At 56.9% G+C, this 55094-nt stretch carries 64 protein-coding genes and 1 pseudogene (2 of these 65 cut by a window edge); 22 read left to right on the top strand and 43 right to left on the bottom strand.

The features are described from left to right. Nucleotides 1-423 carry the 3' portion of an alpha/beta hydrolase gene (locus D9K61_RS02765; RefSeq protein ID WP_120631718.1) on the top strand. Its footprint begins 405 nt before the window's first position, so the window shows 423 of its 828 coding nt (coding positions 406-828); its start codon lies beyond the left edge, outside the window; the stop codon is at nucleotides 421-423. Between the two features lie 61 nt (nucleotides 424-484). Here the strand turns inward: D9K61_RS02765 and infB are convergent, their stop codons facing one another. The 6 genes from infB to pip form a co-directional block, all read right to left on the bottom strand. After that, entirely contained in the window at nucleotides 485-2968 is a 2484-nt protein-coding gene (infB, locus tag D9K61_RS02760) for a translation initiation factor IF-2 (RefSeq protein WP_120631717.1), read from the bottom strand. Between the two features lie 8 nt (nucleotides 2969-2976). Continuing rightward, nucleotides 2977-3600 (bottom strand): RNA-binding protein, encoded by a 624-nt coding sequence (locus tag D9K61_RS02755; RefSeq protein ID WP_120631716.1) that lies wholly within the window; start codon nucleotides 3598-3600, stop codon nucleotides 2977-2979. 22 nt (nucleotides 3601-3622) lie between these two features. Then, nucleotides 3623-5242 (bottom strand): transcription termination factor NusA, encoded by a 1620-nt coding sequence (nusA, locus tag D9K61_RS02750; RefSeq protein WP_120631715.1) that lies wholly within the window; start codon nucleotides 5240-5242, stop codon nucleotides 3623-3625. After that, the gene (gene rimP, locus D9K61_RS02745; RefSeq protein WP_120631714.1) at nucleotides 5242-5832 is read right to left on the bottom strand and encodes a ribosome maturation factor RimP; all 591 of its coding nucleotides are present in this window, start codon (nucleotides 5830-5832) and stop codon (nucleotides 5242-5244) included. Before rimP ends, nusA begins: the two co-directional genes overlap by 1 nt. A 170-nt stretch (nucleotides 5833-6002) precedes the next feature. Beyond that, complete coding sequence (locus tag D9K61_RS02740; RefSeq protein ID WP_120631713.1) at nucleotides 6003-6824, bottom strand: ABC transporter substrate-binding protein; 822 nt, start codon at nucleotides 6822-6824, stop codon at nucleotides 6003-6005. Continuing rightward, nucleotides 6821-7798 (bottom strand): prolyl aminopeptidase, encoded by a 978-nt coding sequence (gene pip, locus D9K61_RS02735; RefSeq protein ID WP_120631712.1) that lies wholly within the window; start codon nucleotides 7796-7798, stop codon nucleotides 6821-6823. Before pip ends, D9K61_RS02740 begins: the two co-directional genes overlap by 4 nt. A 48-nt stretch (nucleotides 7799-7846) precedes the next feature. On the opposite strand from pip, the gene ubiG reads away from it, so the two are divergent. Next, nucleotides 7847-8593 carry a bifunctional 2-polyprenyl-6-hydroxyphenol methylase/3-demethylubiquinol 3-O-methyltransferase UbiG gene (ubiG, locus tag D9K61_RS02730; RefSeq protein ID WP_120631711.1) on the top strand — a complete coding sequence of 249 codons (747 nt, stop codon included), beginning with the start codon at nucleotides 7847-7849 and terminating at the stop codon, nucleotides 8591-8593. A gap of 48 nt (nucleotides 8594-8641) precedes the next feature. Next, nucleotides 8642-9037 (top strand): hypothetical protein, encoded by a 396-nt coding sequence (locus tag D9K61_RS02725; protein WP_162946712.1) that lies wholly within the window; start codon nucleotides 8642-8644, stop codon nucleotides 9035-9037. A 189-nt stretch (nucleotides 9038-9226) separates the two neighbouring features. Here D9K61_RS02725 and D9K61_RS02720 read toward each other — a convergent pair whose 3' ends face one another. From D9K61_RS02720 to D9K61_RS02705, 4 genes are read right to left on the bottom strand one after another with little or no spacing between them, the layout of a single operon-like run. Then, the gene (locus tag D9K61_RS02720; protein ID WP_010442526.1) at nucleotides 9227-9667 is read right to left on the bottom strand and encodes a MarR family winged helix-turn-helix transcriptional regulator; all 441 of its coding nucleotides are present in this window, start codon (nucleotides 9665-9667) and stop codon (nucleotides 9227-9229) included. 14 nt (nucleotides 9668-9681) lie between these two features. Further along, on the bottom strand, nucleotides 9682-10512 hold the full coding sequence (locus D9K61_RS02715) for a carbon-nitrogen hydrolase family protein (RefSeq protein ID WP_120631709.1): 831 nt from the start codon (nucleotides 10510-10512) through the stop codon (nucleotides 9682-9684). Beyond that, entirely contained in the window at nucleotides 10512-10769 is a 258-nt protein-coding gene (grxC, locus tag D9K61_RS02710; protein ID WP_120631708.1) for a glutaredoxin 3, read from the bottom strand. Before grxC ends, D9K61_RS02715 begins: the two co-directional genes overlap by 1 nt. A gap of 37 nt (nucleotides 10770-10806) precedes the next feature. After that, a complete protein-coding gene (locus D9K61_RS02705) occupies nucleotides 10807-11571 on the bottom strand; it encodes a ComF family protein (protein WP_174235075.1) in 765 nt (254 codons plus the stop codon). Here D9K61_RS02705 and D9K61_RS02700 point away from each other — a divergent pair. Further along, the gene (locus tag D9K61_RS02700; protein WP_120631707.1) at nucleotides 11552-12382 is read left to right on the top strand and encodes a class I SAM-dependent methyltransferase; all 831 of its coding nucleotides are present in this window, start codon (nucleotides 11552-11554) and stop codon (nucleotides 12380-12382) included. The genes D9K61_RS02705 and D9K61_RS02700 overlap by 20 nt on opposite strands. Before the next feature lie 55 nt (nucleotides 12383-12437). Continuing rightward, the gene (hemH, locus tag D9K61_RS02695) at nucleotides 12438-13487 is read left to right on the top strand and encodes a ferrochelatase (protein WP_120631706.1); all 1050 of its coding nucleotides are present in this window, start codon (nucleotides 12438-12440) and stop codon (nucleotides 13485-13487) included. A 74-nt stretch (nucleotides 13488-13561) separates the two neighbouring features. Here hemH and D9K61_RS02690 read toward each other — a convergent pair whose 3' ends face one another. After that, nucleotides 13562-13744 (bottom strand): hypothetical protein, encoded by a 183-nt coding sequence (locus tag D9K61_RS02690; protein ID WP_120631809.1) that lies wholly within the window; start codon nucleotides 13742-13744, stop codon nucleotides 13562-13564. Between the two features lie 140 nt (nucleotides 13745-13884). Then, nucleotides 13885-14484, bottom strand: coding sequence for a L,D-transpeptidase (locus D9K61_RS02685; RefSeq protein ID WP_120631705.1), 600 nt, complete (start codon nucleotides 14482-14484; stop codon nucleotides 13885-13887). Nucleotides 14485-14653: 169 nt separating this feature from the next. Here D9K61_RS02685 and D9K61_RS02680 point away from each other — a divergent pair, with 169 nt between their 5' ends. Beyond that, nucleotides 14654-15169 carry a CAP domain-containing protein gene (locus D9K61_RS02680; protein WP_120631704.1) on the top strand — a complete coding sequence of 172 codons (516 nt, stop codon included), beginning with the start codon at nucleotides 14654-14656 and terminating at the stop codon, nucleotides 15167-15169. A gap of 51 nt (nucleotides 15170-15220) precedes the next feature. On the opposite strand, the gene D9K61_RS02675 is transcribed toward D9K61_RS02680, so the two are convergent. From D9K61_RS02675 to D9K61_RS02645, 7 genes are all read right to left on the bottom strand, one after another. Continuing rightward, nucleotides 15221-15685: a PTS sugar transporter subunit IIA gene (locus D9K61_RS02675; protein WP_120631808.1), complete on the bottom strand. Its 465-nt coding sequence runs from the start codon at nucleotides 15683-15685 to the stop codon at nucleotides 15221-15223. 59 nt (nucleotides 15686-15744) lie between these two features. Continuing rightward, nucleotides 15745-16308 (bottom strand): ribosome hibernation-promoting factor, HPF/YfiA family, encoded by a 564-nt coding sequence (hpf, locus tag D9K61_RS02670; RefSeq protein WP_120631703.1) that lies wholly within the window; start codon nucleotides 16306-16308, stop codon nucleotides 15745-15747. 252 nt (nucleotides 16309-16560) lie between these two features. Then, on the bottom strand, nucleotides 16561-17319 hold the full coding sequence (gene lptB, locus D9K61_RS02665; protein WP_120631702.1) for an LPS export ABC transporter ATP-binding protein: 759 nt from the start codon (nucleotides 17317-17319) through the stop codon (nucleotides 16561-16563). Beyond that, nucleotides 17319-17810, bottom strand: coding sequence for an LptA/OstA family protein (locus tag D9K61_RS02660; protein WP_371688445.1), 492 nt, complete (start codon nucleotides 17808-17810; stop codon nucleotides 17319-17321). Before D9K61_RS02660 ends, lptB begins: the two co-directional genes overlap by 1 nt. Before the next feature lie 3 nt (nucleotides 17811-17813). Then, nucleotides 17814-18413, bottom strand: a complete 600-nt coding sequence (locus tag D9K61_RS02655) for a hypothetical protein (protein ID WP_120631701.1) — start codon at nucleotides 18411-18413, stop codon at nucleotides 17814-17816. A gap of 11 nt (nucleotides 18414-18424) precedes the next feature. Further along, complete coding sequence (locus D9K61_RS02650; RefSeq protein ID WP_120631700.1) at nucleotides 18425-19393, bottom strand: SIS domain-containing protein; 969 nt, start codon at nucleotides 19391-19393, stop codon at nucleotides 18425-18427. Further along, nucleotides 19390-20004 (bottom strand): ribonuclease D, encoded by a 615-nt coding sequence (locus D9K61_RS02645; protein WP_120631699.1) that lies wholly within the window; start codon nucleotides 20002-20004, stop codon nucleotides 19390-19392. The genes D9K61_RS02650 and D9K61_RS02645 overlap by 4 nt, the downstream gene beginning before the upstream one ends. Before the next feature lie 132 nt (nucleotides 20005-20136). On the opposite strand from D9K61_RS02645, the gene D9K61_RS02640 reads away from it, so the two are divergent. From D9K61_RS02640 to D9K61_RS02605, 8 genes are all read left to right on the top strand, one after another. Next, nucleotides 20137-20400, top strand: a complete 264-nt coding sequence (locus D9K61_RS02640) for a metal-sensing transcriptional repressor (RefSeq protein WP_120631698.1) — start codon at nucleotides 20137-20139, stop codon at nucleotides 20398-20400. A gap of 3 nt (nucleotides 20401-20403) precedes the next feature. Then, the gene (locus D9K61_RS02635; RefSeq protein ID WP_120631697.1) at nucleotides 20404-21624 is read left to right on the top strand and encodes an MFS transporter; all 1221 of its coding nucleotides are present in this window, start codon (nucleotides 20404-20406) and stop codon (nucleotides 21622-21624) included. Nucleotides 21625-21675: 51 nt separating this feature from the next. After that, nucleotides 21676-22104 (top strand): Lrp/AsnC family transcriptional regulator, encoded by a 429-nt coding sequence (locus D9K61_RS02630; protein ID WP_120631696.1) that lies wholly within the window; start codon nucleotides 21676-21678, stop codon nucleotides 22102-22104. Between the two features lie 73 nt (nucleotides 22105-22177). After that, on the top strand, nucleotides 22178-22873 hold the full coding sequence (locus tag D9K61_RS02625; protein WP_120631695.1) for a transglycosylase SLT domain-containing protein: 696 nt from the start codon (nucleotides 22178-22180) through the stop codon (nucleotides 22871-22873). Nucleotides 22874-22942: 69 nt separating this feature from the next. Continuing rightward, entirely contained in the window at nucleotides 22943-24970 is a 2028-nt protein-coding gene (gene flhA / locus D9K61_RS02620; RefSeq protein ID WP_371688447.1) for a flagellar biosynthesis protein FlhA, read from the top strand. Beyond that, complete coding sequence (locus D9K61_RS02615; protein WP_120631693.1) at nucleotides 24967-25740, top strand: flagellar biosynthetic protein FliR; 774 nt, start codon at nucleotides 24967-24969, stop codon at nucleotides 25738-25740. Before flhA ends, D9K61_RS02615 begins: the two co-directional genes overlap by 4 nt. Beyond that, a complete protein-coding gene (flhB, locus tag D9K61_RS02610; RefSeq protein ID WP_120631692.1) occupies nucleotides 25737-26825 on the top strand; it encodes a flagellar type III secretion system protein FlhB in 1089 nt (362 codons plus the stop codon). The genes D9K61_RS02615 and flhB overlap by 4 nt, the downstream gene beginning before the upstream one ends. Beyond that, the gene (locus tag D9K61_RS02605) at nucleotides 26822-27208 is read left to right on the top strand and encodes a hypothetical protein (RefSeq protein WP_254055652.1); all 387 of its coding nucleotides are present in this window, start codon (nucleotides 26822-26824) and stop codon (nucleotides 27206-27208) included. The genes flhB and D9K61_RS02605 overlap by 4 nt, the downstream gene beginning before the upstream one ends. A 36-nt stretch (nucleotides 27209-27244) precedes the next feature. Here D9K61_RS02605 and D9K61_RS02600 read toward each other — a convergent pair whose 3' ends face one another. The 9 genes and pseudogenes from D9K61_RS02600 to D9K61_RS02560 all read right to left on the bottom strand — a co-directional run bounded on the left by D9K61_RS02600 (nucleotide 27245) and on the right by D9K61_RS02560 (nucleotide 31800). Then, nucleotides 27245-27760, bottom strand: coding sequence for a flagellar basal body-associated FliL family protein (locus D9K61_RS02600; protein WP_120631691.1), 516 nt, complete (start codon nucleotides 27758-27760; stop codon nucleotides 27245-27247). A gap of 9 nt (nucleotides 27761-27769) precedes the next feature. Further along, nucleotides 27770-28501, bottom strand: coding sequence for a flagellar basal body L-ring protein FlgH (gene flgH, locus D9K61_RS02595; RefSeq protein WP_120631690.1), 732 nt, complete (start codon nucleotides 28499-28501; stop codon nucleotides 27770-27772). After that, nucleotides 28501-28917 (bottom strand): flagellar basal body P-ring formation chaperone FlgA, encoded by a 417-nt coding sequence (gene flgA, locus D9K61_RS02590; protein WP_174235074.1) that lies wholly within the window; start codon nucleotides 28915-28917, stop codon nucleotides 28501-28503. Before flgA ends, flgH begins: the two co-directional genes overlap by 1 nt. Then, a complete protein-coding gene (gene flgG, locus D9K61_RS02585) occupies nucleotides 28917-29702 on the bottom strand; it encodes a flagellar basal-body rod protein FlgG (RefSeq protein ID WP_120631688.1) in 786 nt (261 codons plus the stop codon). The genes flgA and flgG overlap by 1 nt, the downstream gene beginning before the upstream one ends. A gap of 20 nt (nucleotides 29703-29722) precedes the next feature. After that, a pseudogene (locus D9K61_RS02580) lies at nucleotides 29723-30433 on the bottom strand (flagellar hook-basal body complex protein). After that, nucleotides 30433-30705 (bottom strand): flagellar biosynthetic protein FliQ, encoded by a 273-nt coding sequence (locus tag D9K61_RS02575; RefSeq protein ID WP_120631687.1) that lies wholly within the window; start codon nucleotides 30703-30705, stop codon nucleotides 30433-30435. Before D9K61_RS02575 ends, D9K61_RS02580 begins: the two are co-directional and overlap by 1 nt. A 3-nt stretch (nucleotides 30706-30708) precedes the next feature. Continuing rightward, entirely contained in the window at nucleotides 30709-30999 is a 291-nt protein-coding gene (fliE, locus tag D9K61_RS02570) for a flagellar hook-basal body complex protein FliE (RefSeq protein WP_120631686.1), read from the bottom strand. 12 nt (nucleotides 31000-31011) lie between these two features. After that, nucleotides 31012-31398, bottom strand: a complete 387-nt coding sequence (flgC, locus tag D9K61_RS02565) for a flagellar basal body rod protein FlgC (RefSeq protein ID WP_120631685.1) — start codon at nucleotides 31396-31398, stop codon at nucleotides 31012-31014. Between the two features lie 12 nt (nucleotides 31399-31410). Further along, a complete protein-coding gene (locus tag D9K61_RS02560) occupies nucleotides 31411-31800 on the bottom strand; it encodes a FlgB family protein (RefSeq protein ID WP_120631684.1) in 390 nt (129 codons plus the stop codon). 87 nt (nucleotides 31801-31887) lie between these two features. Here D9K61_RS02560 and D9K61_RS02555 point away from each other — a divergent pair, with 87 nt between their 5' ends. The 6 genes from D9K61_RS02555 to D9K61_RS02530 all read left to right on the top strand — a co-directional run bounded on the left by D9K61_RS02555 (nucleotide 31888) and on the right by D9K61_RS02530 (nucleotide 39125). Further along, nucleotides 31888-33225 carry a FliI/YscN family ATPase gene (locus D9K61_RS02555; RefSeq protein WP_120631683.1) on the top strand — a complete coding sequence of 446 codons (1338 nt, stop codon included), beginning with the start codon at nucleotides 31888-31890 and terminating at the stop codon, nucleotides 33223-33225. A gap of 87 nt (nucleotides 33226-33312) precedes the next feature. Beyond that, nucleotides 33313-34152: a flagellar motor protein MotB gene (locus D9K61_RS02550; protein WP_120631682.1), complete on the top strand. Its 840-nt coding sequence runs from the start codon at nucleotides 33313-33315 to the stop codon at nucleotides 34150-34152. A gap of 91 nt (nucleotides 34153-34243) precedes the next feature. Further along, nucleotides 34244-35539, top strand: coding sequence for a flagellar hook protein FlgE (locus D9K61_RS02545; protein ID WP_174235073.1), 1296 nt, complete (start codon nucleotides 34244-34246; stop codon nucleotides 35537-35539). 33 nt (nucleotides 35540-35572) lie between these two features. After that, nucleotides 35573-37024 carry a flagellar hook-associated protein FlgK gene (gene flgK, locus D9K61_RS02540; RefSeq protein ID WP_120631680.1) on the top strand — a complete coding sequence of 484 codons (1452 nt, stop codon included), beginning with the start codon at nucleotides 35573-35575 and terminating at the stop codon, nucleotides 37022-37024. 2 nt (nucleotides 37025-37026) lie between these two features. After that, nucleotides 37027-38034, top strand: coding sequence for a flagellin (locus D9K61_RS02535; RefSeq protein ID WP_120631679.1), 1008 nt, complete (start codon nucleotides 37027-37029; stop codon nucleotides 38032-38034). Then, complete coding sequence (locus tag D9K61_RS02530; protein WP_120631678.1) at nucleotides 38031-39125, top strand: flagellar basal body P-ring protein FlgI; 1095 nt, start codon at nucleotides 38031-38033, stop codon at nucleotides 39123-39125. Before D9K61_RS02535 ends, D9K61_RS02530 begins: the two co-directional genes overlap by 4 nt. A gap of 49 nt (nucleotides 39126-39174) precedes the next feature. Here the strand turns inward: D9K61_RS02530 and D9K61_RS02525 are convergent, their stop codons facing one another. The 8 genes from D9K61_RS02525 to D9K61_RS02490 form a co-directional block, all read right to left on the bottom strand. Then, entirely contained in the window at nucleotides 39175-39819 is a 645-nt protein-coding gene (locus tag D9K61_RS02525) for a DUF1523 family protein (RefSeq protein WP_120631677.1), read from the bottom strand. 10 nt (nucleotides 39820-39829) lie between these two features. Continuing rightward, nucleotides 39830-40096 carry a hypothetical protein gene (locus tag D9K61_RS02520; protein WP_120631676.1) on the bottom strand — a complete coding sequence of 89 codons (267 nt, stop codon included), beginning with the start codon at nucleotides 40094-40096 and terminating at the stop codon, nucleotides 39830-39832. A 1-nt stretch (nucleotide 40097) separates the two neighbouring features. After that, a complete protein-coding gene (locus tag D9K61_RS02515; protein ID WP_120631675.1) occupies nucleotides 40098-41435 on the bottom strand; it encodes a DUF6638 family protein in 1338 nt (445 codons plus the stop codon). Further along, nucleotides 41432-41803, bottom strand: a complete 372-nt coding sequence (locus tag D9K61_RS02510) for a hypothetical protein (RefSeq protein ID WP_120631674.1) — start codon at nucleotides 41801-41803, stop codon at nucleotides 41432-41434. Before D9K61_RS02510 ends, D9K61_RS02515 begins: the two co-directional genes overlap by 4 nt. A gap of 93 nt (nucleotides 41804-41896) precedes the next feature. Beyond that, a complete protein-coding gene (locus D9K61_RS02505) occupies nucleotides 41897-43828 on the bottom strand; it encodes an ATP-binding protein (RefSeq protein ID WP_120631673.1) in 1932 nt (643 codons plus the stop codon). A gap of 92 nt (nucleotides 43829-43920) precedes the next feature. Continuing rightward, nucleotides 43921-45048, bottom strand: coding sequence for a hypothetical protein (locus tag D9K61_RS02500; RefSeq protein ID WP_120631672.1), 1128 nt, complete (start codon nucleotides 45046-45048; stop codon nucleotides 43921-43923). Further along, entirely contained in the window at nucleotides 45048-45542 is a 495-nt protein-coding gene (locus D9K61_RS02495) for a DUF4279 domain-containing protein (protein ID WP_120631671.1), read from the bottom strand. The genes D9K61_RS02500 and D9K61_RS02495 overlap by 1 nt, the downstream gene beginning before the upstream one ends. An 8-nt stretch (nucleotides 45543-45550) precedes the next feature. Further along, nucleotides 45551-46630, bottom strand: a complete 1080-nt coding sequence (locus D9K61_RS02490) for a hypothetical protein (protein WP_120631670.1) — start codon at nucleotides 46628-46630, stop codon at nucleotides 45551-45553. 269 nt (nucleotides 46631-46899) lie between these two features. Between D9K61_RS02490 and D9K61_RS02485 the strand changes: the two genes are divergently transcribed. Further along, nucleotides 46900-48375 carry an NAD-dependent succinate-semialdehyde dehydrogenase gene (locus D9K61_RS02485; protein ID WP_120631669.1) on the top strand — a complete coding sequence of 492 codons (1476 nt, stop codon included), beginning with the start codon at nucleotides 46900-46902 and terminating at the stop codon, nucleotides 48373-48375. 85 nt (nucleotides 48376-48460) lie between these two features. Next, entirely contained in the window at nucleotides 48461-48637 is a 177-nt protein-coding gene (locus D9K61_RS27230; protein ID WP_216825738.1) for a hypothetical protein, read from the top strand. Nucleotides 48638-48884: 247 nt separating this feature from the next. Here the strand turns inward: D9K61_RS27230 and D9K61_RS02475 are convergent, their stop codons facing one another. The 7 genes from D9K61_RS02475 to D9K61_RS02445 all read right to left on the bottom strand — a co-directional run. Further along, a complete protein-coding gene (locus D9K61_RS02475) occupies nucleotides 48885-49661 on the bottom strand; it encodes a hypothetical protein (RefSeq protein WP_120631668.1) in 777 nt (258 codons plus the stop codon). Between the two features lie 220 nt (nucleotides 49662-49881). Next, a complete protein-coding gene (locus tag D9K61_RS02470; protein WP_120631667.1) occupies nucleotides 49882-50349 on the bottom strand; it encodes an Hsp20 family protein in 468 nt (155 codons plus the stop codon). A 124-nt stretch (nucleotides 50350-50473) separates the two neighbouring features. After that, nucleotides 50474-51289: a serine protease gene (locus D9K61_RS02465; RefSeq protein WP_120631666.1), complete on the bottom strand. Its 816-nt coding sequence runs from the start codon at nucleotides 51287-51289 to the stop codon at nucleotides 50474-50476. Then, on the bottom strand, nucleotides 51286-52077 hold the full coding sequence (locus D9K61_RS02460) for a serine protease (RefSeq protein ID WP_120631665.1): 792 nt from the start codon (nucleotides 52075-52077) through the stop codon (nucleotides 51286-51288). The genes D9K61_RS02465 and D9K61_RS02460 overlap by 4 nt, the downstream gene beginning before the upstream one ends. 120 nt (nucleotides 52078-52197) lie before the next feature. Further along, on the bottom strand, nucleotides 52198-53520 hold the full coding sequence (glcF, locus tag D9K61_RS02455; protein ID WP_120631664.1) for a glycolate oxidase subunit GlcF: 1323 nt from the start codon (nucleotides 53518-53520) through the stop codon (nucleotides 52198-52200). Between the two features lie 4 nt (nucleotides 53521-53524). Next, nucleotides 53525-54625, bottom strand: coding sequence for an FAD-binding protein (locus tag D9K61_RS02450; protein ID WP_120631663.1), 1101 nt, complete (start codon nucleotides 54623-54625; stop codon nucleotides 53525-53527). A gap of 65 nt (nucleotides 54626-54690) precedes the next feature. Then, nucleotides 54691-55094, bottom strand: partial view of an FAD-linked oxidase C-terminal domain-containing protein gene (locus tag D9K61_RS02445; protein ID WP_120631662.1) — the 3' end only. It continues 1045 nt past the right edge of the window; only the last 404 of its 1449 coding nucleotides appear in the window; the start codon falls outside the window, past its right edge; its stop codon occupies nucleotides 54691-54693.

Raw genomic sequence — 55094 nt, 5'->3', positions numbered from 1 at the left:
TTGGGTTTCGACCCATCGCGGATCACACTATCGGGGCACAGCGCCGGTGCGCATCTGGTCGCAATGGTCATGGCAACGTCGGCCGACGCACTGGCGCGGGCTGGATTGCGGGTGCGCGACGTGATTTTGGTCAGTGGCGTATATGATCTGGAACCGATCAGCCTGACACCTGTGAATGATCCGCTGCAGCTGACCCCGGTCGAGATTCATGACCTGTCGCCCATTCTGAACCTGCCCGCCCCCGGCCCGCGCTATCATGTAACTGTGGCCGAGAGGGACACGGGCGAGTTTATCCGCCAAAGCCGGGAGTATGCGGAATTGCTGCGCAAAAGCGGGCATTCGGTCGGCTTCGATCTGCGGAAAGGGATGCAGCATTTCGACATCATCATGCATCCCGGCACTTTCCTGCCCGCCGGGCAGTAGCCACAAAGAAAAACAGCGGCCCGATCAGACCGCTGTTTTTTTGTCTTTATGACGCTCAGGATCACTCCAAAGTACGGGTGACTTCTTCGCGCTCGAAGATCTCGATCACATCGCCCGCGCGAATGTCATCGTAGTTTTCAAACGCCATACCGCATTCCTGACCCGACTGAACTTCGGCCACTTCGTCCTTGAAGCGCTTCAGCGTCTTCAGCGTGCCTTCGTGGATCACCACGTTGTCGCGCAGCAGGCGAACACCGGCAGAACGACGTGCTACACCTTCGGTAACCAGGCAGCCGGCAACCTTGCCGACACCGGTGACCTTGAAGACTTCGCGAATCTCAGCGTAACCGATGAACTTTTCGCGGATCTCGGCGCTCAGCAGACCGGATGCAGCGGCTTTCACGTCGTCGACCAGATCGTAGATTACCGAATAGTACCGGATCTCTACACCCTTCTGGTTCGCAGTGTTCCGGGCTGAGGCATTGGCACGCACGTTAAAGCCCAGGATCGGTGCACCAGAGGCTTCGGCCAGGCCAACATCCGTCTCGGTGATGGCACCCACGCCTGAATGCAGCACGCGCACGCGCACCTCATCATTGCCGATCTTCTCCATCGCCTGAACGATGGCCTCCGCAGATCCTTGAACGTCCGCCTTCATCAGGATCGGCAGTTCGGCCATGTTTTCGTCTTCCTTGGCCTTCTGCATCAACTGCTCAAGGGTAGTCGCGGCGCCAGCGGCAGCGCGTTTGTCCTTGGCGGCTTTTTCGCGATATTCGGCGATTTCGCGCGCCTGAGCCTCGGTCTCGGTGACGTTCAGAACGTCCCCTGCTTCGGGTGTGCCGTTCAACCCCAGAACCTCGACAGGCACTGACGGTCCGGCCTCTTGCACCCGCTCGCCCTTGTCGTTGATCAGGGCACGGACTTTACCGTACTGTTCACCAACAACAAAGATATCGCCCTGACGCAGGGTGCCGTTCTGAACCAGAACGGTGGCCACAGGACCACGTCCCACATCCAGCTGTGCTTCGATCACCGCACCCTGGGCCGCGCGATTCGGGTTGGCCTTCAGTTCCAGAATTTCGGACTGCAGCGCAATGGCTTCCAGCAATTCACCAAGACCCTGACCGGTAATGGCCGAGACCTCGACATCTTGCACTTCACCCGACATCTTCTCGACGATCACTTCGTGCTGCAGCAAGTCAGTGCGCACCTTGTCCGGGTTGGCATCCGGCTTGTCGATCTTGTTGATCGCCACGATCATCGGAACTTCGGCCGCTTTAGCGTGATTGATAGCTTCAATCGTCTGCGGCATGACCGCATCGTCAGCAGCAACAACCAGCACAACGATATCCGTCACCTGAGCACCGCGTGAGCGCATCGAGGTAAAGGCCGCGTGGCCCGGCGTATCCAGGAAGGACAGCGTGGTGCCGCCCTCGGTTTTCACCTGATAAGCACCGATATGCTGTGTGATACCGCCAGCTTCGCCAGCGACGACACGCGCATCACGGATAGCATCCAGGAGCGACGTCTTACCATGGTCGACGTGACCCATGATCGTAATGACGGGCGGACGTGACTGCAGGTCTTTGTCGTCATCTTCGACTTCTTTGATGACGTCCTCGACATCCGAATCAGAGACGCGGGTCACTTTGTGACCAAATTCTTCGATGATCAGTTCGGCTGTATCGGCGTCGATGGTTTGGTTTTGCGTCACCATCATGCCCATGTTCATCAGCGATTTGACAACATCTGCCACACGCTCGGCCATACGGTTGGCCAGCTCTGAAACCGTGATGGCCTCGGGCAGTTGCACGTCGCGGATCACCTTTTCCCGCTCGACAGTTCCGCCCATCGCCTTTTGACGTGCACGTTCCTGCTTGCGTTTCATCGCCGCCATCGAACGCTGGCGCCCACCTTCGCCACCAGTGGCCTGACCCAGAGTCAGTTTACCGGACCGACGGTTGTCATCACGACCTTTACCTCGGTTGCCGCGTTGTTCGCGCTCGCGGTCATTTTTCCGTGGCGTAGCAGCTGGTGCAGGTTTGTTGGCCGGGCTACGCGGAGCAGCCGCCTTAGGTTCTGCCGGTGCCGCCGGAGCAGCAGCGCGTTGTGCCGCTATTTCGGCCTCTTTGCGCTTGCGCTCTTCCTCTTCGGCCTTGGCGCGGGCACGTTCTTCGGCTTCGCGCTGTTCGCGTTCCTTGGCCTCTTGTTCGGCACGGCGACGGGCACGCTCTTCTTCGCGCGCCTTTTCCTGTGCCTCACGCTGGGCGGCCTCTTCGGACTCGCGCGCTTTGGCCGCCTGCAATGCCTTCATGCGGCGGGCCATTTCGGCATCAGAAATGCCTGCAGGACGACGCGAAGGATCACCCGACGGTGTAGTACCGCCACCAGACTTGGTTGCGCCCGGCTTGGGGACCACCACGCGTTTGCGTTTGGTTTCCACCACGACATTCTTGGTCCGTCCGTGGCTGAAACTCTGTTTCACATTTCCGGGGCGTGCCCCGCCACGTAGACCCAATGTCTTTTTGCCGTCACTATCGCTCATAAAGCTTCTTACCCTTCCGCGCGGCCCTTGCCGCCGTCATCCTTTTCGCGCAAGCCACGCAGGCGCTGCGCTTCCTCTACAACACGTTTGGCGAGTCCGCCAGAGGCCAGCGCCGCATGAATCACGGTTTGGCGCCCAAATGCCTGTCCTAACTCGTCCGCAGTCAGCCAACCGATGTATTTACCAAAGTGCGGCGTACTCAATTTGGACTTACCGCGCCCTGATCCATCTGCGGCCTGAAGCAACACCTGAGCCTCTTCCCGGTCCAGCCACGTCTTGACCTTCTCATAGCCAGCGACAGCGTCGCCGGACTTGCGCGCCAGGCTGAGCAACTCAACCACACGGCGCGCGATCTGCTTTTCGACCTCATCCGCCAGATCCTTTGATGCAGTGACCTGCGCCTTGAATCCGCGTGCGAACAGTTTCTTGCCGATGGCCTTGTCCAGCGCTGCACGATCCGACGCAACATAGACCCCACGTCCCGGCAGTTTTGCCGCAACATCGGGAAAGACCTGACCGTCCGGCCCCGTCACAAAGCGGATCAACCCATATTTAGGCTGAACCTCGCCCGTGGCGATGCACTTGCGCTCAGGTCCTTCGGACCGATCTTTATGGACGCCACCGCGACCCATTCACGCCACCCGAGGCCTGAGATCAGGCCTCGGCCTCCTCTTCAGCTGTTTCGCCTTCGATCTCTTCTTCAGCCTGTTCCAGCTCGGCCGGATCAACCCAACCCAGCATGATGCGCGCCGTCATGACCATGTCCTGGGCCTCTTCCAGCGTCACGCCGAAAGGTTCCAGAACCCCATCATCTTTGATGCGTTCGCCATCGACTGTGGTCCAGCCACCGGCCAGTTCCCAGTCAGCACAGGTTGCGAAGTCTTCCAAAGTCTTCACGTCATCCTTGGCCAGTGCCTCAACCATCTGGGGTGTCAGGCCTTCAAATTCAATAAGGCTGTCCTCGACACCCAGGGCGCGGGCTGCGTCAAGCGCCGCTTTGGCCTGCGCCTCCAGGTATTCGCGGGCACGCGCCTGCAATTCATTTGCGGTGCCCTCATCAACTCCGTCGATGACCAGCAGTTCGTCCACTTCGACATACGCAACCTCTTCGAGGTTGGTGAAGCCTTCGGACACCAGCAACTGGGCAAAGAACTCGTCCAGATCGAGGCTTTCCATGAACAACTGAGTACGGGCTTCGAACTCTTTCTGACGGCGGGCCGATTCTTCGGCTTCGGTCATGATGTCGATGTCGAGGTTGGTCAGCTGGCTGGCCAGACGCACGTTCTGACCGCGACGGCCGATGGCAAGGCTCAACTGCTCTTCGGGAACAACAACTTCGATCTTGCCGGCTTCTTCGTCCAGAACAACTTTGGACACTTCGGCAGGTTGCAGCGCGTTCACCAGGAAAGTCGGCTGATCTTCGTTCCACGGGATGATGTCGATCTTTTCACCCTGCAATTCGTTCACAACGGCCTGCACACGGCTGCCGCGCATACCAACGCAAGCACCGACAGGGTCAATCGAGCCATCGTAGGAAATGACTGCGATCTTGGCGCGCGAACCGGGATCACGGGCCACGGCCTTGACCTCGATGATGCCGTCATAGATTTCCGGCACTTCCATCTTGAACAGCTCAGCCATGAATTCCGGCGCGGTGCGCGACAGGAAGATCTGGTGGCCGCGGACCTCGCGGCGGACTTCCTTGATGTAGGCACGCACGCGGTCATTCGGGCGATAGCTTTCTCGACCGATCTTGTCGTTGCGACGCAGAACGGCCTCGGCACCACCCAGATCGATGATGACGTTGCCGAATTCTTCGCGTTTGACAGCGCCGTTGATGATTGTACCGGCGCGGTCCTTGAAGTCTTCGTACTGGCGATCACGTTCCGCTTCGCGGACCTTTTGCAGAATCACCTGCTTGGCTGACTGCGCCGCGATCCGACCCATTTCAACCGGAGGAACCTCTTCGACAAAGGTGTTGCCGACTTCGGGCGCTTCCATGTACTGACGCGCCTGTTCGACGGTCATCTCGGCCTGATAATTCTCCAGTTCTTCCTCCTCGACCACGGTGCGGACACGGGTGAAGGTTGCTTTGCCGGTTTTGCGGTCGATCGACACGCGAATGTCCATCTCGGCCCCGTAGCGGCTTTTGGCGGCGCGGGCGAGCGATTCCTCCATCGCTTCGACAACCAAACCGGGGTCGATCATCTTTTCGCGGGCCACGGCCTCGGCGGTCTGCAACAGCTCCAGCTGGTTGGCTGAGGTGATTGCCATCAGTTCGTCTCCTCTTGGGACTCTTCGGTCTCTATCTCGTCGAAGGCGTCTTCGTTCAAAGCGCCCGCATCTTTGCGTTGACGCAACATTTCCTTGATCAGGTCATCGGTCAGAACCAGCTTGGCATCGCTCAGCCAGTCGAATTGCAGACCAATGGTGATTATCTCATCCCCTTCAGGGATATTGATCAGAACCTCATCCCCTTCAATCCCCGCCAGCTCACCTTTAAAGCGGCGGCGACCATCGATAAGGTCCGCGGTTTCGATCTTGGCCTCATACCCTTCGAACATCTCAAAATCCTTGAGACGGGTCAGAGGGCGGTCGATGCCGGGGCTTGAGACTTCCAGCGTATAGGCGTCAAGAATTGGGTCCTCGACATCCAAAGAGGCGCTGACCGCGCTCGAAATCTCGCCGCAATCATCCACTTCGATCCCGCCATCAGGCTTATCGGCCATGATCTGCAGGGTGGTCAGCTTACCGCTCATCAGGCGGACGCGAACCAGCTCATACCCCAGATCCTCGATCACCGGTGTGATGATCTCGGCCAGTCGCCTGTCAATGGCAGCTTTGGCTATCAGGTCATTTGTCATCTGGCACTCTACCCTTGTTCGGGCACAAAAAAACGGGCGCGCGGCCCGTCGATATTTTCCGGTGGAGCCTCGGACCAGAAGTCCGACACGCCGCTGTTGAAACTGCATATACGCAGGACATTCCCAAACTGCAACCCCCGGAGAAAATCGTGATCGCAATTAGGCCAGTTTCAGACCAACCACCACCGTTCCGCAATGCGGCCATCGTCCAAAGCACCGCGCTGACCGACCTGCCGCGGCATTCCGACCGACCCGGTCATGGCCAGCGCCATATCTGATTCGCCGGGATGGTACCGCAGCCCGCGCTGACCAATCAGACCTTCGTGTGCCGGCAGGGCCGCGACATCCACATACCCGTCCCGCAATGCTTCGGCGCGGACGTGGGCGTCCGGGATGACGATCACCTCAAGCGCGTCAAGCCACCCTGCCTGATTGTCCTTGTAATGCTCTGTCACCCTGCGACCCAGAAAATGTCGCCCATCTTCGGCCCGTTCTACGTGGTAACATCCCGTGCCATTGGCAGTCTTCAAAGGCGTTACGCCCTGTCCGTCACGCGTGATGACGTTCTTGTTGTCGGCCAACAGAAACGGCAAACCAGGGTTGGGTTCGGCCAGTTCCAGTCGCAGGTCGTGGGGGCCAATTGCTTCGGCTTGCCCGATCTCGTCCAGAACAGCGAGAACGTCCTGAACCTTCAGTTCGGCGCCGTCGTGAAATTGCACATTTTCGCGCAGATCAAATTGCCAGACACGGGCGTCAGCGTCGGTTTTCCAGCCCGTTGCCAATTCGCCGCGTAAAGTGCCATCCGGGGCAATCTCGGTCAGGGTGTCAAACACGGCGCCGCGAACCACCTGATCAAGGCTGTCATCGCGTGGAACCGCAAGCCGCAGTGTTCCGCCGGATTTAGGAGTGTCCGCCAAAGACGCCCCCGTCGCCGCCAGCAGCGCCGCAGCTGCACCCGAGGCAAACAAGGCACGGCGATCGATCCGGGTCATGCCACGCCCTCCGCCACACGGTCCATGATGCGAACCAATTCAGCGCTGATCCCCGGTTCAGACAGGGCATGCCCCGCGTTGCGCACCATCTTCAAATCAACATTGGGCCAGCGCTTGGACAGGTTCCAAGCCGCCTGGGGCGGGCAGATCATATCATAGCGGCCTTGAACAATATGGCCGGGAATATGTGCGATTTTGTCCATCTGATCCAGGATTTGTCCATCCGTCTCAAGAAAACCGCTGTTGATGAAGTAATGGTTCTCAAGTCGCGCAAAAGCCCGGGCGTATTCGCCGGGGCTTTCTCCGGCCGTCCCATTGGAATGGATCGAAGCTAAAGCGTTTTCCCAACTGGACCAGGCGCGCGCAAACAGGATTTCCGTGGCGCGATCGCCTGAAAACAGACGTTTGTTATAGGCACCAATAGGGTTTGACAGTTCATCCTCAGACAGGAGTGATGTGAACTTCGACCACTGCTCGGGCCAGAATCTTCCGACGCCGCCGCCGTAGAACCAATCCAGCTCAGCCTGGGTCATCAGGAAAACACCGCGCAGAACCAATCGGCTCACGCGATCTGGATGCGCTTGGGCATAGATCAGCGCCAATGTCGCGCCCCAGCTTCCGCCGAAGACGGTCCATTCCTCAATTTCCAGCAAGCTCCGCAGACGTTCGATATCTGCGACCAGATGCCAGGTCGTATTATCCTCAACCGACGCATGGGGGCGCGAATTACCGCAGCCGCGTTGATCAAACAGAATCACCCGAAAGACGCTGGGATCGAAATAGCGCCGCATGGCCGGGCTGCATCCACCCCCCGGACCGCCATGCAACACCACCACCGGCACCCCATCCGGATTGCCGCTTTGCTCCATATAAACCTGGTGACCGTCGCCCACGCTGACCAAACGCTGATCGAACGGGTCGATCGGCGGGTACAGATATTGAACTGCGCGCTTTTGGTCCGGGTACTTGTCCATTATGGGCCTATATAGTCCTTAAGCGTAAAAGAGCATACGGAGACAGGAATGCAAGCGCATCCGAACACGGTGGACCCATCCGAGATCGCAAAATTCGAGGCAATGGCCGCAGAATGGTGGGATCCGCATGGGAAATTCAAACCTCTGCACATGCTGAACCCGTGCCGTCTTGATTATATCACCCAACAAATCGCAGGCGAATTTGACAGGGATTTGAAGGAATCAAAACCATTTGACGGCCTGCGCTTGCTGGATATCGGCTGCGGCGGCGGGCTGCTGAGTGAACCGATGGCTCGTCTTGGGGCCGAGGTCGTGGGTGCTGACGCGGCCGAAGGAAACCTGCCCGTCGCTCGCATTCATGCTGAACAGTCCGGGCTGCAGATCGACTATCGCCACACGACGGCAGAAGCAATGGCCGCAGATGGCGAGCAGTTTGACGTGGTGTTGAATATGGAAGTGGTCGAGCATGTCGCCGACCCGCAAGGCTATCTGACCGCAACGCAGCACCTGCTGAAACCCGGTGGGTTGCAGGTGTGCTCGACCATCAACCGCAATCCAAAATCCTATGCGATGGCCATTTTCGGGGCCGAGGTCGTCATGCGCTGGCTACCGCGCGGCACACATGAATGGGACAAATTCATCACTCCGGATGAGCTGTTCGAGCTTCTACGGAAGGCTGGTCTGGATCCGGTGGATCGCAAGGGGTTCGTGTTCAACCCGATCCTGTGGAGCTGGTCGATCTCGGACCGGGATTTGAGCGTGAATTATGTGACGGCGAGTGTGAAGCCGGGGTGAAGTAAGGTGGATGTTTACACCCATTCGCGCTGAGTGAGGATACGCCAAATGACTTTGACCCGTGTTTTGATGTGCGTTGCGTTTGCCATCGCAGCGATTGTTTTCTCAGCCTCGATTTACAAGGGTGCAAAGCGGGCTGAGGGATATTGCATTGAGACTGGTCAGAGACTTTCAGATGAGGAAAGTCTGGCGCTCGCAAGAACTTATGCAATGCAAAGTAATCCCTTGCAGAAGGACCCTGACTATCGGGACGTCGCCTTTTCAGTTCGGCTGGTCTCACATTCCGAAGTTAGGGATGAAGAAAAAGTCCCTTCTTGGGTAAAACGTTCCGGCGGATTTCGAGCGTATGCGCTTGTTAACTATGACCTCGCAGGACTCGAAAAACACGATCTACAGCTTCTGAAAAGGGGCGTATTGTCTATGTTTCCAACTGCGGTGCAGTAAGAAGCAATGTTCGAGAATTCAGGTGGAAGTTTCTATCTTAAGCTTGAACCGCTCACTTCGATGTTTAAGAAAAATCGTCGATCACGGGCATCCAAGATCATAGTCGCGAGACAGACACCGCTGTTTCATCAGTGGTTTTAGTCTCGAGTATGATGAGATCCGCTATTTTGGCGCGGTTGCCACGGCTCCTCACTCCCCCTCCAACTGCAACCGCAAATCCCGCAGTACGGGCAATGTGCTGCGGACACGTTCCAAACCCAGCTCTCCGACCACACGGTTGATCAGCGGCGCGATGGATGAAATCGCCTGATCGCGGGCGCGCCGCCCAGCGGGGCTGATCGCCACCATTTTACGGCGGGCATCGTCCCAATCGGGACGGATATGAATGTAACCCGCCCATTCCAGCTTGGCCAATGTGTTGGTCATCGCACCTCGGGTGACGTGAAACGTATTGGCCAATTGCGCCGGACTGCGTTCGTCTCCAACAAAGACCAGATGGTTCAGCACCGAGAAATGCGAGATTTCCATGCCCTTGGGCAAAACGCGGCTCAGCCGGTTCCGCAACAGTTGATCGGCGGTCAGGATCTCGCTGAACAGCGTGACCGCCAGGGCATTTTTCTCGTCAGTCATGGCCCGATTCTGGATCAAGGCCCGTCGAAGGGACGGGTATGTGTCAAAGAGGGCACGCGGCGGCGCGCCTCTGCCACAGAACTATCATCCAAATCGAAAAAGTGAATGCCCGGATCGGTGCCTGCGTCGATCAGCACCTCTCCCCACGGGGCCACAACCATGCTGTGACCGTATGTATGGCGTGTTTTTCCACGTGTTTTAGGGTGTTCGCCTGTCTGAGCTGGCGCAAGGAACCAACAGCCGTTTTCGATCGCCCGTGCGCGCAGCAACGATGCCCAATGCGCCGCCCCGGTGACCGGAGAAAAGGCCGCCGGAACCGTGATGATTCGCGCACCAGCTTGCGCCAACGCCGCATGCAGATGGGGAAATCGTATATCGTAACAAATAGTCAGCCCAACTTTGCCAAAATCCGTCTCGGCGACAACCGCCGTTGTACCGGGCCGGTAGTTGGCTGATTCGCGAAAGGTTTCGGTTTCCGTGACCTGCACATCAAACATGTGGATTTTGTCATAGCGCGCCACGATCTGACCGGTTGGGTCGATCATGAAAGACCGGTTGGCAAACCGCCCATCCGCATCGTGGGTTTTGATCCCCAGCGACCCGATCAACAACCAGACGCCCAGCGCCGCGGCCTGTTCGCGCAGACCTGCCAGTGAAATGTCGTCTTCTTCGAACTGCAAAACTTCGCGTTGCCGCGTGGTGCTATTGGAAACGCAGTTTGTCACCTCGGGCGTCAGTATGAACTGCGCGCCCTGCCCGGCGGCCTCGGCAATCATCGAGCGTACCGTGTCCAGATTCTGGACCGGGTCGTCAGAAGAGGTGAGTTGCAGCAGCGCGGTTTTCATCAGGCTGCCAACAGGTTATCCAGTATGCCCTGCCGCTCCAGATCATACAGATCATCACAGCCGCCAACATGGTCAGTGCCGATGAAAATCTGCGGTACGGTGCGCTTGCCACCAGCGCGTTGAATCATTTCAGGCTTGCGCTTGGGATGCATCAAGACGTCGATTTCCTTGAACTCGACCCCTTTCTGTTTCAGCAACCGTTTGGCGGCATGACAAAACCCGCATAGCGGCGAGGTATAGATTTCAACCGATTTCATATTCCGTTCCTTCGCGTTTCGCGTAACTTGCCGCGAATTAGGCATCCTTGGCAACGCGTGCCAGTACCAACACGAAAATATGATTTGCCCCCGATGATGTGCAAGCCTGCGCACATGCGGCCAGAGTCGCGCCCGAGGTCATCACATCATCGACCAGTAGAACATCCCGCCCACGGATCCTGTGACATCGTTTCGGGTGTGATGAAATCGCATTTTTCAGTATTTCAGCCCGTTCCGCCGCAGTCTTACCGTCCAATACTGGTGTTTTAGTCTGGCGCACTAGCAAGTCAGGGCAAACCTCCTGCCCAACCTCTTGCCCAAGATGATGGGCCAACAGCGCTGATTGGTTGTACCGCCGCTTGATCAGGCGTGACCAATGCAACGGAACCGGAGCGATGACCATGCCGGGTCTGAACAGCGTGCGCCCAGCCAGCGCCATCCACCGCGCGGCGGGCTTGGCCAGCTCGGGTCGGTCACCGTGTTTCAGCGCAAGGATCAAAGACCTAGCACGTCCCTGATACAACAATGCCGCACGTCCATCCTGCCAGGGGCGAGGTGCCTTCAGGCAATCATCACACTCGATTCGGTGACCATCCGCTCCACCAGGCAAGGGCATCCCACAACTCTCGCAAACCGTTCCGCCGGTAAAGGGTGTATCGCGCCAACATGCACCGCATAGGCCGAAATCTGATTCCGTCAGCTCGCCGCAACTTAAACATCTGGGCGGATAGATCAGTTCGACAGCAGTTTGAACTCGCTGCCAAATGCGATACTTGCGACCTATGAAACTGCCTGCGTCCACCGCACCCTCTCTGTTTGACCGGTCAGCCCTGACCCGACGCCGCGCGCGTGCACAGGACGACGCCCTGTTTCTGCACCGAGCCGCCATAGACGAAGTGCAGGATCGGCTATCGATGGTTAACAGGACCTTTACGGCGCCAGCCATCGTGACGCCTTTCCGTCAAATCTGGCAGGGCGTTTTGCCAGATGCGAAGGTCGTTCCGGACGACGAGACGCTGGCATTGACCCCCGGCGCACATGATCTGGTGATCCATGCCATGGCCTTGCATTGGGCCAACGACCCGGTTGGGCAGCTCATCCAATGCCACCGTGCGTTACGCCCCGATGGTCTGCTGCTGGTCGTGTGTCTGGGGGGCGAAACCCTGCACCAGTTGCGCGCCGCACTCGGGCAGGCCGAAATCGCTGTCACGGGTGGGCTTAGCCCCCGGGTCGCGCCCATGGCCGAACTGCGCGAACTGGGGTCCCTGCTGCAACGGGCGGGGTTGGCATTGCCAGTGGCCGATGCAGCCACGCTGACGGCCGAATACCGGGACCTACACCATCTGATGCGCGATCTGCGCGCGATGGGCGAAACCAATGTTCTTTCAGATCGCCTGAAGCGCATGTCCCGACGGCAAGTGTTTGACCAGGCGCAGAAAATCTATAGCAAACACTTCGCAACACCAGAAAACCGGCTGCCTGCAACGTTCGAGTTGATCTGCCTGACCGGCTGGTCCCCCGATGCAAGCCAACCCAAAGCCTTGCGTCCTGGATCAGCGCAGATGCGCCTTGCCGACGCCCTGAACACGGATGAGGGCAATCTGCCGGATTGACGAACGGGTTTTTCCCTTTATCTCAGGCCGGACCATATGAACTCAGGAAGCCAATATGTTTGATGCAACCCGCCCCGCTCATGCACCCGCCGACCACCCGAAGGTCAAAATGGGGCGCGTTGGGATTCTTCTGGCTAATTTGGGCACGCCCGACGACTACAGCTATTGGCCGATGCGGCGTTATCTGAATGAGTTCCTGTCAGATCAGCGCGTGATCGACTACCCCGCTTGGAAATGGCAGCCGATTCTGCAGGGCATCATCCTGACCAAGCGCCCTTTCAGCTCGGGCGAGGCCTACAAATCCATTTGGAACCACGACAAGGGCGAAAGCCCTCTGATGACGATCACAAAAGATCAGACCGCAAAACTGCGTGATACGATGCAGGCGCGCTATGGTGATCAGGTCATGGTGGATTTCTGCATGCGCTACGGCAACCCTTCCACCAAGTCCAAGGTTCGGCACATGGTGGCCGAAGGCTGCGACCGCATTCTGTTCTTCCCGCTTTATCCTCATTATGCGGGCGCAACGACGGCAACGGCGAATGACCAGTTCTTTCGTTCGTTGATGGAAGAGACCTGGCAACCCGCCAGTCGCACCGTTCCGGCCTATTATGCAGAACCGAGCTATATTGACGCACTGGCACAGTCGGTCGAGCGCGCCTATGCCGCGATGGATACCAGACCCGATGTTCTGGTCTGTTCTTACCACGGCATGCCTGAACGCTATTTGCAGCAGGGCGATCCCTATCACTGCCAATGCGTGAAAACGTCAAGACTGCTGACGGAGCGGCTGGGATGGTCAGACGACCAGATAATCTCGACCTTCCAATCGCGCTTTGGCCCTGAAGAGTGGTTGAAGCCCTATACGGTTGATCACGTGGCCGAACTGGCGCGTCAGGGCAAAAAGAACATCGCCGTCATGGCACCGGCCTTTTCCGCCGATTGCATCGAAACGCTGGAAGAGATCAACGAAGAGATCAAGGAAAGCTTTGAAGAGGCGGGCGGTGAGACGTTCACCTATATTCCCTGCCTGAACGACGATGCGCCGCATATCAAAGCGCTCAGCACGATCATTGAGGACAACCTAAATGGTTGGCTGGACTGACACGCGCGACAATTAGACGTGAAAAAAGGCGGTGGATTGCTCCACCGCCTTTTCTCTGAATTTCGCTCGTAGAATTAACCGGCTGCAACAGCTGCGGCAACAACGACCAGCAGAATCAATGGCAGCAGGATGCCCTGCGAAGAACCCTGAGTTTCTTCTACAACAACAGGTGCTTCAACAACCGGCTCTTCCAGGTTGCCAGCAAATGCAGTCGAAGCAGCAGCCGTCAGAGCAGCGGCGAGAACGAGTTTTTTCATATTAACCTCCAGAATTTGCGTGATTCCGATATCCGGAAGCACACACCTAAGACTTACCTCGTGGCTTTTTTCTAATCAGCATTAAAGCTGGAATGCAATTGCAACTTGAGCGGCAAGCAGCTTCGAGCGCGAAAATGTCGTCAAATTAGCAACACTTGCGTGCCGACCTTCGTCATTGAAAACAACTCGGCGATGTCGTTGTTGAACAACCCGATGCAGCCATTGGACGACCGGCGCCCGATTTTACGCGTGTCGTGGGTGCCGTGGATGCGATAATACTTCCAACCCAGATACAACGCGTGCGTTCCCAACGGGTTATCGGGACCGGCAGGAATGAAATCCGGCCATTCGGGGTTTCTTTTCTTCATCGACGGCGTCGGCGCCCATGTTGGGCCTTCGACCTTGCGGATCACGCTGGTACGCCCCCGGCGGGTCATTTCTTCGGTCAGCGGCACTGATGAGGGGTAAAGTTTGTAGGTTGATTGATCATCTGACCAATAATGCAGCGCTCGGGATACGGTATCGACCAGAATGGCGCCGTTTCGCGTGTTCGAAAAATAGGGCTGCCATTCAAGCGCGCGGAACCCAGAAATGTTACGACGTACAGCCGGCTCGTCCCCGGGCGCAGGGCGCAGGGGATCGCCAGGAATGTATTGTGCAATCGCCGGGCTCGCCAATGTTGCCGTTGCACCAACAATAAACCCACGGCGGGTTGATAAGGGAATGCGTTTCCTGACCATGAGAAGCGGTCCTTTTCTATCGCGACATCTGAAATTCGGGGTATTCTATGGCCAGAATGCTTCAGTCGCAAACCAAACCGGCAGAATCACGCGACATGTGGCCATTGCGCATTTGCTCAGAACAGTAAGGCGCGCTATGCCCTGAGACGACACAATAATCAGGTCAAACATGACGCGCATCGTTTCTTTACTATTGATTTGCTTTGTCGCGCTGGCGGCATGTACCGACGGCGGAACTTCCACAATTGGCCCAGACGGGCGGCCTTTGCCGACTGTTTACAAGATTCGGGGCAACCCGGAAAAGTTGCAGTTCCGCATGCTTGATTCGGTGAATGCACTGCGGCAGGCGCAAGGTTTGCAAGCCGTTCAACTGAATTCACAACTCAACGCAGCTGCGGCGACGCATTCCAAGGACATGGCCCGACAGAATCGTCCCTGGCACTTCGGCTCAGATGGCTCATCGCCTCTGGATCGGGCCGCGCGGGTTGGATATTTCGGGAAATTTCTGGGCGAAGCAATCTCAGAAACCTATGAAACCGAAACGGAGACGCTGGCCGCCTGGATGCAGGAACCTGGCCCGCGTTCCGTCATAATGGATTCGAAAGCCACACAAATGGGGTTTGCATGGCACCAGGAAGGTGGCGGCAAGATCTGGTGGACGCTTGAAATGGGAACCGGCGGCTGAACAACGCTGCCTTAAGACGCAAAAGCCCCCATCGTCTGGGGGCTTTTTTGTTTACGCCGCTTGCATTGATTGAGCTTCGGTCAAAATAGCATAGAGCTTGGTCGGGTCAGGGTTGGCCCGCAATTTGGCGCAGACTGAGGTATCGCGCAGCGTCCGCGACACCAAAGCCAATGCCTTAAGATGGTCAACACCAGCCTCTTCCGGGGCAAAGAGCGAAAAGGCGATATCAACAGGCTGCCGATCCACCGACCCGAAATCGATGGGTTTTTCCAGCATGACGAACACACCCGACACCGTTTCAATTTCAGACAGGCGCGCATGCGGCAGCGCCACACCATGCCCCACGCCTGTGGGGCCGAGGCTTTCGCGCTCCAGCAGGCAATCGACAACGACCTGGGCCTCAAGACCCAGTGTTGCTGATGCGACATCACCTATTTCCTGAAACAACCGCTTCTTACTGGAAGCTGCAGACAATACGCGTACTGCCTCGGGCTTCAGTATGCTCGAAAGCTCCATGATCATGCTCCATGACATTGCCTCTGCTTCGCAGAGGCCTGCCTCGCTATCTTTGCCTGTTACGGATCAATCCAACCGATGTTTCCGTCTTCCCGACGATACACCACATTCAATCCGTCCTTGTTCTCGTTGCGGAACACCAACACCGGGGCGCCAGCCAGTTCCATCTGCATGACAGCTTCACCAACACTCAACGATGGGATCTTGGTTTCCATCTCAGCCACGATCATTGGCTGCAGAGATTCGGGTTCGTCAGCCGTCCCTGATTCTTCAGACGCGAGGATATAAGAGGACGCACCAAAGAGTTCAACCGGTTCTGATCGATCCTTGTGATGGTCCTTGAGCCGGCGTTTGTAGCGACGCAATTGCTTATCCATCTTTTCACAGCACCCTTCGAATGCCGCGTAGATTTCAGTTGCATGCGCCTTGGCCTGCGCCGTCAGACCTGTAGATAAATGTACTGTAGTTTCGCATACATATTCATGCGCTGAACGGGAAAAGACAACATTGGCATCCGTGGGGCGCTGGGCATATTTGCCCACAACCTCACCCAACTCGGTCTGCACATGGGTCTGCAGGGCCGCGCCGATGTCGATCTGTTTTCCGCTTATTTGGTAACGCATGTGGTCTCCTTCACATTTCACACCCATTCTGACGTCACGTTACGCGACGTGCCTGTTATTATCGGGTGGGGGGTAAGGGCATATCCTGCGGTTGTCTGTGGTCACACCCCTCAAAGAAGGGACATCGTGATCCAGTCTGGAACCGAAGAAATACCATGCACCAATTGAGGCAAGAGACGGTGGAAGAGTCAATCAAAACAGGAGTGTATATACGCGATTTCCTCCGGGCGCCCGGCGCAATTCCGCGCAAGCTTATGATATTCGGAAATTTTCACCCAGGTACACGCGGCGGACGTTTTCGTTGTCCACAACTTCTTCGGGCGTACCCGACATTAGCACCTGACCGTCATGCAGAATATAGGCGCGATCGACAATCTCCAGCGTTTCCCGGACGTTGTGATCAGTGATCAACACACCGATTCCCCGTTTCTTGAGATCTGCCACAAGGTGACGAATATCGCCCACACTGATGGGGTCGACGCCCGCAAACGGCTCGTCCAGCAGCAAGTACTTCGGGTCGGCGGCCAGACAGCGCGCAATCTCAACGCGGCGGCGCTCGCCTCCGGATAGGGCCAGCGCAGGTGCACGTCGCAGATGCTCGATTGAGAAATCGGACAGCAGCTCTTCGAGCCGTTCTTTGCGCCGGTGCGCGTGATTGACGGTGATGTCCAGTACAGCGGCGATGTTGTCTTCAACGCTCATACCGCGAAAGATCGACATCTCCTGCGGCAGGTAACCGATACCCATACGAGCGCGCCGATACATCGGTAGTGTTGTAACGTTTTGCCCGTCCAGCGTAACTGTGCCCGCTTCGGGAAACACCAAACCAGCCACTGAGTAAAAGGTCGTGGTTTTGCCCGAGCCGTTCGGCCCCAAAAGCGCAACCACCTCAGACCGGCCAAGCGTCATCGAGACGTCCCGGATGACGGTTTTCTTGCGATAAGACTTGCGCAGCTTCTCGATTCTGAGCCCAGCGCTACCCTCGGCAACGGACAGATTAGGGGTGGTCATCAGTTGTTCCCCTGCTGCAGGATCGTCTTGACCCGCCCCGTCATAGTCGCTGTGCCGGTCGTCAGGTTTGCGTTCATCTGATCGCCGCTAATTATGCTCGGGCCTTGTGTCAGCAACACATTGCCCTTCATCACGATCACACCTGAATCAATCGTGTATTCAGCCCAGTCACCCTCGGCCGCATCTGGTGGGCTGACCAGAACCACGTTTTCGGTGGCTTCCATGCGATCGATGGCCGAACGGTCTTGATTGTAGATGACCAGAACCCGCTCGGCGGTCAAACGCATTTCGCCCTGAATGACGATAACATTGCCCACGAATTCGGCTGATCCGTCCTCTTGATTCACGTTCAGCGTTTCTGAGGTCACTTCGACCGGAAGGCTGGGGTCGGTCTTCACAGACCCAAACGCCAGCTGCGCTTGCTGCGCAGTTGCAGAAACGGCACCCGTTACCAGTAAGAAACACAAAAGGACAAAACGAAAATAGAACACAGGTTATCTTTCTGCTTTTTCAGGCTCATATACCAGCTTAACGCCATCTGTAAAAAGAATATGGACCGGACCGTCCTTTTTTTCAGTCCCGAAAGTCATTCGTCCCGCTGAAAAATCACCAATCACCCCGGTTCCGTTCACCTGTCCCGGCGTATCACCGCGAATTTCATCAAGCGATGTGTTCAGAAGATCCGTGGTGACCAGGATACCGTCAGTTGTCGTAATGACGACATCGCCGACAAACGTCGCCGTCCCAAGGTCCGGTCGTATAAGACCGGAATTCGAGTCCAGCGTGATCACGCCACCGTTCAACAAGCCAAAGCGCCCCCGAAACTCGGACGCAGCGGGAACCGATTCTTCCGAACCTTGGGTTGCCTGTGTTGCTTCGATCTGGACATCTTCGCCTTTGCGCGTGGTCCCACGATAGTTTGGCTGCGTAACCACCTGCTCTGCCAGACGCGCATCGATGTCTTTCTGAGCAAATGGAACCGAGACATTGGTTTCAATGCTGCGAGACAGCAGGAAGACTGTGGACAGCATGATAATAGCCGCCAGCGGCAACAGGACCTTAAAGAACTGAACCATACGTGAATATCGGTCCACCTCAGCCTCCCTCAGCCCAACCCGACACGCAGGCAGTCATGGATGTGCAGCAAACCCTGTGCCTGGCCTGACGTCTCAGGATCGACCACAAAAAGCGATGTGATTTTTCGGTCATTCATGATCGCCACTGCTTCTTCCGCCAACGCGCCCGGCGCAATGGTGGTCGGGTTTTGTGTCATGACCTGTTCGGTTGTCTTGTCCAGCAGCCCGTCCATGTGACGCCGAAGGTCACCATCGGTGATAATCCCCATCAGAGCATCTTGTGCATCAGTGACGCCGGCGACACCAAACCCCTTCTGGCTGATCTCAATCAACGCATCGCTCATCGGGGTACTTGCCGCGACCAGCGGTAACGCCCGGCCTGTGTGCATCAGGTCGCGCACGGTACTAAGCCGCGCCCCCAGCTTGCCACCAGGGTGGAACGCGCGAAAATCCTCGGGCTTGAAGTCCCGGTACTTCATCAACGCAATGGCCAGCGCATCGCCCATCGCCAATGTCAGCGTTGTCGAAATCGAAGGCACCATGCCATACCCACATGCCTCGCCCATCGACGGGATCAGCAGATGCACATCTGCCTGTTTCATCAGCGTGCTTTCGGGCTTGCTCGATAATCCGATCAACGGGATGCCGAACCGGCGCGTAAATGCCAGAAGGTTTGCCAGCTCGGGTGCTTCACCCGAGTTCGATATGGCAAGCACCACGTCCCCCTTGGACACCATACCCAGATCACCATGGCTGGCTTCGGCCGGATGCACGAAATAGGCAGGCGTTCCGGTACTGGCCAATGTCGCTGCGATCTTGTGTCCGATATGGCCGGATTTACCGATCCCACTGATGATGATGCGGCCCGTTGCCTGCAGGATCAGTTGCGCCGCTTCGGCAAAATGCTCGTCCAGGCCCTCGGTCAGTATGTCCAGCGCGCGGGCTTCGTCCGTGATGACCTGTCGGGCCGTTCTCAGGAAAGATTCAGTGTCGGTCATGAGTGTGCAAAGATATCCGTTTCGGGCCAACCAGCGAGATCCAGTTTCGCACGCATGGGCAGGAAATCAAAACAGGCCTGCGCCATCTCGACCCGGCCTTCACGGGCCAGCCGCGCATTCAGTTCATCCCGCAGGCGATGCAGATACAGCACGTCAGAGGCGGCATAGTCCAATTGTGCATCAGTCAGGGTTTCTGCTCCCCAGTCGCTCATCTGCTGTTGTTTCGAGATATCAACCCCGATCAGCTCCTGACACAGGTTCTTCAACCCGTGCCGGTCAGTATAGGTCCGGATCAGACGGCTGGCGATCTTGGTGCAATAGACCGGCGCGGCCAAAGCGCCAAAGGCATGGTACATCGCGGCGATGTCGAAGCGGCCAAAATGGAACAGCTTCAATACATCCGGGTTTTCCAGCATGGCACATAGGTTGGGCGCCTCGGTCTGCCCCTTTTCCGCCTGAACGATATGGCTGTTGCCGTCCCCGCCGGACATCTGGATGACGCAAAGGCGATCCCGATGCGGGTTAAGCCCCATGGTTTCACAATCGATGGCCACTACGGGGCCCATGTCCAACCCGTCGGGCAGGTCGTTTTTGTACAAATGGTTCGCCACGGATTTGTCCTTTGTGCCATATTGCCCCCGAGATAGGCGGTTTGACCCATAAACTCAACGCCACCCCTTAGACACGGGCCGATCAATGCCTCAGCTCTTGCTATTATCCCCATGGGGGGGATATGGATATGTATGAAAGATGATCCACACCAGTCGCACCCGCAAATCACCGCACGTCTCAGGCGTGCCTATGGGCATTTAGGCAAAGTCATTACCATGCTCGAAGATCAGGCACCCTGTTCGGACATAGCCCAACAGTTGTTCGCCGTCGAAAAAGCGATCATCAAGGCCAAGCGCGTTTTGATCCATGATCACATCGACCATTGCCTGTCACCAGACGCCGAAAGCAATCGGCCGGACTTCGAGGATTTCAAAACCATAACGAAGTATTTGTAACCTATGCTGAGTGTTCTGCGGAACCGCACCTACCGTCACCTGCTGGCTGCGCAAGTCGTTGCCCTGACGGGTACAGGGCTGGCCACAATCGCACTGGGCCTGTTGGCATATGATCTGGCCGGGGACGCCGCCGGGATGGTTTTGGGCACCGCATTGACCATCAAAATGCTGGCTTACGTCGGTATTGCCCCATTGGCCGCCGCCTTCGCCCAACAGCTTGATCGGCGCAAGATGCTTGTGGTTCTGGATCTGGTGCGGGCGGCCGTTGCCTTGTGCCTGCCTTTTGTAACCGAGGTTTGGCAGGTCTATGTCCTCATCTTTGTGCTGCAATCCGCATCTGCCGGATTTACCCCAGCGTTTCAGGCCACGATCCCCGATGTTCTGCCGGATGAGCGCGACTATACACGCGCCTTGTCCCTGTCCCGCCTAGCGGTCGATATGGAAAGTTTGCTGAGCCCCATGCTGGCGGCTGCCCTTTTGGTCTTTCTCAGCTTTGAGACCTTGTTTTGGGGCACAAGCCTTGGGTTCGTCGCCTCGGCGGTTCTTGTTGTATCGGTGGCACTGCCATCACCCAAATCGACCCGGCGACAAGGCATCTACGACAGGACAACACGCGGTATGCGCATCTACCTCGCGACGCCTCGTTTACGTGGTCTGCTGGCGCTCAGCTGGTCTGCAGCGGCGCTAAGTGCGATGGTCATCGTCAACACGGTGGTCATTATCCGCACCGATCTGGGCCTGTCCGAAAGCGCGGTGGCCATGGCTTTGGCAGGGTTCGGCGGTGGTTCGATGATTGCGGCCTTTGCTTTGCCATCCTTGTTGGATCAGTTCGAAGATCGCTGTGTCATGTTGACAGGATCTACGATTGGGATCGCATCTATGGCAACGGCGGCCTTTCTGTCAGCTACCGATCCTATGACTTTGGTTCTAATCACCACGCTGTGGGGCTTTGTTGGTTTCGGGTATTCCGTGACACTGACCCCATCCGGACGCCTCTTAACCCGCTCTGCTAAGGCCGAGGATCGACCGGCCCTGTTCGCAGCGCAGTTCACCCTGTCGCATGCCTGTTGGTTGGTCCTTTATCCATTGGCGGGCTGGCTGATGACACAGTTCGGCGCAACCGTTGCGCTAACCTGGATGACCTGTGCCGCGATTTGTGGTCTGGGCACAGCATTGTTGATCTGGCCCCGTTCCGAGAAACATTCGGCAACGCACCAGCCTTGAGCCTTGGCACCGATCTGAAATACACCATAGCGAACCCATGACGGAGACCCCATGGATCAGCTTGATCGCCGCATCATCACCGCGCTGCAACACAACGCCCGCGAGTCGACCACGAAAATCGCTGCAAAACTGGGCGTGGCACGCACAACTGTGCACGAACGGATCAGTCGGATGGAAGATCGTGGGGTAATAGCCGGGTATTCCGTTGTTCTAAGCGCGCCCGAAGACGCCCCACGCGTACAGGTTGTTGTCTTGCTGGAAGTACAACAGAAGGAAACCACACGTATCATCAAGCGGCTTGAAGCCTATCCCGAGGTCAAACGCTGCTTATCGATCAATGGTGAGTTTGACCTGCTGCTGTCGGCCGAGGCACCAAGGATCGAGGATCTGGACATCATTGTTGATGAGCTGGCCAAGATTCCGGGCGTGTTGCGCACCAACACCAGCGTTGTATTTGGCAGGCGGATTGATCGAAAATGATGGGCCGATAACCGGCTGTAAACCAATGACTGGCTAGCTTGGCCCGGACTGATCAGAATCCCGGACCGGCAGAATGCCAAATCGCAAGTTCCCGTTTTTCCTATTCCTGACGCATGTGTTGATAGCGCCGGCAGTTCTAGCCATGCCCAACGCCCATGACGAAATTTGTGATCAAGCGGCCCATCGGGCGGCTTTGTCCGAAGATGTGCCGCTGGATGTTTTGCGCGCCATCGCGCGCGTGGAAACCGGGCACACCCGCGATGGCCATCTGGAACCCTGGCCCTGGACCATCAATGTCGAAGGACAAGGGTATTGGTTCACCTCCGAGGTTGAGGCGAAATCCTACGTGTTCAAGATTTTCAAGGCTGGTGTGCGCAGCTTTGACGTCGGATGCTTTCAAATCAACTACCGTTGGCACGGCAAGGCGTTTCGATCCATCGACGCGATGTTCGATCCGGATGAAAACGCCACCTACGCAGCCCGGTTTTTGAAACAACTGCATGCCGAACTGGGGTCCTGGCCTGCCGCAGCTGGCGCGTACCATTCCCGCACGCAATCACTGGCCGAAGCGTATCGCGGGCGCTTTCAGACCGTTCTGGCGCAGCTTGATGGTACCCAGCCCACGCAAACCGCTCGGCTATCCCGAGATCCCTTTACCGGTGCCGCCGCCCCTTTGATCCCGCTTCACACCGAACAACCCCCGCAAGGGGTGCTGGGCTCCCTGGTGCCAGCAGCTGGAACTGCGACCGCCTTCATCGCCTTCAACTAGGAGCTCTGCGTGCCCAAGTTCGACCCCCGATCCCTGTTTTCACCCACGGTTTTGCTGGCGCTGGCGCTGATGACGGTCATCGTGATGATGATCCTGCCGATGCCCGCCTGGGTGCTTGATGTCGGGTTGGCCACATCCTTTGCGCTGGCGATTCTGATCTTCACCCTGACGCTGTTCATCGAGCGGCCTTTGGATTTTTCATCATTTCCGACGATCCTGCTGGCGTCGCTGATGCTGCGCCTGTCGCTAAACGTTTCGTCCACCAAACTGATCATTGGACAAGGTCATACCGGCCCAAGCGCGGCGGGCGACGTGATTGAAGGCTTTGCCAATTTCGTCATGGGCGGCAGCATCTTTCTGGGTCTCGTGGTGTTCGGCGTGTTGCTGATCGTGAACTTCATGGTCATCACCAAAGGCGCGGCGCGCATGGCCGAGGTCGGGGCGCGCTTTGCACTGGACGGGATGCCCGGCAAACAACTTGCCATCGACAGCGACATGTCGGCAGGGGCCATCGATCATCAACAGGCCAAGGAACGGCGCGAACGGGAACAGCAGGAAACCACCTTCTTCGGCTCGCTTGATGGCGCATCGAAATTCGTCAAAGGTGATGCGGTCGCCGGGTTGCTGATCACTCTGTTGAACCTCGTCATGGGTCTGGTGATGGGTGTGATCGTGCACGGTATGCCGGTCTCATCCGCGTTTGAAACTTATGCAATCCTGACCGTCGGCGATGGGCTGGTCTCGCAAATCCCAGCAGTGATCATCTCAATTGCATCGGCGCTTCTGTTGGCCCGGGGCGGCACACAAGGGGCGACCGACAGCGCGATCTTCTCGCAACTTGGGCGTCATCCGGCCGCACTGGGAACTGTTGCGATGCTGATGGTTCTGTTCGCACTCGTACCCGGCTTGCCGTTTTTGCCCTTTATTCTGGGCGCAGCGGTTTTGGGATACGCGGCCTACCACGTTTACCAAAAGCAAAAAGCGGCCGAGGCCGAAGCTCAGGTTCCAGCGACCGAGACGGACGCGCCCGTGTCCCAGGCCATCGGCGACATACTGGATCTGGATGACGTACATCTGGAATTTGCACCGGATCTGGTCAGCATGGTCTTGAATCAAGGCACAGGGTTGGATGCGCGGATCGCCAATATGCGGACGTATGTGGCCTCAAGCTTTGGGTTGATCCTGCCCGAAATTCGCCTGACCGACCGGGCCGATCTGCCAACCGGCACCTACGTGATCAAGGTGCATGGGGTCGAACAGGCGCGCGGTGTGTTGAACCCCGATCTGGTTTTGGCACTGGTGCAAGATGGGCTGGATCTTCTGCCTGATGGGAATGACGTGACCGAACCTGTCTATGGAGCACCTGCACGCTGGATTCTGCCCAAAGACCAGGAAGAAGCCGCGCTGAGCGGGGCCACGATCGTGTCGCCTCCGGAAATACTGGCAACGCATTTGCTGGAAATCATCAAACAGAATTTCTCGCGCCTGTTGACCCTGAAATCCCTACGCCGCTTGTTGTCCGAAATGACCCGCCTCAGCGATCCGGTCAGGGCCGAGGCCAACCGTAGGCTGCTGGATGAGTTGGTCCCGGACAAGGTTCCAATCGACACGCTGCACGCAGTGTTACGCCTGCTGCTGGATGAACGCGTATCCATCCGAAACATGGCGCTGATCCTGGAAAGCGTGGCCGAGGCACGGCTGACAACCACCCAACCCGAAGGCATTTGCGAGCTGGTGCGCCAAAGGCTGGGTTTTCAACTGGTAGCCGATATGAAACGCGAGGACGGCTCGATCCCCCTGATCCAGCTTGCGCCGGAGTGGGAGGACACGTTCGCCACCTACCAAATCGATGCTCCGAATGCCGGGTTGGACGTGGCGTTGCCGCCGAACCTGTTCAACAAACTTGCCGACGGCGTCGCCGACAGCGTAACGCAATCCGCCGATCACGGCTTGTTTCCGGCCGTCGTAACATCAACTCGCCGCCGTCGTCTGCTACGTACAATTATGCACGCCCGCGGTATGTCGAACCCAGTATTGTCGTTCGAGGAAATCGGGCTCGAGGCCCGACCTGCGCTGGTTGGAACGGTGCCCGCGTGATTGCCCTGCCGCCAGAGCTGTTGCAGCATCTGGGGGATGGATTATGGCAGCTATTCGCTGTGTTCTTGCGGGTATCTGCCCTGGTTTCACTGCTTCCAGCCTTTGGCGAGCGCAGCATTCCGGTCCGCGTCAAGCTCGGTCTTTCCGCAGCTTTTACTCTTGTTGTTTGGCCCGCAATACACCCACCCGATTTCGCGCCTGGCTTTTTGTCGATGGTGCGTCTTGTCGGGACTGAAGTCTTGATTGGAATGGTTCTTGGTATGGGGTTACGGCTGTTTGTTTTGGCGCTTCAAACCGCCGGCTCCATCGCTGCTCAATCGACCTCTCTCTCGCAACTTTTGGGCGGGGCAGCGGCTGATCCGGTACCTGCGATGGGCTATCATCTGACGCTGGCGGGGCTGGCGCTTGCGACCCTGCTGGGCCTGCATATTCGTGCCGCGCAGTTCCTGATCAACAGCTACATGCTTTTTCCAATGGGTACGGCCCCCGCCGCACCGGACTTGTCGCAATGGGGCGTTCAGCAGATATCGCACAGCTTCCGCCTGGCCTTCGCCCTTGCAACACCATTTGTCATTGCCTCGCTGATTTACAATCTGGCGCTGGGCGTCATTAACCGGGCGATGCCGCAATTGATGGTGGCTTTCGTCGGTGCCCCTGCGATCACGTTCGCGGGTTTATTCCTTCTGTTCGCTGGTGCCCCTTTGATCCTGTCTGTTTGGGCCGACGACCTGTTCGCGTTTTTTCTCAACCCGGTTGGGCCACCGCGATGAGCGCTTCGGATGATGACAGTGACAAGTCATTTGAACCCACGCCGCAAAAGCTGCAAAAAGCGCGGGAAAAGGGTGAGGTCGCCAAATCCAGCGATTTGTCGGTGGTCGCAGGTTACACGGGTTTTCTGGTCGCGCTGTTTACGGCGGGCCAATACGCGGCGGAACAACTAGGCGCCCTGTTTGTCGTTCTCCTCGATCAATCGGATGAAATTGCACAGTTGGTTTCGACCGGCCCGGCCACCGCTCCGGTCGCAGGGATGCTTAGGAATGCGCTGGTCCCAATCGCATTGTTTTCTGCCCTGCCTGCAGCAGCAGTACTGCTCAGCCTGATTGCCCAGCGCGCGCTGATCTTTGCCCCCAGCAAGTTGCAACCCAAATTGTCGCGCATATCGATTCCTTCCAACGCAAAAAACAAGTTCGGTCGTGGCGGGTTGTTCGAGTTTGCCAAAAGTTCGGTCAAACTTGTGATCTACGGTACATCGCTGGCTATTTTTCTGAGGGCCAACCTTACCGAAATCCTCTCGGCCAGCGCTGCGCCGGCAAAATCGTCTATTTTGTTGATGATGAACCTGCTGTTTCGATTCCTGTTCATCGTTATCGCCATCGCATTAGCAATCGGAGTCGTAGACTATCTTTGGCAATATGCCGAACACATACGCAAAAACCGGATGTCGCGTAAGGAAATTCAAGACGAAACAAAGGATGCCGAGGGCGATCCGCATGTCAAACAAAGCCGCCGTCAACGCGCGCAGGAGATCGCGACCAATCAGATGATGACCGACGTGTCCGATGCGGATGTGGTGATTGTCAATCCTACCCATTATTCCGTGGCGCTCAAATGGTCGCGGGCGATGCGCACGGCACCAGTATGTGTCGCAAAGGGCGTGGATGAAGTTGCTGCGGCCATCCGCTCCGCCGCCGGGCAAGCCGGTGTTCCCATTCATTCCGACCCACCCACCGCGCGTGCCCTGCACGCGACCGTGGAAATTGGTCAGGAAATCACAGAAGAGCATTACCGCGCTGTCGCCGCCGCGATCCGGTTCGCAGAAGCCATGCGGAAGCGCGCAAAAGGACAGATCAGATGAGGTATTCCAAACTGTCGAACCTCAAAAGCGTGACAGAGGCGGTGTTTCAGAAACAGTTCCAAACGCTGCGCCCGGTGCTTGAGGCAGAAGCCAATATTCAGCAACAACTGGTAAGGCTGGATACGCAGGTGAAGCAGGCGCGTCAGGATGGCTCTAAGGCAGAAGGGTACAGGGTCACCGGAACAGACATGCTGTGGCACGGATGGGAATCGGCCACACGACGGCAGTTGAACTTGGATCTTGCGCGACTGAGGGCTCAAAAGCGCGAACAGCTTGACGCGCTGAAAGCTGCATTTGGGCGCAAAGAAGCCATCGCAAGACTGTCCTCAACCTTGCTAAAGGACCATCGACGTGACCTAGCCAAAAAGCAATCGAACCAGTAACAGCACCAAATACGCCCTGGATCAGATGCGGCGCGTTTATGTGTCCTGACGATTGATGCTCATGATCAAGACCTGAGAAACATTGCGGCCTAAATCCTTACGCGCCACTTCCAGCAAAGCCTTGCGTAAAACACTCAGATTAACCGACTCGGTGAACGTTCCGTTAAACCCACCGGTATTGGCATGGTCAAATATCACTTGCAGAAACGCGTCCCGCAGTTTTGGCTCGATGGAGTAAAATGCCTCAGTAATGGCAGGGTCGGCTTCCAGACTTAGCGTCAGAGTCACCATAGCAGCGATTTTGTCATCTTCGACAACCGGCACCACAAATTGCTTCGTCATCTTGAGGTATTCGAACCCGCCCTCGCCGTCCTTTTTGGGAGATTTCTTGGGCTTGGATTTCGTTTCTTCAGATCCTTTGGTTTCTTTATGCACTTCTTTTGAACCTGATGTGCCGCCAGGCGCCTCGGCGGGCGCCAAGACGATCCCCGCGCCAATCCCAACACCAAGCCCGACAGACAAAAAAACAATCGGTATCAACAGCTTGATCACGTCCGCACCTCAGAATGGCAAAAGGGAATCAAGGACTTGCTGACCGTATCGCGGCTGCTGCACGTCTGTGATTTGCCCCCGACCACCATAGGACACCCGAGCCGAAGCGATTTTGTCATAAGTGATCTCATTTTTGCGCGAGATATCCTGCGGACGGACATATCCGGCCACTAAAAGCTCTCGCAATTCGAAGTTCACGCGTAACTCCTGTGAACCGGAAATTGACAAAACTCCGTTTGGCAACACGTCCAGTACAGTTGCCGCGACCCGCAATGTCAGTTTCTCGTTGCGCCTGACCGATCCTCGCCCAGAACTTGATGCGTCGGACTCGATTGATACGGCTTCATCCAACGACGCGCCATCGGGCAAATGCTCTTGCACGCGTTGCGGCAAACCGAACAGGCCGGGCACTTCAAGACTTTCAGACCCAGAACGTGATCGGTTTGTCCTGTTCGAAATCTCAGCCTTTTCGTCCAGCTCGATAACAACCGTCAGGATGTCCCCCTTCTTGATCGCCCTTTGGTCGCCCAACAAGGATTGCTGTCCACCGCTCCAAAGCGAAGCCCTGTCGACCGAGCGCTGAGTTTGGGTGTGCAGCGGCAGTCCCGGCCACAGCATCGCAACTTGTTCCGGCGAGTCTTCGTTAGGTGTAAAGCTTGGCGCTTTGCCGAGATGATCCAGCCGACCACAAGCGGATACGGCTAGAACAGCAAGCAAAATGAGTTTTGACAGTCCAGACATTAGTTTACCTCGATTTGGCCATCGGGCCGGATGTGGCCGGTCACGGTTGTGCGCGACGAGAGGTTCATCACGCGAATCCTGTCACCGACCGCCCCCCGCCCCAGGGCGCGACATTCCGCGGTGATCGATAAGGGCCGACGGTCGAACACCAATACGACCAGATCATTGCGATCGACGATGGCCGGCGGACCTACATCGCCGTCTCGAATTGGGCGCCCTGGATACAAGGCCACCCGGGCCTCTTGCCCGATCAAATCCTGTGGGTTCGCAATTGCGCCGGCCACATCTGTGGCTTTCACGTCGAGATCGGCCGACGAGATTATCTCTTTCGCGCGAATGGTTCGGGTGGATACGACCATGTCGGCATGCGCCGTCAACGGCATCGCCAACGCAAGTGTCAGGGAAAGGAACCGCATCATCGCACCTGTGTTGTTGCGCTCATCATCTGATCAACAGCGGAAATAACCTTGGCGTTCATTTCGTAGCCGCGTTGCGCTTCAATCAGCTCGGTCACTTCGCGCACGGCATCGACCGAGCTGTCTTCAAGGTACCCTTGCCGCAACGTGCCCAACCCATCTTCGCCCGGAAGGCCCAAAACCGGCGCGCCGGACGCTTCGGTTTCCTTGAACAGATTGCTGCCAATTGCCTCAAGACCCTTTGCATTCGAGAAGCTGGCGAGCGTGAACTCGCCCAGCAACTGCCCATCGGGCGCGTCGTCGAAATACGCATAAACCTCACCAGACGCATTGATCGAAATGGACCGTGCGTCATCGGGTATGGTAATTTCTGGCGCCACGGAGAACCCGTCCGACGTCACAATAAGCCCTTCGGCCGATCGTTTAAGGCTGCCATCCCGAGTGTAAGCAGATTGACCGCTTGGAAGCGCAACTTCCAAATACCCGCGACCCTCGATGGCAACATCAAGATCACTACCGGTTGCCGACAAGCCACCCTGGGCCAGCTGCACGCTTACTGCGGCAGGACGGACCCCCAGACCCAATTGAATGCCGGTGGGCAATACCGTTCCATCCGAGGCGTTAACGGCTCCGGCGCGCGCCATTTGCTGATAATGCAAATCGGCAAATTCAGCGCGCCGGGCATTGTACCCGGTGGTGTTCATGTTCGCCAGATTGTTCGAGATCGTCTCGACCCGCATCTGCTGCGCGGTCATGCCGGTGGCCGCGATTTTCAAAGCTCGCATTTCGAATTCTCCTTAAAGTATTAGCGCATCAAAGCCTTCAGAGCACCGCGTACACGTTCGTCTTCGGTTTCCAGAAAGCTCTGACCCAGCTCATAGGCGCGTTGAATTTCAATCAGGCGCGTAACCTGATGAATGGCATTGACGTTTGAACCTTCGAGAAACCGATGCAAAACAACAGGTTCATCAACGGCTTACACATCTCCTGCGGGGCGGAACCGGGTATTGCCTTCGCGCACCAGATCCTTTGGCTCATCGACCCGGTAGACCCCGATTTGACCCAACAACTGACTATTCACGCTGAGTGTCCCATCACTGCCGACATCAATCGAAGCCGCGTCCGGAGGTATGAAAACCGGAGACCCGTTGCTGTCGAGAACACGTGACCCATCTGTAGCCACCAAATCGCCCTCGGCATTTGGTGTGAAGCTGCCTGCCCGTGTCAGACGATTGCCCTTTGGCGTTTCAACCATGAAAAACCCATCGCCTTCGATGGCAAAATCGAACGAACCACCCGTTTCGGTCAGAACGCCTTGTTGCAGGGATGTATTGCGCGCTTCGGCGCGGCTCATGGACAGGGACGGGTTGTTCGGCACATCGCGAATAAATTCCGAAAACACCAATCCCTGTTGGCGGTACCCGGTGGTGTTGGCATTGGCGATATTGTTCGCAACCAGCCGCATTTCATTCATCAGCCCAGATTGGCGGGACAGGGTGACATAGGCAGTGTCCATCAGCGACCTCCTGCAATCAGTGGAACAAGTGTCCCGGTAAAAAACGTGACAAGCGTCTGGGTCATGAAGCCCATCGAAATCCAGAAGACGATGACGATAGCGATCAGTTTGGGAACGAAGGTCAGGGTCATTTCCTGCACCGATGTCAGCGCTTGAAACAGACCCACGATCAGGCCCGAAATCAGTGCTACTGCGAGAATTGGAACCGAAGTGATGACTGCGATCCACAAGGCCTGTCGCACGATGTCATAGAAGAGACCTTCGCTCAGCATCCCTCAGACCGGCATCCGCAAGATTTCCTGATAGGCTTCGACCACCTTGTTGCGCACGATGACGGCTGTCTCAACCGCCAGTTCCGTATGGGCCAACGCCTGAACCAAAGCGTGCGGGTCGGCCTGACCTGTCATCGCTGTTTCGGCCATTTTCTCACTGTGTTTCAAGGTCGCGGCAAAATCCTGAAAGGTCGAGCGCATTCCCTGCGCCATACCGCCTTGTTCGGGGTCGGCCTGTGTTGCGGGGCGTGCAACCGCATAGTTTTGCGCTGCTGTCAGAGATCGGATATCCATTCTGGCTTTCCTTTATTTGCGGAGTAATTCCATCAGACTCGACGACATCTGCCGCGTCTGGTCGAACATTTTGAGATTGGCCTCATAGCTGCGTTGAGCTTCGCGCGCGTCGGCGATTTCGATCATCAGATCGACATTCGACCCCAGATAATGGCCACCTTCGTCGGCCATTGGATGGCCCGGGTCGTGAATGCGGCTCAGATCGCGCCGATCGAGCTTCACTTGGCCCGCCTGAACCATCGCCTTGCCGTCCTTTTGCACCATCTCAAACGGCACAGTTTTGCGCCGATACCCCGGTGTGTCAGCGTTCGAGATATTCTCGGACACATGGCGCAAACGCGCGGCTTGCGCGCGCAATGCACTGGCCGAGGCGGATAGGGAATGGGAAAAATCACTCATGTCAGATCCCCTCTACCCGCGACCCAAACTGGTCCGGATGATCCCGATGGACGAACGGTAGATAGCTATGGCGCGGTCGTGCTGGCGTTTGACTTCGACCGCCTTCAGCATCTCTTCTTCCAGCGAAACACCATTGCCGTTGGGATCGCTCGACGGGTCCGCGACATGTTCGACCCATGTCTGCGCCACCTGATCCGCGCCATTCAGATGGCCCTGTCGCGTTGCGGTCATGGCTGTCTGCCGGCCTGTATTTTCGAATGCTGTTTGAAAAGCCTCGATATCGCGCGGCTGATAGCCGGGGGTATCTGCGTTGGCCATATTGCGCGAAATGACGGCTTGCCGTTGTCCGGCATGTGTCGCCATAGCGTGCGCTGTCTTAAAGACGTTCAGGTCATAGAACATCGGGGCTTCTCCCTCGATCAATTTCAATCAAGGCTTAACCCCGATTCCTTTAGAAACAGTTTTCAGAACTCAGTTGGAGAACCTGCGATGTCCGATCTCGACCCAATGCTTCTGAAATGTGAATTCAACAGGATGACTGCGGTTCGCCATGTCGGGCTTGTCTCAGCAGTTGCGCATGGAGTCGTTGAAGTCAGCGGATTGACCAGGCAGGCCCGAATCGGTGACTTGCTGACATTGCAACGCCGCGCGGGGCCCGATCTGGCCGGTGAAGTGCTGCATGTCGGTGCCGATCATATCCATATGATGCCCAGCTCTGCGCCCGATGGGGTCAGCTTGGGGGATCGGGTATGCCTTGACCCCTCACCTGATTTCGCACCTGGAATGCACTGGTTGGGTAGGGTGATTGACCCGTTTGGCAGACCTTTGGACGGCAAACCGTTATTAAACGGTGGGCAGGACCGGAACATCCAGCAAGCGCCGCCCCCTGCCGTTCAACGTAAGCCTTTGGGTGAGCGTATGGCAACCGGTCTAGCCATGCTGAACACAATGCTACCCATCGTGCGCGGACAGCGTGTTGGCCTGTTTGCGGGGTCCGGGGTTGGGAAATCTACGCTACTTGCGACATTGGCGCGGTCGATGCAGGCGGATGTGGTTGTTGTCGCCTTGATAGGTGAACGCGGACGTGAAGTGAACGAATTCGTGGCCCATGCTCTTGGGCCCGAAACCATGAAACGGGCGGTGGTTGTGGCAGCCACGTCCGACCAATCAGCGCTGGCCCGAAGACGCTGCGCTTGGTCCGCAATGTCTGTGGCCGAGTATCTACGTGATCAGGGCCTGAACGTGCTGCTGTTGGCGGATTCGATCACTCGTTTTGCCGAAGCGCATCGAGAGATCGCCGTTGCCATGGGCGAATCGCCATCGCTGCGCGGGTTCCCTCCCTCGGTCACTCCGCTGATCGCCAACCTATGCGAACGCGCCGGACCCGGAACACAGGTTCAAGGTGACATCACGGCCGTATTCAGTGTCCTGGTTGCCGGATCGGATATGGATGAGCCCATAGCGGACATGCTACGCGGCGTGTTGGACGGGCACATCGTCCTAAGCCGCGACATTGCTGAGCGCGGGCGCTTCCCGGCCATCGACCTCAGCCGATCTGTTTCGCGCAGTTTGCCCGGCGCGGCCTCAGAAGCCGAAAACCAGATGATCGCGGAAACGCGGAAACTGGTCGGCAGCTACGAGCAATCCGAAGTGATGATTAAAGCCGGGCTTTATTCCGAGGGTGCTGATCCCTTGCTGGATCAGGCCGTGCGTGTTCATGATGAGTTGGACGGCTTCTTTGGCAAAGCGGATGTTGAGGGGATTGAAAACAGCTTTAGTCTTCTCTCGTTGATTCTGCGCCGTGCAACAGCGGGCTTGCCGCGATAACGGGATATCCGGACAGTTTTAACTGTTAAGGCCACCTTAAGGCCCACGCTGTTACTTCGGTAACTGGGTGATAAAAAGGTGGTGGAGATGGGTGCGCAATCCAATGCGGCGCCAATCATCATCAAGAAGAAGCGTGTATCGGGTGGTGGTGGCCATCATGGTGGCGCGTGGAAGGTCGCGTATGCGGACTTTGTAACGGCCATGATGGCCTTCTTCATGTTGATGTGGCTGCTGAACGCAACGACCGAAACGCAACGCAAAGGGCTGGCGGATTACTTTTCGCCAACCATTCCGGTTAGCGCTGATTCCGGCGGTGGCGATGGTGCTTTCGGCGGCGACAACATGTTCACGGAACAAACTTTGGTCATGGACGGCAAAGGCGCGACCAGGCGCAACCCAACGCGATCTCATCAGGCACGTGGATCGACAGGCGTAGATGCAGCGGGCGGTGGAAAGGATGCGTTGCAGGATTTCACTTCACTTGAGGCGCAGCTTTTGGGTCGGACTGGCGAAAGCGCGGTGTCGGACAAAATTCTCAAACACATCGTCACACGGGTCACGGATGAAGGCCTGGTGGTCGAGCTGTTTGACACAGACGACCAACCGCTTTTCGAATCGGGTACAGACACGCCTGCGCCACTCATGCGTGCGCTGGCTTTGCTGATTGCGCGGTCCTCGGATCTGGTGACGAACCCCATCGCGGTCGAAGGACATGTCAAAGCGTCGCCCGTTGTTCTGGCGCATAATCCAGCCTGGAGTCTTTCCACTGCGCGGGCGCAGATTGTGCGCCAGATGCTGCAGGACAAGGGCGTTGTGGCAGAGCGCCTGAACCGCGTCACCGGTCACGCGGATCGAGAGCTGTTCAGCCAGAACCCAATGGCCGCCCGCAACAACCGGATCGAGGTCATCTTTCTGCGCGCGCGTTAAAGGATAGAACGCATTTTACCTGTTAGCGCGCTGTTAAGGGGCAGCGCGTTACCTGTTGTTTCAAAGATTGACGCAACAGAAGGGCGTGCCAATGACAATTTCCTCTTCGCTGAATGCCGGTGTGGCCGCGCTAAAGGCCAACGCAAACAGACTGGCCACAATTTCCGACAACATCGCGAACTCGTCGACATTTGGCTACAAGCGGGCCGAGACGGATTTTCATTCCATGGTCACGTCTGGTCAGGGGGGCAGCTATTCGGCGGGGGGTGTCAGAACAACAAGTCAACGTCTGATCGATCAGCGTGGTTCTCTCGTGACTACCCAAAACTCGACCGATCTTGCGGTACGCGGGCGCGGTATGATCCCAGTACGCCCCAGTTCCCAGATCGCCGCCGGTTCGACCGAAATGCTGCTGACCACGACAGGGTCATTCCGAACAAATGAAGAAGGTTATCTGGTCACAGAATCCGGTCTTGTTCTACTAGGATGGCGTGCTGCAGCGGATGGGTCCATCCCCGCCGTCCCACGGGACACTCCGGCAGCGCTCGAACCTGTACAACTCAGCGTTAATCAACTGTCCGGCGCGCCAACGACTCGGATGAACTTGCGGATGAACCTGCCCGCGACGGCAACGGATGCCGGCGCGCCCGGTGAAACGCAGCCATTGTCGGTCGAGTACTTCAACAACCTGGGTAAGTCAGAAAACGTGAATATTGAGCTGGTACCGACAGTCCCGGCAACCGGAAGCAGTAACGAATGGACAATGATCATGCGCGATTCGGCGTCGGGCGGCGCGATAATCGGTGAATACACGCTGACCTTTACCGACAGCCGAACCGCCGGCGGTACATTGGCAAGCGTGACTGCAGTGTCAGGTGGCGCGTATGACCCGGCCACCGGCAGTGTCGTCGTCAACGTTGCCGGTGGCCCGATGGAGATTAACATTGGCACGATCGGTGATGCTGACGGCATCACTCAGCTATCCGATACCTTTGCGCCGGTTTCGATCACCCGCGATGGCTCGGCCGTAGGAACAATGACCAGCGTTCAGGTCGACGAAAACGGCTATGTATATGCGTTTTACGATACGGGTGTCAGTCGTCGCATGTTCCAGATTCCGCTTGCCGATGTTCCCAATCCGAACGGCCTGACGGCACTGGACAGTCAAACCTACGCACCATCGCGGGAAAGCGGTACCTTCTTTCTTTGGAACGCAGGCGAAGGCCCGACCGGAGATCTTGTGTCTTTCGCCCGCGAAGAATCAACCACGGATGTCGCGACCGAACTGACCTCTTTGATCCAGACGCAGCGCGCGTATTCCTCCAGCGCGACGGTTATCAAAACCGTAGATGAGATGCTGCAAGAAACGACAAACATCAAACGTTGATCCGGGTTCTGAATACTGGAAAGGAGCGGTCTCATGAATATGTCGACGGCGTTGAACAACGCATTGGGCGGTCTGACAGCAGCCAGCCGTGGCGCTGCCGTAGTGTCGGGGAACATCGCCAACGCCCTGACGCCGGGCTATGCGCGCCGGTCCCTTGAACTGACGACCAGCCCGATTTCGGGCAACGGCGTCCGGACTGTTGGGGTGATCCGCCACCAGGATCCCGTATTGACCGCAAACCGACGCGTAACCGATGCAGACCTTGCGCGACAAACGGCACTTTCGGATTTTCACACGCGGTTCGAAGGGTTGGTTGGATCAACTGATGCTAAAAATTCTTTGGCTGCCCGCCTGTCAGCCTTCGATGGAAGCCTGATCACAGCCGCCAGCCTGCCCGACTCAGCCGAACGTCTCGATCATGTCGCACGCACCGGGCGTGATCTCGCAAGCAGTCTGAACACCGCGTCCGAAGGGGTTCGAAAAGCACGTTCGGATGCTGACCGAAAGATCGGAGCACAGGTCGACAACCTGAACCGGACCCTCAAGGATATCGAGGACCTGAACGCTAGAATTACTGCCGTCCAAAACTCGGGCGGCGATATCGGAGCTCTACAGGATCAACGGCAAACCCTGATTGACCAGGTAAACGAATTGGTTCCGGTCAATGTAGTGGCCAGAGCCAACAATCAAGTGTCCTTATACTCTGATGGTGGATTGATCCTTTTAGAAGGCAAAGCCGCGGAATTCTCGTTCTCAACCACCGGTGACACGAAGCCGCATATGACCGTCGCAAACGGGCTGTTGTCTGGGTTGGAAATGAACGGGCAACCGGTGCGCATAAGCGGCGACACCGCTCAGGTTCGCGGCGGGGCATTGGCGGCCCAGTTCACGATACGCGACGAATTAGCGGTCGACGCGCAGAACCAGTTGGACACGGTCGCCCGCGATCTGATCGAACGTTTTGAGACCCCGGGGTTGGACGCAACAGCGCTTGTTACTGATCCAGGTCTGTTCACCGATGATGGCAACCGGTTCGACGCTGCAGTCCTACCCGGACTGGCATCGCGCATCTCTTTGAACTCCGTTGTCGATCCCAACGCGGGCGGAGACAGTTGGAAGTTACGGGCCGGGCTGGGCGCCACAGGACCAGGCGACCCCGGAGATGCTTCGCAATTGCAGTCCTTTGGCGCGACACTCGGCGATGCCCGACCGGTACCGGGATCTCTGTTCGGGACCGGCGATATGCGCGCCGCCGAGGTCACCGAAGCGTTGCTGTCGAAAGCCGGCGCAAATGCCCACGCAGCGGATCAACGCAAAACCTTCGCCAATGGCGCGCGCCTACAAATGACGCAAATCGAGGCGGAGCAAGGCGTGGACACTGATCAGGAACTGCAGCGATTGATGCAGATCGAGCAAACATACGCCGCAAATGCGCGAGTCATCACTGTCGTTGATGAGCTTCTTCAAACCCTTCTGAGGTTGTAACCATGAATTTGACTGCCATTGGTGATCTTGCGCGCGGCCTGACGCTTCGGTCTCGTGCGACGGAAATCAAAACCCAGATTGAAACACTGTCCTACGAAATGTCGTCCGGTAAGGTGCAGGACGTGTCCGGGCGTCTGGGCGGCGACTACTCGCAAATCCTCGATCTAGATCGCAATCTTGCCCGGCTCGACGCGTTCAAAATCGCTACATCCGAAGCTGGATTGTTCACAGATGTCATGCAGCAAAGCCTGACGACATTCGACACTTCGGTCGGTGAAGTTTCCTCATCCTTGCTTGCGTTCGGAACAGCAAAACACACGGTCACACATGAACAAGCCTCGGTCCAGGCCCGCAATGAGCTTGATACGATGATGTCGGCGCTGAATACACGTGTGGGCGGACGCAGCCTGTATTCAGGGGTCGCAACGGATGTTTCGCCATTGGCATCTTCAGAGACCCTGCTGACTGCGCTTGAGGCTGAATTGACTGGTCTTACATCCGTAACCGATATTCGAACGGCCGCAGAGAATTGGTTCAACGATCCTGCCGGGTTTGACGCGGTCATCTATCAGGGTTCGGATACGCCGTTGGCATCAATGCAAATCTCCGAAAACGAGCGCATTTCGATCCCGATCACAGCGACCGATCCGGCGTTCAAGGCGGCGCTGAGGGACACGGCAGTGGCCGCTCTCGTCGCGGACGATGCGCTGGCCTTGGGCACGGATCAACGCACGATCCTTTTCACGCAACTGGGTGTGGACCTAGCAAACGCCAAAGATGAAACGGTCAAACTTCGGGCCAAGGTCGGAGCTGCGGAAGCACGCGTTGAAGAAGCAGCCACCCGCAATTCGGCCGCGCGCACCAGCCTAGAATACAGCCGAAATGAACTGATCGCAGCCGATCCTTATGAAACTGCCGCCAAGTTGCAAACCGTACAGTTTCAACTGGAAAGCCTCTATTCCGTCACGGTTCGAAATGCGAATCTGTCACTGGTGAAATTCCTGAGATGAGAGTTCTTCTTTTCCTTCTCATTCTTCTTCCCGGGTTGGCATCCGCCGGCGCGATCCGGTTGAAGGACCTTGTGGATTTCGATGGCGTGCGCGGGAATGACCTGGTCGGGTACGGCCTTGTTGTTGGTTTAAACGGCACAGGCGATGGCCTCCGCAACTCTCCGTTCACTGAAGAAATCATGTCCAATATCCTCGAACGATTGGGCGTCAACGTCACAGGAGAAGATTTCCGCCCAAAAAACGTGGCGGCCGTGCTGGTAACAGCCAGCTTGCCACCGTTTGCCCGGGTGGGTGGCCGGATTGACGTAACCGTCTCGGCCATTGGCGATTCCAACAGCTTGCTGGGCGGGACGCTGATCATGACACCCCTGAACGCAGCGGATGGTCAAATTTACGCGGTGGCTCAGGGAACAGTCCTGGCTGGCGGTGCAGTCGCCGAGGGTGAAGCCGCCTCTGTGGTCCGCGGTGTGCCAACATCCGGCGTGATCCCGTCAGGTGCGCGCGTTGAACGCGAGATTGATTTTGACCTGTCTAGCCTGTCTCAGATGAGGCTCGCGCTTCGGGAGCCCGATTTTACAACCGCCGGTCGGATAGAGATCGCCATAAACACCGAGTTCAACCGCGCCGTCGCGATCATGCGGGATTCCGGCACGGTCGAGCTGAACATCGCAGCCACACGATCCGCTTCTACCGCCCATGCCATAGGGCGCATCGAAAATATTCTGGTAGAGCCGGAAACCAAAGCAAGGGTGGTGGTTGATCAGCGATCAGGTACCATCGTCATGGGGCAGGAAGTTCGCATATCACGCGTGGCCGTGTCGCAGGGCAACCTGACCCTGACGGTTGAAGAGGCGCCGATCGCCGTTCAACCAAACCCCTTTGCCCGCGGGGAAACCGTCGTTGTGCCCAGAACGATCGCCGGGATTGAGGAAGAAGAAGGGACCGGCCTAGCCGAAATTCCAGAGGCTGCCACGCTTTCCGAAGTGGTGGCAGGGCTGAACGCCTTGGGCGTATCCCCACGCGACATGATCGACATTCTGAAAACAATCAAAGCAGCCGGTGCGTTGCACGCGGAATTCATTGTCAGGTGACAATTCTGAAACCTTCGCGACAATCAAGGCGTGCACCGGCCAACCTCGCCTATTTCGATTTCCAGCTGTCCAACCAACGGCGAAACCTGGTACGTCGCTCTTCAATCGCGTCACCCGCCGCATAGAACCCATCTTCCACGTTTTCGAGCATCGGATCGATCCGAGCCTGCCGGAACCTGCGCCAACGGACCCAGATGGCCCAGATCAAAGCGGCAAAGACCGTCAGGAAGATGATGTTGAACCAGGGGATTAGCCGTGCATCCGGCCCTTCGACATGTTTGATGAAAATCGCATTTGGAAATATCGACATAAACTCATTGCGCCAACCGTAGTGGGTGATCGCAACCCAATCCGGGTCGTCTTTGGTCGATTTTGCGTCATTGGCCTCGGTATACAGGTTCGCTGTGTCGAATTTGAAATAGAATGGCCAACCCCAACCGGTATCTTCGTTCCGATACACAATGGGCTTGCCGTTAGCCCGGACCGCCTGAATAAACTGAACGTCCCGGTTGGAAAGACTGGCGGATTGATCTTCGGGTTCTGACCAGAAAATCCGAGTCCAGTCGTTCAGGTCCTGACGTTCCTCATAGGTATTCACGATCCGCACGATGTCGCGCTGTGGCAATGAATACTGAAGGACCGCGCCAATGGTGACCCAAAAGATGATAATGAACGCCCATTTCACATAGGCCATGCCGTAATCCTCACATGTAATTCACAATATAGATCAGTGCGCCAATCGCCACCCACGGTACAATATAGACACCCAGGATCAGTTTGCGGCGAAACGAATTATCATAGACGTGCAGCCCGCGCTCGACAAAGGCGTCTTTATTACCAGTTTTGCCCTTTTCGTCCCACCAGGTTTCTAGTTTGCGGCGCCGAGCGCTGCGCGAATACAGCGACACCGCAAAATAGGCGACGGTCTGGATGACCAGCAAGATCAGAAACAGGCGCATCGCTCCGAACATATCAACTCTTCCTCACTGAACCCCAGGGACCGACACGGGCAATCACGGCTTCGCTGACCCGGTCTTCACCACTCATATCAGGTTCATGGCCAAACAGCGCAGCGCGGGCGCCGGACTTGTCCACCTGATACTCGCGTGCGAGGAACTCAGCAACATAGGCTTTCTTGGTCTCGGGCCATGAACTGTAGGTCCGATAAAAAAGCTCCTTGTGGCAGATGAACAATTGACGCGGATCCAAGGGCGCAAGTTCGGCCAGCAGCATGTTCACCAGATCACGGTTTGGGGTGTCCGCCGCGCGCAACGTGTAAAAATAGGCCGGATGATCCGAGGTGATGCGCGGCCAACGACCGCCATCGGTCGCCCAGCGCTGCAGCTGCGCCAGCCCATGATAAGCCTCGGGCAAACGATCCGCATGGTTTCGTGCCAGACGCCGCATATCGCTTCGGTCCAACCCGGTCAGATCCACGTCAACGCCCGCTGCCGCATCAATGGTCAGGAAATCCATCTTTTGCTGCAGGATCGCGGCGGCATCCACACCGCGCGCTTTGACAATCGGTTCGACCAAATCGTTGTAGTCGAGGAACTTGGCAATCTGGTTCCGCTGAGACGGATCAAACGTGTATTTTATTTTTAGGTCGTCCGGCTTTTCGCCCATGCAGATCGCCGCCGGGTGATCCATATCGGGGAACAGGTACAGCCCGCCGAAATGCGCCGTCCAAAAATTGCGCTGTTCAAACGTCGTATGGCGCAGGCGGACCGGATTGCGTGTGACATCACCGGTTTCCCTGGCGGTTTCGATCATCTTCGCGATCAGCACATCGTCGAACCAGGCGTCCTCTTCTGTTTTGAATTGCTCGACCATGCCTGCCAGTTGCTGCGCCTTGCGCAGGGTGCCGCCTGCGGTGTCGGCCTCAATCTCGATCTTTTGCAGGTTAAACAGATCGCGCGGGGTGCTGAGTTTGATGACAGAGTTCACCAGTTCTCCGGCCACCGCATCGGTTGCGGTCAGCGCGAACAGCTGCGCCTCGTTCATTTCGATGAAGTCCCGCAGAATATCCCGCGAGGTCGAGAATTTGACGTTCAGCAGCGGCGCGCGTTTCTGCTCGGTCGTCAGCAGGATGAACTGCCGGTTAACCCCGTTGGGGTTGAGGTAGAGCGGGTCGTCCATTTCAATCCCCACCTCTGGCGAATAACCCGAGATATCGACATGGAAATCCGTCAGCGCCGTGGTCTTGCCCGCCAGATGCTGCAGCGCGCGATTATACCGCTCGACCAGAGCCGGGCTGGAGATGTGGACGAGGTTGCCGAACATCAAGCCTTTTTTGATGAGGCGAATCATTTCTCAATCCCTCGAACCAGATCAAGCCCCTTCAACCTTTCGATTTTCTGCGCTTTACTGAGCCAGATGATTGCCAGCAACGGTATCCAGACGAGTCCCAACATCAAGCCGTTGCGAAAATAGTAACGAAGTGGCGGCCAATAACCCACGAGATCGGCCCAAGCACCTACATCACGATGATCAAAGAAAAACAGAACTGTCGCGCTGATACACAACAGGAAGGCAGTTGATGCCAGCACACCTACGAATACTACATAGTGAGACCGTGTTTCTCGCGGCCAGAGCAGCGACGGTAGAAGAACCGCAGCAACTGCAACAATCAGGACTGGCAAGCCTGTATTATACAGACCAATGCTTTCAGTGTTCATTGTCCCTCGCGGGTATTTTCATGTTAGCACGCACCGGTGTACCTCGTAAGTTGGCAACTGCTTCAGATATGGAAGTGGTTTTTGACATGAAAATCACCCCTTCCCCTCCAAATACCGCCGCTTGGCCTCTTCCATCCGGCCCATCTCACGCATCGCGTTCTCGATGGCGACCTCGTCGCTCTTGTCGGCATAGCGGAACTCGCTGTCGGCGTAGCGGTTGATCTCCTGTATCACCATCTCAACCGTGATCGGCTGTCGCAGATCAGCAATCATGGCCTTCTTGGCGTTGTAGTCACGGAACAGGAACAGGTCGGGGTTCTCCACCCACTCGTCGGGCAGCTCAAAATCCATCGCGCGGACCTTGACCGCGTCGGTGATGTTCTTGATCGCGCGACCGGTGAAGCGCTCATCCGCCTGTTGGATCGCCTTCAGATATGCCCCCATCTTGGCAATCGTATCCAACTGGCCGATCTGGCCCTGAACCCGGTCATAGACCTGCAATAGAGCATCTTCATGCGGGCGCGAGTGGCTTTCGAAACTGGCGGCGACGGCCTTTTTGATCTCTTGCGCGGCATAGGCTTCGTGCTCACCCAGAGGGATGTCGTGATTGCGGCCCATCAGCAGGTGCAGGATGTCGATGTAATCCTCGCGCGTTTGCGGTCCGTCCACCAGGAAACGCGCGCCCGCCCGCTGGCGCAGGGCGTCGTCCACATTCTCGGGGTAGTTCGAGAACATGCCAAAGGTGCAGTTGCCACGCACGACGGTGTTGGCACCCGCAAAGCTCTCCATCAGGACAGCGGTGATTTCTAGCTGACCGGCTGACGACTGACGATCACCGCGCTTGCCCGCCAGTTGGTCGATATCGTCGATGGTGCCAAAGCCGATGACCGAGGGGTCGAGGATTGTGTTGATAAAGGCCTTGGCGTTCTGGCCGGATTTGCCTTGATAGCTGTCGATATTGTCGGTGCTCAGGTTCTGATAGCGGAACGGATAGCCCGCGTTCTGGCAGTAGTCGTTGATCAGACCCGCCATCATCTGGATCAGGGTGGTCTTGCCGGTGCCCGGTTTGCCGTCCCCCATGAAGGTAAAGATGAACCCGCCGAGTTCAGCGAACGGATTCAGGCGGCGGTCAAAGTCATAGGCCATCACCATCTTGGCCAACTTCATCGCCTGGTACTTGGCGATATGATTGCCGACCACCTCGTTCGGTTTCTTGAACGTCATGGTCAGGGTGGTGGATTTGGCTTTGGAGGCGGGCTCAAAGCCACGGATCGTCAGGTCGTCAGCCTCGATATGCCAGACGGTATTCTGGAACGGGGCCAAATGGCCTGCGGATTGGGCACGCAGGGCGGCCTTGTCCATCAGCTGTTCAGCATAAGCGCTGGTGGCCGCGATCAGATGCGTGTCGTCGGGGGCGTGTTTGGCCAGTGTCTGGTCCAGCTCCCACAGTGCGCCGTGCAGGGCAAGCTGACTATTGTCGGTCAGGACCTCTTCGATTTCGCCGATATCTACGGTTGTCTCGCCCAGATGTGAGGACATCAGATAGGCCAGCGCATTTCCGAGAACGTGGGAAGTGATCAGGGCCTCGGCCGTTAGCAGTTCCGAGAACTCGGTCTTACGGGCGGCGGGCAAATCGCCTGCCAGGTTCGCTCGTTTCAGATCGGCCAGCGGTGTCTGTTCCGCATAGGCGTCGGCCACGGCCAAAGCGATGGCAATGGCGCGGCGGATAGCCTGTTGCGTTGTGGCCTGAGGTGGTGAAACCAGCGCATCGCCATCATCCGCCGCTTCGATCCGTTCGACCAGATGCACTCCATCCGCCCGCGCGGTGCGTCGGGTCACCAATCCTGGCGTGGTGGAGCGAAACCGCCGCGTGGTCGAAACGCCGGGAGATCGTTCTGTCGGCACGTCCATGGCCTTCGCAATCCGCGGCGCATGCTCGAACCCGCTCAGCAAGGCGGTCGCTGCCGGATAATGCTTGCGAATATCAGCCTCGCGCAATTCCATCTGATCTGACGTCAAACTCATCTCAATTCTGCCCTTGCTTCATCTTTTCAAAAATACTCCCGTCCCACTGCCCGGCAGGACCCTGAAAGGGTCCGTTAGGGGAGGCAATAAACCTAATAGCGCAACACCTGCCCCGCCTTGCTGACGACAAACTTGCGCACATCGGCAAACCCCGGAGGGTTCCGCTCGGCCAGCACCTGAAACGGGCGTTGGGGTAGGATGATCGACCTCTCAGTACGGGTGGCGCCGGTTTCGGCACCCTGCCCCCCAAAGGGGTCCAACGCGAAAATCTCGCGCTCGACGGTTGAAAACCACCCGGCGCGTTCTTCGATGACCTCTTCGCTCTGCAGCTCTTCAGTGGTCCAGGCCAGTGCCCAATCCTGCCCCTGAGGGGACCTTGCATCTTCCAATACCTGCCGCAGCGGGCCGGACTGCTCGGTAAAGGCCGAGGAATACATCGGGCCCACATGGATGCGGCGCAGGTGTTTGGGATGCAGGTCGTGGAAATCCTGATCAAAGCCCTTGGCGATGGTCACCAGTTTCAGACCGCCTAAGCTTTGCGCCATCAGATGGGCCTGAACTTCGGGCCAACGGCGTTGGTCCTTGGGCAGGGCGGTCTTTCCGCTATCCTCCAATTGCATCAGGTAGATGACCGGCAGGTTGATCTGGCTGTCATAGACCGCCCAGTGGACCATGAACTTCCGTCGCTCGCCCTCATTCCCGACCCAGTGGCATTCGGGATCGTTGCGGGCCCAGAACAGCTCTCCCTTCAGTAACTCCTCGTAATAGAGCCTTTGGGACAGTGCAAATTGCAGCTTGGTCGGAATTTCCTGATCGCCAATGATGGTGCGCACCATGTCGGTTTTCAGCTCGTCCTCGGACGGCATATTCGCCAGATGCACCTGCGCCTGTTGCGCGTCATTGGCCATGGTCAGCAGCTCGGCCGCCACCGGAAACCCGCTGTCGCGTTTGTCCATGGCGAGGCTCCCGAAGAACCGGCCTGTATCGCGCCCGACCAGCAGGTATTTCATGGACAGCGCACGGAAGGTGTAAAGCAGCCCCGAAAGGTAGCGCGAAACGATCCGCACTTCTTGTTTCGAGATCGCGCCCTCCGCCTCCATCGTCGCGGCCACGCGCAGGAGGTGGACGGTGATCACCTCGAATTTGCGGAAATAACGGCGCGAGGCGAAGGTGTCGGTCAGGCCGGCATGGTCTTGGGTGGGGTCGTTAGACGCGGTCATTACTTGTCTCTCGGGATAAGAGACCGCAAGTCCGCCAACTCATCATGCGGATCGACGTTGGCGTAGAAGTCATACTCTAAGTAAATGTCAAGGTCTGCAATCTGCTTCAGAAGAGCTGGTGAGAGTTTGAACCCAGAACTTTGGACCGAAAATGAAACGCAAACAATGGCACTTTCACAATGTTCAGGAAGCTCTTTCAGCAAAGAAGATACCGAACCAATTTTCTCGACGACGGCTTGTATATGCTCCTCAAGCCCAACAGACTCGTCGAAGCCGCTTTCTAAAACCCATCTTGAGCCACGCCGAGTATAGTCACGCCCAGCCCTGATGACTTTTTCTCCAGCATTCCAGTATCGGCTTGGTTCAAGAGGTATCAGATCGACATTGCTGGCGATGGCCTCATCGGAGGTGATTGCGAAATAGGCGTATTGGCGATCCAGTGTTGAATGCAGTGCGAAATCCTGACATTCAAAATCGCGATCTTGACTACTCATCGGTAGCGTCAACCCCCATACAAATTCTTATCATGCTTCTCGACAATCGAGGCAAACCGGCGGGCAAAGCGTTCATCTGCTTTGGCCTTTTTCTCCAGCACATCGCGGGCAAAGACCATGTGATCTTCGTGCGCTTCGAGCATATCGGCCATTTTCTGGTTGGTCGCGGTGCCGATAGAGGCCATGGCGGTTTGCGCCTCTTGATCGGTCTGCACACCGATCTCGTTGATGCGGTGGGCCACGTCCTGCTGCTGCGCGGTTTTCAGCGATTTGGTCAGGGCGTCATACAGCACCACGCGCTGTTGCGTGTCTGTCTGCAGCTTGTTGATCAGCACCATCTGCGTCGCCGCCTGATTCTGCAGGGAATCGACCCAGGTCTTGCCCTTTTCGATATAGCGCTCCAGCGTTTGGCTTTTGGCCAGCTTGACCTGCTCTTCCTGTACCTTGGCGTTGTATTGCTTGTTCAGCTCGGCCAGTTCGGTTTCCAGCTGGGTGCGCGCGGCGGCGTCCTGTTCAACGCTGATCTTGTTTTCCAGGGTGATGATTGTCGGGTCCATGCCCTGAATCTCAGTGCGCAGCGCCTCCAGCTCGGCCACGGTGGCCTCACGGTCATCCAGCGTGACGGTCAGGTTTTCCTCGACCTTCACGCGTTGCTCTTCCAGAACGGCCAGCTGACCTTGCAGCAATTGCACGATCACGTCCGATTTGGCGATCAGGTCCTGCAGCTTGTCATCGATACTGGCTGTGCGCATGCGTTCCTGCCGCATCGACTCGGATTTGCCTTTCGAGAAGATGCCGACAAAGGATTCCCAGCCCGATTTCGAGCGCATCTCGTCAAAATCCTTGGAAAAGGCGCTGGTGACGTCGTCCAGCCCCATGATCAGCTCGGCGATATTGGCGTTCATTACCTCGGTATGGGCATGCACGTCTTCGAGTGTGGCATTTTCGATGTCGATATCCGCCTCGGCGGTGCCGATCTTGGCGCGCGCCGCCTCAATCCGCGAGGTCAAACCTGCGATCTGCGACTGGCTTTCGCGGACTTTGGTTTGCGTTTCTTCAATCAATGCTTCGAATTGCTGGTTCGACATCTCAGCTATCCCCTTTTTTCTTTATTTACCCAGTAAGATAGAGAATGTTACGTGCATTTACATCCCCTCGGGTCCAAAATCCCCCAGACTTTCGCAAACTCACCAGGAAAAAGATAGCGCGATCATGCGCGCACGTGACCAGGTGTTGACCGGCTGCACTCGTTGCTTTTGATCAAATCTGGCTTGATCTGCGGACCGCAGTGGACATAGACATTCCCGACCCCACCTGATTGGGTGCGCGTAACATTATTCCTGCCGGAGGCCGATCCATGCTGGACGCAACAACTGACCTGAAATCCATCCTGAAAAACCCCGATCTGCTGGCGACCAAAGCCTATATCGGCGGTCAGTGGGTGGACGGTGACAATGGCACCTTCGCCGTGACCAATCCGGCCCGCGGCGACGTGGTGGCACAAGTGGCCGACCTGAGCCGCGCGCAGGTGGCCGGCGCGATTACACAAGCGGAATCCGCGCAAAAAGAATGGGCCAAGCTGACCGGAAAAGAGCGCGCCGCGATCCTGCGCCGTTGGTTCGATCTGATGATGGAGAACGCCGAGGATCTGGGCAAGATCCTGACCGCCGAGCAGGGCAAGCCACTGGCCGAGGCGATAGGTGAGATCGGCTATGGCGCATCTTTCATCGAATTTTTCGGCGAAGAGGCCAAGCGAGTTTATGGCGAGACCATCCCCGGCCACCAGCGCGACAAGCGGATCATGGTGCTGAAACAGCCGATCGGCGTTGCCGCCTCGATCACACCATGGAACTTTCCTAATGCGATGATCACCCGTAAGGCTGCGCCGGCGCTGGCCGCAGGTTGCGCCTTTGTGGCTCGCCCAGCCAAGGAAACCCCGCTGTCGGCGATGGCGATGGCGGTGCTGGCCCACGAGGCTGGCGTTCCGGCTGGCGTTTTCAACGTGGTGCCCTCATCCCGCTCCAGCGAGATTGGCAAGGAGTTCTGCGAAAACCCCGGTGTGCGCAAACTGACCTTTACCGGCTCGACCGAAGTGGGGCGCATTCTGCTGCGACAAGCGTCGGAACAGGTGATGAAATGTTCGATGGAGCTTGGCGGTAATGCGCCGTTCATCGTGTTTGACGATGCGGATCTGGATGCCGCTGTCGAAGGCGCGATGCTGTGCAAGTTTCGCAACAACGGTCAGACCTGCGTCTGCGCCAACCGTATATACGTGCAGGCTGGCGTGTACGACGCTTTTGCGGCCAAACTGAAAGCCGCGGTTGAGGCGCTGAAGGTTGGCGATGGCCTGACCGACGGCATCACAACCGGCCCACTGATCAACGATGACGCCGTCACCAAGGTGCAGGAACATATTCAAGACGTCACCAGCAAAGGCGGCGCTGTCCTGACAGGTGGTCTGCCTCATGATCTGGGTGGCACCTTCTTCCAGCCCACCATCGTCACCGGCGTGACGCAAGACATGATGGTGGCGCAGGACGAAACCTTTGGCCCTCTGGCCCCACTGTTTAAGTTCGAGAATGAGGATGACGTGATCGCTATGGCCAATGACACGATCTTTGGTCTGGCATCCTATTTCTATGCCAAGGACCTCAGCCGCGTCTACAAGGTGGCCGAAGCGCTGGAATACGGCATTGTCGGTGTGAACACCGGTATCATCTCGACCGAACTGGGTCCGTTCGGCGGCGTCAAACAATCTGGTCTGGGCCGTGAAGGCAGCCATCACGGCATGGAAGACTATCTTGAGATGAAGTACGTCTGTCTATCAGTTTGATCCGACCCGGCCATCACCAAGCGTGGTGGCCGGCCTTGCCTTTGAACTTGTCACAAAACTGCGGTCAAACTGTCTCAACCGTGCAATGAACCCGGCCCAGAAACTGAACTTGGAAGACCTCACCCGCGTCGGCGACGCCCTGTGGATGGCCGTTCGGCGCGAATGGAAGGACGATCCCAAGAACCACATAAAACTGGTGGCCTACAATCTGGACATCAAGGAATGGGGGACCGTTCGAGGTTCCAAGGAAGAGCCCTCTTAAGGTTGGGTCGGCCTGTCAGAAGTCGTGACACATGATGACTTAGTCTGTGTCAACGGAGGTTACGTTCTGGACAAGATCGAAGGCGCGCCATGCTGCCCTCGGGCGAGACCTTTGTGATGACCGACAATGACGGCCTCGACAATGCCTCGGGTGAGACGACGTTCGGGTCGATTGGGTCGATGACGACCGGGAATTGACCAAACTTCGATGCACCTAACATTCGTGCCTGACGCGAGCCCGTCGCAAATCATTGTTCGGCCGCCAGAGTTGCACCTTTCGAAAGGACGTCGTCGAATATCTGTGCGATTTGCGCGTCGCTAGGCAGGGATCGATCGTTGGTAGTTTCAGAGAACCAAAGAAACTTGTTTTCTTTCTGCTCGGACTGATAGATGCGCAAAAGAAGCTCGGCTTGCGAGACATCAAACTCACGCGGATCCATCACTCGAAACAGGAAAACGCCACTATAGGCCTTCTCAGGAAACTGTAGGAATGACTGCTTGTCGTGGTAGGACAGCCAGTGTGTTTCGTTAAAAAGAACATACTCAACTTGATCCGTAACCTGTTTCGCGACGAATGTTCGTCCGTTTGCATCCCGGGCAAAGCCTTTCAAACGCGTCAGATCAAACGGGCCTGGGCGATAGATTTCTTCGGACGGACCCTGACCGATGCGAACCTCGGCAATCTCAGACGCATATCCGCCATCAATCATCTTAGCGCATATCAAGGCGCAATCTGGGGACTGTGATCCCACGATCAGAACGTTGGAGCCGTTCATTACAATGGAATCAGGCAACACAGCGGATACTAGAAATTCATTCGTCGTATTGTTTTGCCGAATGCTGTTAAGGGCGGGAATTCCAAAAACTCCCAAGACCGCAATGACGAGCATACCACAGCCAACGATCTTTGACTCGCGCTCGGCCCTAAAAAGAAGAAACACTCCAATCAGGCAAAACAAGCCCACGGCAATGTAAGGCGACAAAACAAGCAAGGCATAAAGTATGCCAAAGTCACCTTCGCCCAAGCGGCATTCCTTTCTTCAATCCGATCACTGCGTGGTCTCATTCGTTCAAGCGATCTTGTCACTCAATCTAAGAGGCTGCAATCAGGGTTCGGCGACCGACAGCATTGCTTTCCTACATTTTACCGCTTGCTACAAACATCGCCCCGCGTCTGGAGGAACGCGGGGCGCGTGTTGCGACAATCCAAGGGAGGAGAGGATTATCGCGCGATTTTCAGAAGCCCTAGTTCACGGCTTTAGCGTCAACCACATCCTTCTCGATCGCATTGGTCGAAGAAATCTCGATCCGGCGCGGTTTCAGCGCCTCGGGCACTTCACGCTTCAGGTCGATATTCAGCATGCCGTTCTCATGGCTGGCACCGATGACGCGAACATGATCAGCCAGCGCAAAGCGGCGTTCAAACGCGCGGGTCGCGATGCCGCGGTGCAGATAGCTGCGTTCTTTGTCTTCAGCCGTTTTCTTACCGGCCACAAGCAATGAATTCTCTTTCATTTCGACCGACAGGTCGCTTTCGGAAAACCCGGCGACTGCCACCGAAATCCGGTAAGTATCAGCATCGGTTTTTTCGATGTTGTATGGCGGATAGCTGGGCTGAGCCACGTCATTGGTCAATACTCGGTCCATCATGTCTGCGATCTGGTCAAAACCGATAGTGGCGCGGTGCAGCGGTGCAAAATCAAAACTACGCATGTGTCGTATCCTCATTCTTGAGCGATTTGCGAAATATGCCCTCCGAATGGACGGGCGTTGGTTGGTACCGAACCCCAAATTTGGCGATCCGGTATAATTCAAATGGGTAGCGATTTGGCCGAGTTCAACCCCCTCCGGAACTGATGAATTTTGCCCCTGAACTTGATTTGCCTGTGCCAACCTGCAACCTGCGGATTGTGGGCTTTGGCTGCGGCGCATCGCGGCGTAGGATCGCCTTGAGATCGGACACAACATCCGCCAGTTCCATGCCAAACCCAATCTTCTTGCCACGGTGAACGCCAACCGCCGAGACGACCGACAAAATCTGCCAACGCGGGCCGTTCTTGGCCAGAATAGCCGAGCCTGACGATCCGAACGTGACATCGCAATCAAAGGTGATCAGACCTTGCCGGCGTTCAAGCATGCGGCAGGACCGCTCGCGCGTGATCGTCTCGGATCGTCCTCGCCCGTACGAGGCGATGCTGATCTCTTTCCCAGACACGCGCCCGCTGTGCAGGGCGAAAGGATCCGCGACGGAATATGGGATTGGTTTTTCCAATCGCATCAACGCGACATCGACCCGGATGCTGCTAGGCGAGAGCGCGTCATTGGCACTATAGCCGGGGTGGGATGCAATTTGCACAACCTTACGGTCCGCCAGGGCCGCCCCATTGCTGAGCCCCGCCCGGAATGTGACCTCACCCGGCAAATAGGCTTTACCGGTTTTCTTGTCCAAGGCACAGTGGGCAGCGGTCAGAACAATGTCCTGTGCGATCAAAGTACCGGTACAAAAGGATACGGTCCCGATGTCCAACCGACCAATCGCTTCCCAGCCATACAGATCATCCCGATCCGTCAGTTTTCGCTTGCTGCTTTGTGCATATCCGGCGGTCGTGGCCACCAACAGGCAAAGCAAAGAAATAGTGAGGCTTCTGATCATGGCCGAATAAACCTCGCACCGACATTCTTGCCTGTCTCACTTCCGGACGAAGACAGGCCATATCCCCGACCTGCATCAAGCTCAGCGCGCAGTAGCTCCAGAGAATTTTCGACAGACGTTCCAATCGCGACGCTTTGGCCTTCCATGCTGGCCTTGGCTGCAACAACCGACACGATCTGAGGACGTGTTTCAGAGAATGTAAAAACCGGGGCACCCGATGAGCCGAAATTCACGTCACAGGACATCACCAGAATCCCCGAATTGCGGTTCATGACCGAGCATACTTGCTGCAGCGAGGGCGCCTCGGCCCGGTCCTGCGCATAGGATACGACGCCCACATCTTCGCCTCGCGTGGGTTGAACGCCTGTTTCAAACGGAATGACAGATGTGCTTCTGATCGGCTGCCAAAGCTCGATCAAAGCAATATCAGCGCGGACACGGTCATTGGATGGGATGGCACTGTATTTGTAGTCTGGATGGACAACCGCCTGTCGCGCCGTTCGATATGCCAGCGCACGCCCGAGGCGCCATCCTGCAAGAAATTCTATATCCGACGGATTGACCCGCTTGCCAGTCGCCTTGTCAAATAGGCAATGCGCGGCAGTCAGGACAAGGTCGGGCGACACCAGTGTTCCGGTGCAGAAGCCGCCACCTGCGATATCGAGCCGTCCCACAGCCATCCAGTCCCGTCCGGAATCAGATGTATCCAGGCTTTTTAGCCCGGAATCCTGCGCTGTGGCCGCGATAGGCAGCACACTGATCGCGATGGCCATAATCCAGTTCCGCACGCGGTTCTCCGGCAAATACCCCGAGACAAGTGTCTTATGTGCCGCGTTGGGCGAAAATAGGGCGGTGTTGGTGCGCCCGGTTTTCAGGCGCGACTGATGCTGGTCTGCATCAACAAACTGCTACCGCAGGATTGGCACATTTAGATCGACCCCATCGCCGCGCCTCAGTCCGCGAGGTTCAGGGCCGCCAGTGACCCAGTCCAACAGCTCAACCGTATGCACAATTGGGATGCTGGTGCCCGACCCGATCTGCATCATGCACCCAATATTGCCTGCCGCGATGACATCCGGTTTTTTTGCTTCCAACGTTCGGACCTTGCGCTGTTTCAGTTGCGCCGAGATCTCGGGCTGCATCAGATTGTAGGTCCCAGCGCTGCCGCAGCACAGATGGCTGTCCGCCGGTTCCACAACAGTGAACCCCGCGCGTTTCAGCAGATCCTTTGGGTAAGTCTTGATTTTCTGGCCATGCTGCAGCGAACAAGCCGCGTGATAGGCAACGGTCAATCCCGTGTCATCCGCAGTTGGCAAATCCAGTTGCATCAGCAATTCGCTGATATCCATCGCCACTGCCGATACCCGCTGCGCGTCTTCTGCCAGTGCGTCATTGCGAAACATATGCCCGTAATCCTTGACTGTTGTCCCACAGCCCGAGGTGTTGATGACGATCGCATCCAATCCGTCACCGTCCATCTCGCGCGTCCAGGCCTTGATGTTGGCCGCTGCCGCTGTGTGGCTTTCCCGGCTTTTGCCCATGTGATGAGTCAGGGCCCCGCAGCACCCCGCACCTTCGGCCACCACAACTTCGCAACCCAAACGGGTCAAAAGCCGGATCGTGGCATCGTTGATATCCGTGTTCAGCGCCTTTTGCGCACACCCCGTCATAAGCGCGACACGCTTTTGGTGCGGACCCTTAGGTGCAAAGCTTTGTGGATCATCATTCCGACTCACCGGTGGGATATGCTTGGGCGCCATATCCAACATCGCGCGCAAACGGGCGTCTGGCATCAGGAACCGGAAGGGACGGCCCAGCTTGGCCCCGATCAACGCCCAACGAAAGCGCATCGGATAGGGCAAGATCTGCGCCAGAATCCACCTTAGCGCACGGTCCGAGAAGGGACGTTTGTAATTGTCTTCAATGTATTCCCGCGCGTGATCGACCAGATGCATATAGTGCACGCCGGACGGACAGGTCGTCATGCACGCCAGACAGGACAGACATCGGTCGATATGTTTGACGGTTGTTTCATCCGGCACCCGTTTATTCTCGAGCATATCCTTGATCAGATAGATACGCCCCCGCGGGCTGTCCAGTTCATCTCCAAGAACCTGATAGGTCGGGCAGGTCGCAGTGCAAAACCCGCAATGCACGCAGCTTCGCAGGATTTCATTCGATCTTTTGATCGCGGGGTCCTGCAATTGTTTGTCTGAAAATGTCGTCTGCATCCACCTACCCCATCAGACCCGGATTGAAGACCCCGTTAGGATCAAATCTTTGCCGTAAACCTTGCGACAACACGGCGACGCCTGCGGGCTCGGGCTGAAATCGCCCCAAAGCCTGAAGCGTTTCGGCATCCGCCCGTACCAGCGATGCGTGACCCTCAAACGCGCCCAAACGCGCGCGAACATCCGAACCTTCAGGGACCAATGCCCAGATCAATCCGCCGCCCCAATCGAACAACAGCTTTTCGGCCTCTAGCCTTGCAGCAATTTCAGGAGCAGCGCCCGGTTTGACCGAGAGACGCCAGACGTCGCCTTCTACATCGCGGAACATGCTGACATCGCGCACCGAACGCCAAAGCGTTTCCGGGTCTTCAACCTCTGAGATTTCGCCAAACCCAGCCAATTCGGTTTTCAACCGTCCAATCCGATACGCAACCGAATCCGCGAAGCCTTCGAGCCGCAACAGCACCTGCCCTACCGCTGGGTCGTATGCCGCGCCGCTGACTTCAAAAGGGGATTTCAGCGCCGCCGAAAGAGCCTTCACAGCTTGTGCAAAATCTCCAACCTGAACGGCCAACGCGGCAATCGACTCTGATTTGGGCAAAACCTTCAGCGACACTTCGGACAGGACGCCCAAGGTCCCCCAGGACCCCGCCATCAGTTTGACCAGATCATAGCCAGTGACGTTTTTCATCACGCGGCCGCCGTTCTTGATGACCTGCCCAAGCCCATCGACATAGCGCACACCCAACAGATAGTCGCGGCACGCCCCGGCTTGAATGCGGCGCGGACCAGAAATATTCGCGGCGACAACGCCGCCTATTGTCGGATCGCCACCCGTCCCCAACAGAGTGCGATGATCCATCGGCTCAAACGCCAATTGCTGCCCTTCCGCCGCAAGCACAGCCTCAATCTCTGCGAGAGGCGTGCCTGCCTGGGCCACCAACGTCAACGCACCAGGTTCATACAGTGATATACCACTCAAACCCACGACGCTCAGCACCTGTTCGGGTCCGGCATCACCTCGCGTACCGCCCCCTACTATTCGGACCGGCTGATTCAGGTCGGCCACAATATTGGCCAGCTCGGCCTCGGTTTCAGGTCTCATATTGCTTCATCTTTTCAAAAATACTCTGGGGGAGGCGCGCGTAGCGCGGCGGGGGCAAAGCCCCTCTATTCTGCTGCCATACGCTCAGAACGGCGTTGCTCGGACACGTCCAGCGGAAACACCTTGGCCGGGTTCAGCAGCCAGCGTGGATCAAAGACGTCTTTGACAGCCATCTGCGCCTCCAAATCCTGCGGCGCATATTGATGCGACATCAGATCCCGTTTTTCGATCCCAACCCCATGTTCACCTGTCAGACAGCCGCCAACATCCACACACAGCTTCAGGATTTCAGCACCGAACGCCTCACATTTCTCAAGATCACCGGGTTTGTTGGCATCAAACAAGATCAGCGGGTGCATGTTGCCATCGCCGGCATGGAACACGTTCCCGACCGGCAGGCCATATTCCTCGCTCATCTCTCCGATCCGGCGCAGCACTTCGGGCAAGGAGGAGACCGGAATTGTGCCAT

Origin of the sequence: Ruegeria sp. EL01, assembly GCF_900313035.1 — a bacterium.
Taxonomy (GTDB): domain Bacteria; phylum Pseudomonadota; class Alphaproteobacteria; order Rhodobacterales; family Rhodobacteraceae; genus Ruegeria.
The sequence above is the reverse complement of the archived record's forward strand: the minus strand, read 5'-3'. Positions and strand labels throughout refer to the sequence as shown.

Bases quoted from the DNA above. Each gene is read 5' to 3' on its own strand.
- D9K61_RS02555 (WP_120631683.1), top strand. From the start codon at position 31,888: ATGTCCGATCTCGACCCAATGCTTCTGAAATGTGAATTCAACAGGATG.
- D9K61_RS02505 (WP_120631673.1), bottom strand. From the start codon at position 43,828: ATGAGTTTGACGTCAGATCAGATGGAATTGCGCGAGGCTGATATTCGC.
- D9K61_RS02640 (WP_120631698.1), top strand. From the start codon at position 20,137: ATGAAAGATGATCCACACCAGTCGCACCCGCAAATCACCGCACGTCTC.
- D9K61_RS02530 (WP_120631678.1), top strand. From the start codon at position 38,031: ATGAGAGTTCTTCTTTTCCTTCTCATTCTTCTTCCCGGGTTGGCATCC.
- D9K61_RS02560 (WP_120631684.1), bottom strand. From the start codon at position 31,800: ATGTTCTATGACCTGAACGTCTTTAAGACAGCGCACGCTATGGCGACA.
- rimP (WP_120631714.1), bottom strand. From the start codon at position 5,832: ATGACAAATGACCTGATAGCCAAAGCTGCCATTGACAGGCGACTGGCC.
- infB (WP_120631717.1), bottom strand. From the start codon at position 2,968: ATGAGCGATAGTGACGGCAAAAAGACATTGGGTCTACGTGGCGGGGCA.
- D9K61_RS02680 (WP_120631704.1), top strand. From the start codon at position 14,654: ATGACGCGCATCGTTTCTTTACTATTGATTTGCTTTGTCGCGCTGGCG.
- flhA (WP_371688447.1), top strand. From the start codon at position 22,943: ATGACGGTCATCGTGATGATGATCCTGCCGATGCCCGCCTGGGTGCTT.
- D9K61_RS02725 (WP_162946712.1), top strand. From the start codon at position 8,642: ATGACTTTGACCCGTGTTTTGATGTGCGTTGCGTTTGCCATCGCAGCG.
- D9K61_RS02575 (WP_120631687.1), bottom strand. From the start codon at position 30,705: ATGCTGAGCGAAGGTCTCTTCTATGACATCGTGCGACAGGCCTTGTGG.
- D9K61_RS02495 (WP_120631671.1), bottom strand. From the start codon at position 45,542: ATGAGTAGTCAAGATCGCGATTTTGAATGTCAGGATTTCGCACTGCAT.
- nusA (WP_120631715.1), bottom strand. From the start codon at position 5,242: ATGGCAATCACCTCAGCCAACCAGCTGGAGCTGTTGCAGACCGCCGAG.
- D9K61_RS02690 (WP_120631809.1), bottom strand. From the start codon at position 13,744: ATGAAAAAACTCGTTCTCGCCGCTGCTCTGACGGCTGCTGCTTCGACT.
- fliE (WP_120631686.1), bottom strand. From the start codon at position 30,999: ATGGATATCCGATCTCTGACAGCAGCGCAAAACTATGCGGTTGCACGC.
- D9K61_RS02630 (WP_120631696.1), top strand. From the start codon at position 21,676: ATGGATCAGCTTGATCGCCGCATCATCACCGCGCTGCAACACAACGCC.
- D9K61_RS02470 (WP_120631667.1), bottom strand. From the start codon at position 50,349: ATGCGTAGTTTTGATTTTGCACCGCTGCACCGCGCCACTATCGGTTTT.
- D9K61_RS02515 (WP_120631675.1), bottom strand. From the start codon at position 41,435: ATGATTCGCCTCATCAAAAAAGGCTTGATGTTCGGCAACCTCGTCCAC.
- D9K61_RS02500 (WP_120631672.1), bottom strand. From the start codon at position 45,048: ATGACCGCGTCTAACGACCCCACCCAAGACCATGCCGGCCTGACCGAC.
- flgG (WP_120631688.1), bottom strand. From the start codon at position 29,702: ATGCGAGCTTTGAAAATCGCGGCCACCGGCATGACCGCGCAGCAGATG.
- D9K61_RS02490 (WP_120631670.1), bottom strand. From the start codon at position 46,630: ATGTCGAACCAGCAATTCGAAGCATTGATTGAAGAAACGCAAACCAAA.
- D9K61_RS27230 (WP_216825738.1), top strand. From the start codon at position 48,461: ATGAACCCGGCCCAGAAACTGAACTTGGAAGACCTCACCCGCGTCGGC.
- D9K61_RS02625 (WP_120631695.1), top strand. From the start codon at position 22,178: ATGCCAAATCGCAAGTTCCCGTTTTTCCTATTCCTGACGCATGTGTTG.
- D9K61_RS02550 (WP_120631682.1), top strand. From the start codon at position 33,313: ATGGGTGCGCAATCCAATGCGGCGCCAATCATCATCAAGAAGAAGCGT.
- D9K61_RS02545 (WP_174235073.1), top strand. From the start codon at position 34,244: ATGACAATTTCCTCTTCGCTGAATGCCGGTGTGGCCGCGCTAAAGGCC.
- hpf (WP_120631703.1), bottom strand. From the start codon at position 16,308: ATGCGTTACCAAATAAGCGGAAAACAGATCGACATCGGCGCGGCCCTG.
- D9K61_RS02700 (WP_120631707.1), top strand. From the start codon at position 11,552: ATGAAACTGCCTGCGTCCACCGCACCCTCTCTGTTTGACCGGTCAGCC.
- grxC (WP_120631708.1), bottom strand. From the start codon at position 10,769: ATGAAATCGGTTGAAATCTATACCTCGCCGCTATGCGGGTTTTGTCAT.
- flgA (WP_174235074.1), bottom strand. From the start codon at position 28,917: ATGCGGTTCCTTTCCCTGACACTTGCGTTGGCGATGCCGTTGACGGCG.
- D9K61_RS02465 (WP_120631666.1), bottom strand. From the start codon at position 51,289: ATGATCAGAAGCCTCACTATTTCTTTGCTTTGCCTGTTGGTGGCCACG.
- D9K61_RS02720 (WP_010442526.1), bottom strand. From the start codon at position 9,667: ATGACTGACGAGAAAAATGCCCTGGCGGTCACGCTGTTCAGCGAGATC.
- D9K61_RS02740 (WP_120631713.1), bottom strand. From the start codon at position 6,824: ATGACCCGGATCGATCGCCGTGCCTTGTTTGCCTCGGGTGCAGCTGCG.
- flgH (WP_120631690.1), bottom strand. From the start codon at position 28,501: ATGTCTGGACTGTCAAAACTCATTTTGCTTGCTGTTCTAGCCGTATCC.
- flhB (WP_120631692.1), top strand. From the start codon at position 25,737: ATGAGCGCTTCGGATGATGACAGTGACAAGTCATTTGAACCCACGCCG.
- D9K61_RS02535 (WP_120631679.1), top strand. From the start codon at position 37,027: ATGAATTTGACTGCCATTGGTGATCTTGCGCGCGGCCTGACGCTTCGG.
- D9K61_RS02650 (WP_120631700.1), bottom strand. From the start codon at position 19,393: ATGACCGACACTGAATCTTTCCTGAGAACGGCCCGACAGGTCATCACG.
- glcF (WP_120631664.1), bottom strand. From the start codon at position 53,520: ATGCAGACGACATTTTCAGACAAACAATTGCAGGACCCCGCGATCAAA.
- D9K61_RS02715 (WP_120631709.1), bottom strand. From the start codon at position 10,512: ATGAAAACCGCGCTGCTGCAACTCACCTCTTCTGACGACCCGGTCCAG.
- D9K61_RS02520 (WP_120631676.1), bottom strand. From the start codon at position 40,096: ATGTTCGGAGCGATGCGCCTGTTTCTGATCTTGCTGGTCATCCAGACC.
- flgC (WP_120631685.1), bottom strand. From the start codon at position 31,398: ATGAGTGATTTTTCCCATTCCCTATCCGCCTCGGCCAGTGCATTGCGC.
- lptB (WP_120631702.1), bottom strand. From the start codon at position 17,319: ATGACCACCCCTAATCTGTCCGTTGCCGAGGGTAGCGCTGGGCTCAGA.
- D9K61_RS02685 (WP_120631705.1), bottom strand. From the start codon at position 14,484: ATGGTCAGGAAACGCATTCCCTTATCAACCCGCCGTGGGTTTATTGTT.
- D9K61_RS02605 (WP_254055652.1), top strand. From the start codon at position 26,822: ATGAGGTATTCCAAACTGTCGAACCTCAAAAGCGTGACAGAGGCGGTG.
- hemH (WP_120631706.1), top strand. From the start codon at position 12,438: ATGTTTGATGCAACCCGCCCCGCTCATGCACCCGCCGACCACCCGAAG.
- D9K61_RS02485 (WP_120631669.1), top strand. From the start codon at position 46,900: ATGCTGGACGCAACAACTGACCTGAAATCCATCCTGAAAAACCCCGAT.
- D9K61_RS02755 (WP_120631716.1), bottom strand. From the start codon at position 3,600: ATGGGTCGCGGTGGCGTCCATAAAGATCGGTCCGAAGGACCTGAGCGC.
- ubiG (WP_120631711.1), top strand. From the start codon at position 7,847: ATGCAAGCGCATCCGAACACGGTGGACCCATCCGAGATCGCAAAATTC.
- D9K61_RS02675 (WP_120631808.1), bottom strand. From the start codon at position 15,685: ATGGAGCTTTCGAGCATACTGAAGCCCGAGGCAGTACGCGTATTGTCT.
- flgK (WP_120631680.1), top strand. From the start codon at position 35,573: ATGAATATGTCGACGGCGTTGAACAACGCATTGGGCGGTCTGACAGCA.
- D9K61_RS02635 (WP_120631697.1), top strand. From the start codon at position 20,404: ATGCTGAGTGTTCTGCGGAACCGCACCTACCGTCACCTGCTGGCTGCG.
- D9K61_RS02510 (WP_120631674.1), bottom strand. From the start codon at position 41,803: ATGAACACTGAAAGCATTGGTCTGTATAATACAGGCTTGCCAGTCCTG.
- D9K61_RS02450 (WP_120631663.1), bottom strand. From the start codon at position 54,625: ATGAGACCTGAAACCGAGGCCGAGCTGGCCAATATTGTGGCCGACCTG.
- pip (WP_120631712.1), bottom strand. From the start codon at position 7,798: ATGGACAAGTACCCGGACCAAAAGCGCGCAGTTCAATATCTGTACCCG.
- D9K61_RS02525 (WP_120631677.1), bottom strand. From the start codon at position 39,819: ATGGCCTATGTGAAATGGGCGTTCATTATCATCTTTTGGGTCACCATT.